54 protein-coding genes and 1 pseudogene (2 of these 55 running past the window's edge) are annotated in these 54,914 nt (G+C 72.9%); 32 read left to right on the top strand and 23 right to left on the bottom strand.

Annotated elements, in window-relative coordinates:
- A protein-coding gene (locus tag ACH4MY_RS09845; RefSeq protein WP_398000069.1) for a pectinesterase family protein crosses the window boundary here: on the bottom strand, positions 1–254 show its 5' portion. The gene continues 1,831 nt to the left of window position 1, outside the view; the window shows 254 of its 2,085 coding nt (coding positions 1–254); its start codon is at positions 252–254; its stop codon lies beyond the left edge, outside the window.
- Positions 255–488: 234 nt separating this feature from the next.
- The gene (locus tag ACH4MY_RS09840) at positions 489–1,244 is read right to left on the bottom strand and encodes an NPP1 family protein (protein WP_398000576.1); all 756 of its coding nucleotides are present in this window, start codon (positions 1,242–1,244) and stop codon (positions 489–491) included.
- A 109-nt stretch (positions 1,245–1,353) separates the two neighbouring features.
- Between ACH4MY_RS09840 and mgt the strand changes: the two are divergent.
- Positions 1,354–2,626: pseudogene (mgt, locus tag ACH4MY_RS09835) on the top strand (macrolide-inactivating glycosyltransferase).
- Positions 2,627–2,770: 144 nt separating this feature from the next.
- On the opposite strand, the gene secD reads toward mgt, so the two are convergent.
- Together secD and ACH4MY_RS09825 are read right to left on the bottom strand one after the other, a co-directional pair.
- Positions 2,771–5,140 carry a protein translocase subunit SecD gene (secD, locus tag ACH4MY_RS09830; RefSeq protein ID WP_398000066.1) on the bottom strand — a complete coding sequence of 790 codons (2,370 nt, stop codon included), beginning with the start codon at positions 5,138–5,140 and terminating at the stop codon, positions 2,771–2,773.
- Between the two features lie 154 nt (positions 5,141–5,294).
- Positions 5,295–5,780 carry a hypothetical protein gene (locus tag ACH4MY_RS09825; protein ID WP_398000064.1) on the bottom strand — a complete coding sequence of 162 codons (486 nt, stop codon included), beginning with the start codon at positions 5,778–5,780 and terminating at the stop codon, positions 5,295–5,297.
- Positions 5,781–6,016: 236 nt separating this feature from the next.
- Between ACH4MY_RS09825 and ACH4MY_RS09820 the strand changes: the two genes are divergently transcribed.
- From ACH4MY_RS09820 to ACH4MY_RS09785, 8 genes are all read left to right on the top strand, one after another.
- Positions 6,017–6,691 (top strand): lysophospholipid acyltransferase family protein, encoded by a 675-nt coding sequence (locus tag ACH4MY_RS09820; protein WP_398000061.1) that lies wholly within the window; start codon positions 6,017–6,019, stop codon positions 6,689–6,691.
- A gap of 143 nt (positions 6,692–6,834) precedes the next feature.
- Positions 6,835–7,605: a cupin domain-containing protein gene (locus ACH4MY_RS09815; protein ID WP_398000058.1), complete on the top strand. Its 771-nt coding sequence runs from the start codon at positions 6,835–6,837 to the stop codon at positions 7,603–7,605.
- The gene (locus tag ACH4MY_RS09810; protein WP_398000055.1) at positions 7,602–8,693 is read left to right on the top strand and encodes a hypothetical protein; all 1,092 of its coding nucleotides are present in this window, start codon (positions 7,602–7,604) and stop codon (positions 8,691–8,693) included. The genes ACH4MY_RS09815 and ACH4MY_RS09810 overlap by 4 nt, the downstream gene beginning before the upstream one ends.
- Positions 8,690–9,793, top strand: a complete 1,104-nt coding sequence (locus ACH4MY_RS09805) for a hypothetical protein (protein WP_398000052.1) — start codon at positions 8,690–8,692, stop codon at positions 9,791–9,793. Before ACH4MY_RS09810 ends, ACH4MY_RS09805 begins: the two co-directional genes overlap by 4 nt.
- Entirely contained in the window at positions 9,790–10,749 is a 960-nt protein-coding gene (locus tag ACH4MY_RS09800) for a hypothetical protein (RefSeq protein ID WP_398000049.1), read from the top strand. The genes ACH4MY_RS09805 and ACH4MY_RS09800 overlap by 4 nt, the downstream gene beginning before the upstream one ends.
- A gap of 43 nt (positions 10,750–10,792) precedes the next feature.
- Positions 10,793–11,350 carry a hypothetical protein gene (locus tag ACH4MY_RS09795; protein WP_398000047.1) on the top strand — a complete coding sequence of 186 codons (558 nt, stop codon included), beginning with the start codon at positions 10,793–10,795 and terminating at the stop codon, positions 11,348–11,350.
- Positions 11,351–11,403: 53 nt separating this feature from the next.
- Entirely contained in the window at positions 11,404–13,179 is a 1,776-nt protein-coding gene (locus tag ACH4MY_RS09790; protein WP_398000044.1) for an asparagine synthetase B family protein, read from the top strand.
- Between the two features lie 70 nt (positions 13,180–13,249).
- Complete coding sequence (locus ACH4MY_RS09785; RefSeq protein WP_398000041.1) at positions 13,250–14,680, top strand: aldehyde dehydrogenase family protein; 1,431 nt, start codon at positions 13,250–13,252, stop codon at positions 14,678–14,680.
- Here ACH4MY_RS09785 and ACH4MY_RS09780 read toward each other — a convergent pair.
- The 7 genes from ACH4MY_RS09780 to ACH4MY_RS09750 form a co-directional block, all read right to left on the bottom strand.
- The gene (locus ACH4MY_RS09780) at positions 14,677–15,144 is read right to left on the bottom strand and encodes an NUDIX domain-containing protein (protein WP_398000039.1); all 468 of its coding nucleotides are present in this window, start codon (positions 15,142–15,144) and stop codon (positions 14,677–14,679) included. The genes ACH4MY_RS09785 and ACH4MY_RS09780 overlap by 4 nt on opposite strands.
- 133 nt (positions 15,145–15,277) lie before the next feature.
- A complete protein-coding gene (locus ACH4MY_RS09775; protein ID WP_398000036.1) occupies positions 15,278–16,207 on the bottom strand; it encodes a glutaminase in 930 nt (309 codons plus the stop codon).
- Complete coding sequence (locus ACH4MY_RS09770; protein ID WP_398000573.1) at positions 16,204–17,298, bottom strand: enoyl-CoA hydratase/isomerase family protein; 1,095 nt, start codon at positions 17,296–17,298, stop codon at positions 16,204–16,206. Before ACH4MY_RS09770 ends, ACH4MY_RS09775 begins: the two co-directional genes overlap by 4 nt.
- 385 nt (positions 17,299–17,683) lie before the next feature.
- Positions 17,684–18,367, bottom strand: a complete 684-nt coding sequence (locus ACH4MY_RS09765) for a GNAT family N-acetyltransferase (protein WP_398000034.1) — start codon at positions 18,365–18,367, stop codon at positions 17,684–17,686.
- 285 nt (positions 18,368–18,652) lie between these two features.
- Entirely contained in the window at positions 18,653–19,369 is a 717-nt protein-coding gene (locus tag ACH4MY_RS09760; RefSeq protein ID WP_398000031.1) for a ribonuclease H, read from the bottom strand.
- Between the two features lie 78 nt (positions 19,370–19,447).
- On the bottom strand, positions 19,448–20,365 hold the full coding sequence (locus ACH4MY_RS09755) for an AAA family ATPase (RefSeq protein ID WP_398000028.1): 918 nt from the start codon (positions 20,363–20,365) through the stop codon (positions 19,448–19,450).
- A 2-nt stretch (positions 20,366–20,367) separates the two neighbouring features.
- A complete protein-coding gene (locus ACH4MY_RS09750; protein WP_398000025.1) occupies positions 20,368–21,576 on the bottom strand; it encodes an RNA ligase in 1,209 nt (402 codons plus the stop codon).
- A 191-nt stretch (positions 21,577–21,767) separates the two neighbouring features.
- On the opposite strand from ACH4MY_RS09750, the gene ACH4MY_RS09745 reads away from it, so the two are divergent.
- Together ACH4MY_RS09745 and ACH4MY_RS09740 are read left to right on the top strand one after the other, a co-directional pair.
- The gene (locus ACH4MY_RS09745; RefSeq protein WP_398000023.1) at positions 21,768–22,133 is read left to right on the top strand and encodes a hypothetical protein; all 366 of its coding nucleotides are present in this window, start codon (positions 21,768–21,770) and stop codon (positions 22,131–22,133) included.
- Positions 22,134–22,314: 181 nt separating this feature from the next.
- On the top strand, positions 22,315–22,896 hold the full coding sequence (locus ACH4MY_RS09740) for a dienelactone hydrolase family protein (protein ID WP_398000020.1): 582 nt from the start codon (positions 22,315–22,317) through the stop codon (positions 22,894–22,896).
- On the opposite strand, the gene ACH4MY_RS09735 is transcribed toward ACH4MY_RS09740, so the two are convergent.
- Positions 22,886–23,317 (bottom strand): protein-tyrosine phosphatase family protein, encoded by a 432-nt coding sequence (locus ACH4MY_RS09735; RefSeq protein WP_398000018.1) that lies wholly within the window; start codon positions 23,315–23,317, stop codon positions 22,886–22,888. The genes ACH4MY_RS09740 and ACH4MY_RS09735 overlap by 11 nt on opposite strands.
- Before the next feature lie 201 nt (positions 23,318–23,518).
- Between ACH4MY_RS09735 and ACH4MY_RS09730 the strand changes: the two genes are divergently transcribed.
- Positions 23,519–24,730: a hypothetical protein gene (locus ACH4MY_RS09730; RefSeq protein ID WP_398000015.1), complete on the top strand. Its 1,212-nt coding sequence runs from the start codon at positions 23,519–23,521 to the stop codon at positions 24,728–24,730.
- Positions 24,731–24,736: 6 nt separating this feature from the next.
- Here ACH4MY_RS09730 and ACH4MY_RS09725 read toward each other — a convergent pair whose 3' ends face one another.
- Positions 24,737–25,306: an NADPH-dependent FMN reductase gene (locus ACH4MY_RS09725; protein ID WP_398000012.1), complete on the bottom strand. Its 570-nt coding sequence runs from the start codon at positions 25,304–25,306 to the stop codon at positions 24,737–24,739.
- 247 nt (positions 25,307–25,553) lie between these two features.
- On the opposite strand from ACH4MY_RS09725, the gene ACH4MY_RS09720 reads away from it, so the two are divergent.
- Positions 25,554–26,936 (top strand): NAD(P)/FAD-dependent oxidoreductase, encoded by a 1,383-nt coding sequence (locus ACH4MY_RS09720; protein WP_398000009.1) that lies wholly within the window; start codon positions 25,554–25,556, stop codon positions 26,934–26,936.
- Between the two features lie 85 nt (positions 26,937–27,021).
- Here the strand turns inward: ACH4MY_RS09720 and ACH4MY_RS09715 are convergent, their stop codons facing one another.
- Entirely contained in the window at positions 27,022–27,876 is an 855-nt protein-coding gene (locus tag ACH4MY_RS09715; RefSeq protein WP_398000006.1) for a hypothetical protein, read from the bottom strand.
- A gap of 157 nt (positions 27,877–28,033) precedes the next feature.
- Here ACH4MY_RS09715 and ACH4MY_RS09710 point away from each other — a divergent pair, with 157 nt between their 5' ends.
- The 3 genes from ACH4MY_RS09710 to ACH4MY_RS09700 all read left to right on the top strand — a co-directional run bounded on the left by ACH4MY_RS09710 (position 28,034) and on the right by ACH4MY_RS09700 (position 30,118).
- Positions 28,034–28,489: a GNAT family N-acetyltransferase gene (locus ACH4MY_RS09710; protein ID WP_398000003.1), complete on the top strand. Its 456-nt coding sequence runs from the start codon at positions 28,034–28,036 to the stop codon at positions 28,487–28,489.
- 64 nt (positions 28,490–28,553) lie between these two features.
- Positions 28,554–29,633 carry a dihydrodipicolinate reductase gene (locus ACH4MY_RS09705; protein WP_398000001.1) on the top strand — a complete coding sequence of 360 codons (1,080 nt, stop codon included), beginning with the start codon at positions 28,554–28,556 and terminating at the stop codon, positions 29,631–29,633.
- Complete coding sequence (locus ACH4MY_RS09700) at positions 29,630–30,118, top strand: carboxymuconolactone decarboxylase family protein (RefSeq protein ID WP_397999999.1); 489 nt, start codon at positions 29,630–29,632, stop codon at positions 30,116–30,118. The genes ACH4MY_RS09705 and ACH4MY_RS09700 overlap by 4 nt, the downstream gene beginning before the upstream one ends.
- 64 nt (positions 30,119–30,182) lie before the next feature.
- Here ACH4MY_RS09700 and ACH4MY_RS09695 read toward each other — a convergent pair whose 3' ends face one another.
- The 3 genes from ACH4MY_RS09695 to ACH4MY_RS09685 all read right to left on the bottom strand — a co-directional run bounded on the left by ACH4MY_RS09695 (position 30,183) and on the right by ACH4MY_RS09685 (position 34,838).
- Positions 30,183–31,826 (bottom strand): GMC oxidoreductase, encoded by a 1,644-nt coding sequence (locus ACH4MY_RS09695; protein ID WP_397999996.1) that lies wholly within the window; start codon positions 31,824–31,826, stop codon positions 30,183–30,185.
- A 123-nt stretch (positions 31,827–31,949) separates the two neighbouring features.
- On the bottom strand, positions 31,950–33,383 hold the full coding sequence (locus ACH4MY_RS09690; protein WP_397999993.1) for an aspartate ammonia-lyase: 1,434 nt from the start codon (positions 33,381–33,383) through the stop codon (positions 31,950–31,952).
- 345 nt (positions 33,384–33,728) lie between these two features.
- A complete protein-coding gene (locus tag ACH4MY_RS09685; protein ID WP_397999990.1) occupies positions 33,729–34,838 on the bottom strand; it encodes an asparaginase in 1,110 nt (369 codons plus the stop codon).
- A 118-nt stretch (positions 34,839–34,956) separates the two neighbouring features.
- Between ACH4MY_RS09685 and ACH4MY_RS09680 the strand changes: the two genes are divergently transcribed.
- The 10 genes from ACH4MY_RS09680 (at position 34,957) to ehuA (ending at position 43,241) form a co-directional block, all read left to right on the top strand.
- Positions 34,957–35,421 (top strand): Lrp/AsnC family transcriptional regulator, encoded by a 465-nt coding sequence (locus ACH4MY_RS09680; RefSeq protein WP_397999987.1) that lies wholly within the window; start codon positions 34,957–34,959, stop codon positions 35,419–35,421.
- A 218-nt stretch (positions 35,422–35,639) separates the two neighbouring features.
- On the top strand, positions 35,640–36,443 hold the full coding sequence (locus tag ACH4MY_RS09675) for an endonuclease I family protein (protein WP_397999984.1): 804 nt from the start codon (positions 35,640–35,642) through the stop codon (positions 36,441–36,443).
- A gap of 422 nt (positions 36,444–36,865) precedes the next feature.
- A complete protein-coding gene (gene ectA / locus ACH4MY_RS09670) occupies positions 36,866–37,378 on the top strand; it encodes a diaminobutyrate acetyltransferase (RefSeq protein ID WP_397999982.1) in 513 nt (170 codons plus the stop codon).
- A 52-nt stretch (positions 37,379–37,430) separates the two neighbouring features.
- Positions 37,431–38,702, top strand: a complete 1,272-nt coding sequence (gene ectB / locus ACH4MY_RS09665) for a diaminobutyrate--2-oxoglutarate transaminase (protein ID WP_397999979.1) — start codon at positions 37,431–37,433, stop codon at positions 38,700–38,702.
- A 64-nt stretch (positions 38,703–38,766) separates the two neighbouring features.
- Positions 38,767–39,186 carry an ectoine synthase gene (locus tag ACH4MY_RS09660; protein WP_397999976.1) on the top strand — a complete coding sequence of 140 codons (420 nt, stop codon included), beginning with the start codon at positions 38,767–38,769 and terminating at the stop codon, positions 39,184–39,186.
- 81 nt (positions 39,187–39,267) lie between these two features.
- Positions 39,268–40,164 (top strand): ectoine hydroxylase, encoded by an 897-nt coding sequence (gene thpD, locus ACH4MY_RS09655; RefSeq protein ID WP_397999973.1) that lies wholly within the window; start codon positions 39,268–39,270, stop codon positions 40,162–40,164.
- The gene (gene ehuB, locus ACH4MY_RS09650) at positions 40,161–41,078 is read left to right on the top strand and encodes an ectoine/hydroxyectoine ABC transporter substrate-binding protein EhuB (protein WP_397999971.1); all 918 of its coding nucleotides are present in this window, start codon (positions 40,161–40,163) and stop codon (positions 41,076–41,078) included. Before thpD ends, ehuB begins: the two co-directional genes overlap by 4 nt.
- Positions 41,079–41,090: 12 nt before the next feature.
- Complete coding sequence (ehuC, locus tag ACH4MY_RS09645; RefSeq protein ID WP_397999969.1) at positions 41,091–41,765, top strand: ectoine/hydroxyectoine ABC transporter permease subunit EhuC; 675 nt, start codon at positions 41,091–41,093, stop codon at positions 41,763–41,765.
- Complete coding sequence (ehuD, locus tag ACH4MY_RS09640; RefSeq protein ID WP_397999967.1) at positions 41,765–42,400, top strand: ectoine/hydroxyectoine ABC transporter permease subunit EhuD; 636 nt, start codon at positions 41,765–41,767, stop codon at positions 42,398–42,400. The genes ehuC and ehuD overlap by 1 nt, the downstream gene beginning before the upstream one ends.
- A gap of 28 nt (positions 42,401–42,428) precedes the next feature.
- The gene (gene ehuA, locus ACH4MY_RS09635) at positions 42,429–43,241 is read left to right on the top strand and encodes an ectoine/hydroxyectoine ABC transporter ATP-binding protein EhuA (protein ID WP_398000571.1); all 813 of its coding nucleotides are present in this window, start codon (positions 42,429–42,431) and stop codon (positions 43,239–43,241) included.
- A 141-nt stretch (positions 43,242–43,382) separates the two neighbouring features.
- On the opposite strand, the gene ACH4MY_RS09630 is transcribed toward ehuA, so the two are convergent.
- A complete protein-coding gene (locus tag ACH4MY_RS09630) occupies positions 43,383–44,258 on the bottom strand; it encodes an RNA polymerase sigma factor SigF (RefSeq protein ID WP_397999964.1) in 876 nt (291 codons plus the stop codon).
- A gap of 181 nt (positions 44,259–44,439) precedes the next feature.
- On the opposite strand from ACH4MY_RS09630, the gene ACH4MY_RS09625 reads away from it, so the two are divergent.
- Positions 44,440–44,865, top strand: coding sequence for an ATP-binding protein (locus tag ACH4MY_RS09625; RefSeq protein ID WP_397999961.1), 426 nt, complete (start codon positions 44,440–44,442; stop codon positions 44,863–44,865).
- Between the two features lie 37 nt (positions 44,866–44,902).
- On the opposite strand, the gene ACH4MY_RS09620 is transcribed toward ACH4MY_RS09625, so the two are convergent.
- A complete protein-coding gene (locus tag ACH4MY_RS09620; protein ID WP_397999958.1) occupies positions 44,903–46,414 on the bottom strand; it encodes a SulP family inorganic anion transporter in 1,512 nt (503 codons plus the stop codon).
- Positions 46,415–46,715: 301 nt separating this feature from the next.
- Here ACH4MY_RS09620 and ACH4MY_RS09615 point away from each other — a divergent pair, with 301 nt between their 5' ends.
- Both ACH4MY_RS09615 and ACH4MY_RS09610 read left to right on the top strand, forming a co-directional pair.
- Positions 46,716–47,519, top strand: a complete 804-nt coding sequence (locus tag ACH4MY_RS09615) for an N-formylglutamate amidohydrolase (RefSeq protein WP_397999956.1) — start codon at positions 46,716–46,718, stop codon at positions 47,517–47,519.
- A gap of 257 nt (positions 47,520–47,776) precedes the next feature.
- Positions 47,777–48,493, top strand: coding sequence for a flavodoxin family protein (locus ACH4MY_RS09610; RefSeq protein ID WP_397999953.1), 717 nt, complete (start codon positions 47,777–47,779; stop codon positions 48,491–48,493).
- Between the two features lie 120 nt (positions 48,494–48,613).
- On the opposite strand, the gene ACH4MY_RS09605 is transcribed toward ACH4MY_RS09610, so the two are convergent.
- On the bottom strand, positions 48,614–49,069 hold the full coding sequence (locus ACH4MY_RS09605) for a hypothetical protein (RefSeq protein ID WP_397999951.1): 456 nt from the start codon (positions 49,067–49,069) through the stop codon (positions 48,614–48,616).
- 381 nt (positions 49,070–49,450) lie between these two features.
- Here ACH4MY_RS09605 and ACH4MY_RS09600 point away from each other — a divergent pair, with 381 nt between their 5' ends.
- Together ACH4MY_RS09600 and ACH4MY_RS09595 are read left to right on the top strand one after the other, a co-directional pair.
- Positions 49,451–50,725 (top strand): VWA domain-containing protein, encoded by a 1,275-nt coding sequence (locus ACH4MY_RS09600; protein ID WP_397999948.1) that lies wholly within the window; start codon positions 49,451–49,453, stop codon positions 50,723–50,725.
- The gene (locus tag ACH4MY_RS09595; protein ID WP_397999945.1) at positions 50,725–51,561 is read left to right on the top strand and encodes a hypothetical protein; all 837 of its coding nucleotides are present in this window, start codon (positions 50,725–50,727) and stop codon (positions 51,559–51,561) included. Before ACH4MY_RS09600 ends, ACH4MY_RS09595 begins: the two co-directional genes overlap by 1 nt.
- 181 nt (positions 51,562–51,742) lie before the next feature.
- Here ACH4MY_RS09595 and ACH4MY_RS09590 read toward each other — a convergent pair whose 3' ends face one another.
- Positions 51,743–52,993, bottom strand: coding sequence for an MFS transporter (locus ACH4MY_RS09590; RefSeq protein ID WP_397999943.1), 1,251 nt, complete (start codon positions 52,991–52,993; stop codon positions 51,743–51,745).
- Positions 52,994–53,056: 63 nt separating this feature from the next.
- On the opposite strand from ACH4MY_RS09590, the gene ACH4MY_RS09585 reads away from it, so the two are divergent.
- Positions 53,057–53,446 (top strand): MerR family transcriptional regulator, encoded by a 390-nt coding sequence (locus ACH4MY_RS09585; RefSeq protein WP_397999940.1) that lies wholly within the window; start codon positions 53,057–53,059, stop codon positions 53,444–53,446.
- A gap of 46 nt (positions 53,447–53,492) precedes the next feature.
- Here the strand turns inward: ACH4MY_RS09585 and ACH4MY_RS09580 are convergent, their stop codons facing one another.
- Positions 53,493–53,972 (bottom strand): (2Fe-2S)-binding protein, encoded by a 480-nt coding sequence (locus ACH4MY_RS09580; protein WP_397999937.1) that lies wholly within the window; start codon positions 53,970–53,972, stop codon positions 53,493–53,495.
- A gap of 17 nt (positions 53,973–53,989) precedes the next feature.
- Positions 53,990–54,914, bottom strand: the final stretch of a protein-coding gene (locus ACH4MY_RS09575; protein ID WP_397999934.1) for a molybdopterin cofactor-binding domain-containing protein. The gene runs 1,469 nt beyond the window's last position; the window shows 925 of its 2,394 coding nt (coding positions 1,470–2,394); its start codon lies beyond the right edge, outside the window — the gene reads right to left on this strand; it ends in the stop codon at positions 53,990–53,992.

Genomic DNA, 54,914 nt, shown 5'->3' with positions numbered 1-54,914 from the left:
GTGACCGTCCTCCCGTCCCGGCCGCCGTACGTCCCCTGCTGCCCCAGCGCGTCGACCGAGGCGAACCCGTCGGCGACGGCCCGCGCCCAGTCGGGCGCGTCCGCCGCCGTCGCCCGGGGCCGCGCGTCCTCGCCGAAGACGCCGAAGGCCGTGCCGTACGCCAGGACACCTGCCGCGGCGAGCGCCGCCGGCACACCGATCGCCGGCGCCTTGCCACGCCTGCGGTGTCTCGCCCTGCTTCGGGTCTCGGTCATGGCGTGCGTCCTTCCGTCGTGGGGGTGCCCACCGGGAAGGGCGGGCGGACGGTAGTCGCCGCGGGGACGGGAAAGGTTGCCGCGGTGTGACCGGCCGCGGCGGCCGCCGTGCCGGTACTGCCCCGGCGGGCGTACGCGTGGACCCACGGGCCGGGCGTACGCGCAGGTCCGCGGGTCAGGCGTACGTACGGCCCACGGGCCGGCGTACGCCTGGACCCGCGCGTGAACCGGCGGTCAGGCGTACGGGTCGAAGGGGATTCCGGACGGCTTCGCCTTGGCCAGGTGGGGGGCGAAGTTGCCGTCCTTCAGGCCGAAGACCGCCCTGCCGAAGTCGGCCTGGCTGAGCTTGTCGCGCAGCCCGGCGGGGTAGCCGTTCCAGCCGACCAGGCTGGGGAACTGCCAGCTGTGCTGGTGGTTCTCGGGCGGTTCGTCGTTGCCGTTGGCCGGGCGGAAGCAGTGCGTGCCGATGCCGTCCTTGTGGTAGACGACCTTGGGGTGGGTGCCGTCCCAGCGGATCGCGTCCCGGCCGTAGGTGTTGAAGTTGCCGTGGGCGGACGTGGAGACGTACCGCGCCTGGTTGTTCTGCACCCACACGACGACGTGCTCCCAGTCGTGGCGGTGTCCCCCGAGGCCGCTGCCGATCACGGCCTGGTCCTTCTCGAAGTACAGGCCGTAGATGATGGCGCACCAGCCGTTGTTGCACTTCGAGCGGGCGTAGCCGTTGGTCTGGGTGAGGTCCCAGGAGTCGCGGCACTGGCCGTTGAGGGCGCCGGAGGGGTTGAGGCCTCCGTTGATCGTGCCGTCGGGTCCGATCGCGGCCGTGGGGTAGCAGCCGTCCGTGTCGTAGTCGAAGGCCGGCTGGAAGGTCTGCTCCAGGCCGTCGGCGTTGGCGGGCAGGGCGGGGGGCGGTGCGGCGAAGGCGCTGCTGGGCAGGGCGATGATCAGCGTGAGGGCTCCGGCGAGGGCGAGCGCGCTCCTGGTGGCGTACACCTGTGTCTTCACTGTGTCCCCTGGGTCGACGGCATGATGCGACACGCCATCTTGGCATGCACATCTCACGATTGACGGGGCCCGGACATGAACTCGCACCGACCGGCTCATGCCGAGTCCCGGCTCTCGGCCGCCTACACCACTAGACGATACGTTCCGTCTCGTTTACGGTGGTCGTCATGACCACCACCGCGTCACCCGCGCACATCGCCATGTTCTCCATCGCCGCCCACGGCCACGTGAATCCCAGCCTGGAGGTCATCCGCGAGCTCGTCGCCCGTGGCCACCGCGTCAGCTACGCCGTCCCCGCGTCCTTCGCCGAGAAGGTCGCGGAGACGGGGGCCACGCCCGTCGTCTACACCTCGACCCTGCCGACCGACGACGACCCGGACGCCTGGGGCACGGAACTCATCGACAACATCGAACCGTTCCTGAACGACGCCGTGCAGGCGCTGCCCCAGCTCGCCGAGGCCTTCGACAAGGACCGCCCGGACCTCGTCCTCCATGACATCACCGCCTACCCGGCCCCCGTCCTCGCCCACGGCTGGGGCGTGCCCGCCGTCTCCCTGTGGCCGAACCTCGTGCCGTGGGAGGGGTACGAGGAGGAGGTCGCCGAGCCCATGTTCGCCGAGCTGAAGGCCTCGCCCCGCGGCAAGGCGTACTACGCGCGGTTCGAGGCCTGGCTCACCGGGCACGGCGTCGGCACCCACCCGGACAGGCTGATCGCCCGCCCCCGCCGCGCGCTCGTCCTCATCCCGAAGGCCCTCCAGCCGCAGGCCGACCGGGTCGACGAGTCCGTCTACACGTTCGTCGGCGCCTGCCAGGGCGAACGGGCCGAGCAGGGCGGGTGGCAGCGTCCCGAGGAGGCGGAGAAGGTGGTCCTGGTCTCGCTCGGCTCCGCCTTCACCAAGCTGCCGGGCTTCTACCGGGACTGCGTCGAGGCCTTCGCCGGACTCCCGGGCTGGCATGTCGTCCTCCAGATCGGGAAGTTCGTCGACCCGGCCGAGCTCGGCGTCGTCCCCGCCAACGTCGAAGTGCGTTCCTGGGTGCCGCAGCTGGCGATCCTGCGGCAGGCCGACGCCTTCGTGACCCACGCGGGAGCGGGAGGAAGCCAGGAGGGCCTGGCCACCGCCACCCCCATGGTGGCCGTACCGCAGGCCGTCGACCAGTTCGGGAACGCCGACATGCTCCAGTCCCTCGGCGTGGCGCGCCACCTGCCGATGGAGGAGGTCACCCCGGAGCGGCTGCGGGCGGACCTGCTCGCGCTCCTCGGCGATCCCGAGGTGGCCCGCCGCGGCCGGGAGATCCAGGAGTCGATGGCCCGCGAGGGCGGGACGGCCCGGGCGGCCGACCTGATCGAGGCCGAACTCGACGGCTCATGAACGGAGATCGGCCGTCCGTCACCCCCGCGGACGCCGGAGCCGCGCCCCGCTCCGTACGCGGCGTCCGTACGGAGTGGGGCGAGGTGCGCCGCCGCCGCGGCCGCGCGCGCCGATGTCGGCACCGGGCCCCTCGGCGTCGACGGGTCAGACCACCGCGCCCGAGCGGTCCCGGCCCGCGCCCGCCCGCTGCCGTGGCGCGGAGCCGCCGCCGGAAGCCGCGGACGACGCCGGGTTACGGGTCTCCAGCGCGACGGCCAGCGGCATCGCCGTGAACACCGTGGACGCCATGCCCAGGACGACGCCCGCGAGCAGCGCGACGGAGAAGTCGGTGAGCGAGTCGCCGCCGAGAACGGCGAGCGCCACCAGCACGAAGAGCGCCCCCATACCCGTGTTGACCGTACGGGGCAGGGTCTGGGCGACGGCCCGGTCGGCGAGGTCCGCGAGCGGGACGCCCCCGCCGCGGCGCCGCAGCTCGCGCAGCCGGTCGAGGACGACCACGGAATCGTTGACCGAATAGCCGACGACGGTCAGGAGCGCGGCGAGGAAGACGCTGTCCACCGGCTTGCCCGACCAGGCGAACAGGCCGACCACGAGCAGCACGTCCTGGGTCATGGCCGCCACCGCGGCCGTCGCGTACGTCCAGCGGAAGCGCACCGTCAGGTACAGGAGCTGGGCGGCGACCGCCAGGCCGAGCGCCACCAGCGCGTGGGTGCGCAGCTCCCCGCCGAGGCTGGGGCCGATCAGGTCGTCGCGCTCCACCTCCACCGGGCCCGCGACCCGGGTGAGCGCCTCCCGGATCTCGCCCTGTGCGGCGTCACCGGTCTCCCGGACGCGTACCGACACGTCCTCTCCGTCGGACCCGTCGCCGGTGCCGGTCGTCTGCACGACGGCATCGGGGAAGCCGGCGTCCGCGACGGCCGCGCGGGCCGCGTCGGCGTCGACGGGCCGTTCGGCCGTGTACTGGACGACCCGGCCGCCGGTGAACTCGACTCCGAACTCCAGCCCCCGGACACCGATCCCGGCGAGTGCCACCATCAGAAGCCCCGCGCAGGAGAGCAGCCAGCGGCGCCGGTGGGCCATCAGGCGCGGGACACGGCGGTTCAGCCGGGTCCGCAGCCGGCCGAGTCCCGCCATGCCGGTGACCGCGGGTCGCCTGCGCACCACGGGCAGGCCCAGCGTCAGATCGGCGAGGAGCCGGGTGATCACCATCGCGGTGAGGAGCGAGGTCACCACGCCGATCGCGAGCGTCACGCCGAAGCCCTTGACCGGCCCGGTGGCGAAGACGAACAGCAGGCCGGCCGCCAGCAGGGTGGTGACGTGGGAGTCCGCGACGGCGCTCCACACCTTGCCGAACGCCGTCGCGAGCGGCCGCCGCGGATCACGCCCGGTGTCCCGGCCGAGTGCCGCGTACTCCTCCCTCGCCCGTTCGAAGACGAGGACGTTCGCGTCGACGGCGATGCCGATCGCCAGGACGAACCCGGCGAGGCCGGGGAGCGTGAGTGTGGCTCCCAGGGCGACCACCGCGGCGTACGAGATCAGCCCGTAGAGGAGGAGGGCGACGGTCGCGAGGACCCCGAGCAGCCGGTAGACCACCATCACGAAGAGTCCGGTGCAGGCGAGGCCGATCACGGCGGCCAGGGCACTGGCGCGGATCGCCTCGGCGCCGAGCGTCGGTCCCACGGTGCTCTGCTCGATCGTCGACACCGGGACCGGCAGCGCGCCGCCCTGGACCAGTGCCGCGAGATCGCGTGCCTCCTGCCCCGAGAACCCTCCGGTGATCTGCGCGGAGCCGCCGCCGATGCCCGTGCCGCACGGGACGCCGTCCTGCATGCCGGGCGCGGACACGACGCGGTCGTCGAGCACGATCGCGACCCTGCGGGCCGGGTCCCCGGGCGCCGCGCAGGCGGCGTCGCCGGTCAGGCGTGCCCAGGTGTCGGCCGCGCGGTCACGGAAGGAGAGGTCGACCGTCCAGCCACGGCCGTTCGTGGTGTCGAGCACGGCCTCGGCGCTCTTGACGCCGTCGCCGGTGAGCGCGGGGGCGGCCAGGGTGAGGAAGCCGCCCGGCGCGTCGGGGTCGGCGAGGACGCGTGTCCCGTTCGGCGCGGCGGGTCCGGCGGGCCCCTCGGACGCTCCGGTGACGGGGTGGAAGGTGAGCTGGGCGGTGCGGCCGATGACCTCGGCCGCCTGACGCGGGTCGCGCAGCCCCGGGAGTTCGACGACGATGCGCCGTTCCCCGGAGCGGGCGAGCGAGGGTTCGGCCACGCCGAGGCCGTCGACGCGCTTGCGGAGCACCTCCAGGGCGCGGTCGGTGGAGGCGGCGTCGGCACGGGCGGTGGGCCCGTCCTCGGTCTGGAGGACGATACGGGTCCCGCCGCGGAGGTCGAGTCCGAGCCGGGGCGGGGTGGTCAGGGTGATCCAGAGGGAGAGCGCGACGACGGCGAGCGCGAGCAGCGCGCGCCAGACCGTGGACCGGGCGGTTCGAGGGGGAGAGGAACGGGGCGAGCGAGAGGACACGGGCACTCCACAGGCGGCGCACGGCGGCGGCACGCGTCCACGCGGAGGGTGGAGCGCTCGCCGGCCGTGCCGGGCGTACGGTCGGATACGCGTCGTGAACCGGTCCGGGGACATGGGGACATGCCGATGGCCCGGACGGCGACGCGGAGGAACGTCAGCTGTGCCGGGTGGCGGGAGGGCCGCGAGGGGCGGGCGGGCCGTGGGCGTCGCCGGGCGGCGCACGCTCCCGGCGGGGGTCGCCGACGAGGACACCGCGCGCGGGCAGGACGAGGTCGGCGGGAACGACGGCCGTGGCCGCGGCCGCTCCCGGGATCCGTGCGGGGTTCTCGACGGCGGCCGGGAGGCGTACGACGGCGGTGGGCGCGAAGTGCGGCTCGGGCGCAGCGGCGCGGGGCGCGGTGCGGGGCGACGGGGCGCCATGGGTCGAGGCGCCGTGGGACGGGGCCCCCTGGGACGAGGGATGTGCCGGGGCCGGCGCCGTCGTCACCGTCACGGCCATGACGGACGCCGAAGCCATGGAGGCCGTGTGGTGGGCCGCGGCGGCCGTGAGGACCGTCGCCTGCGCCGGCGGCGCCGGAAGCACGAGGAGGGACCAGACCGCGCAGAGCATCGCGGGCAGCAGGGTCGCGAGTCGTCGCACCGAACGTCCCACCGTCCCGCCCCTCCCCCTGTCGCCGCCGCCCCGGTGTCAACCGCGTACCGGCGTGCCGCCCTGTCGGGGCCAGCGTAGACCGGACGGGAACGTACCCGGCCACCGAGTCCCCCACGGGCACCGGTTGGGTACGTGAGCTGAGTACGCGTGCTCATGTCGGGGACCGCGCGCTCTCGCACGATGGAGGAGTCCGCACATCGTCCTCGGATCCAGGGGGCTCCTCCGTGCTCAGCCGTCTCGCCGCCCATGTCGTCCCGTTCTTCGGGCGCCTCACCGTCACCGCCGACCCCGGGGCCCTCCTCGAACCGGGCAGCATCCTGGTGGTGAACCACACCTCGACGGCCGACCCGGCGCTCGTCCTCGCCGCGCTCCGCAAGCGGCTGGCCGTCGAGCCCGTCCTGCTCGCCACGGCCGGGCTCTGGCGGATCCCGCTGCTCGGCCGTGCGCTGACCCGCGAGGGATACGTGCCCGTCCACCGCAACTCGTCCCGCGCCGCCGCGGCCCTCGACCACGCGGCCGTCGCACTCGCCTCGGGCCGGCACGTGATGCTGTACGCGGAGGGCCGCATCCCGCCGCGTCCGGACTCCGCCGAGAACCCGCCAGAGGCGTTCCGTACCGGGCTCGCGCGGCTCGCCGCGGTCACCGGCGCCGCGGTCGTGCCGATCGGGCAGGCCGGTGCCCGTCGGATCACCTCCGGCGGGCGGGTGAAGCAGATCGCCGGGGTCCTCACGGCTCCCGTGCGGAGGCCGGGCCTCCATGTCCACATCGGGTCGCCCCTGCGGCTGCCCGCCGATGTGACCGCCGCGACGGAGCTGGCCCACGGGGCCGTCACCGAGGCGTGGCGGACGGCGGCCGGGGCACTCGGTGAACCCGCCGCCTCGGCGCACCGGCGTCACTGAGCGGGGACGAGCGCCCGGAGAGACCCGCGTTCACCTCGGAGTCACCCGTGGATCACGCCGAGGACTCCCGCTGTTGCCGAACGGCGCTCTACCATGCGGTGGCTGTACGTGATCACGTACAACGAGCGTCAGGGGGAGGCGCGATGGCGGGACGACCCGTACGAGCACAGGACCGGATACCGGACAACATACCGAGCGGGGTCCCCGGGGACCTGCCCGGCGGAGTGGAGCTGTACCACCTGAGGCCCGACGGCGGCATCCTGCTCGCCGACCGGGACGGCCGCCGGGAGCTCGGGCCGGAGCGGGAGTTCCTGCGGTTCATCGACGACGGGCAGTTCGCCCACTATCTGGTGGGCGACGCGGCCACGTCGCCCGAGCGGCCGTCCAACGCCACGGTCAAACTCGGGGTCGTGGGCCCGCGCAGCGCCTTCACGCCGCATGCTCACGGCGGCGAGCACTTCGTCCTCAGCCTCGGCCACGCCGCCTGCGGGCTCTACGACGAGGCCCGCGGGCGCGTCACGGACATCCCGCTCGCACCGGGCATGCTGATCCGGATCCCGGAGATGATGCCGCACTCCTTCGCCAACCGCGGCGAAGCTCCGCTGACCATCCTCGCCGCGAACACCGGGTACGGGATCGACCACGAGGACTACGCGATCACCGCCGCCGAGGCCGAGCGGCGGGCGCAGGCCCCCGTCGCCGGCCCGGGCGGCCGGACCGCGCCGGCCACCGGCGTCCTCACCGGCGACCGGGCACGGGCCGCCGGATCCCTCACCGACTACGGAGCCCTGGCCGCCGCGCTCCGCGACATCGAGCGGGCCCAGCGGGACCACGGCATCGCCGCCACCACCGTCCGGGAACGCCTGGCCGCCCGGCTGCGGCGGGTGGCGGCCGCACTGGAGGTGCCCCGGTGATCTGCCCCCACTGCGAACGCAATCTGCTCCGCAAGGAACGGCCCGGCAACCGCTGCTCCCGCTGCGGGCGCGCGTACGCGCTCGACCCCAAGACCAACCCGCTCGGCCTCAACGACCTCCGGGTACGCCGGATCACCGCGGCCCTGACCGACGGGGGCCGGATCCGGATCGTGCCGGACCAGCTGTGGTACGCCCTCTCCCGCAAGCGCCTCCGGGAGAGCACGTACGCCCAGGGGTGCGCGGGCGTGGCGTTCACGGTGGCCGGCTTCGCCACCGTCGTCTCCGTCGTCGCCGAGGCCCCGGTCGTCCTGCTCGTCTCCGCCGCCCTGCTACTCATCGGGCTGGGCATCGCCGTGGCCCGCGCCTCGGGCGTCGGGAAGGGCATCCCTCCGGTCGCCCGGGGGAACTTCCCCGCGCAGGTGCTCGGCGCGTGGCGGCAGGTGTACGGAGCGCTGCCTCCCGGAGTGCTCGACACCGCGGCGCCCGCCGTCGGCTCGGCGTCCCCGAAGGACGGGGCCGCCCCGACCGGTGTGCTCCTCTGCGGTGACCACGCCGTCCTCGCCTTCCTCGTCGCCGACGGCCTCCCCGCCCGCCACGGCCTCGTGCCGGTCCGGAGCCCGGAGGAGGCCCGCGCCGTGCCGTCGAACGGTCCGGTGCTGGTCCTCCGCGACACCGACGCGGACGGCGAGCTGCTCGTACGGAGGGTCCGCGAAGCCCTGCCCGGCCGTACCGTCGTCGATGCCGGACCGCCGCTGCGTACGGTGCTGGCGCTGCCGCAGGCCGTTCCCTACCGGGACCCGCGGCGGAAGAAGCCCGACCCGGCGGTCGTGGAACGCCTCGCCGAACTCGGCACGTTCACCCCGCAGGAGCTGAAGTGGCTCGGGCAGGGCTGGCGGTTCCCGCTCGTCGGGCTGCCGCCGGCCAGGCTGCTCGGCGTCGTCGACCGGGTCGCCGGACAGCTCACGCGCGGGGTCGACGCCGACCGGCGGCGCGCCGAGCGGCTCGGCTTCCTGACCTGGCCCGACCCGGCCGGTCCCGGCCCGGTGGGTCCCGATCCGGTGGGTCCCGATCCGGTGGGTGGCCGGTGATCTGCCCGCACTGCGCCGCCCAGTTGGCGGTCAAGGAGCGGACCGGGCAGATCTGTTCGCGCTGCGACCGCCGGTTCGCGCTGGACCCGAAGGTCCACGGCCACGGCATGCACGACCTGCGGATCCGGCGCGTCGTCGCGCAGGCCACCGACGACGGCCGTCTGAAGGTGACCGTCACCCAGCTCTGGTACCTCGCCCGCACGTCCAGCGGGGCGTGGGGGCCTAGGCCCGCGCACGGGATCCGGCCCGCCGTCCGGTGGCTGGTCGCCCTGCCCGTCGCCGCCCTGCTGATCCTCTGCGTCGGCCTGCTGGAGGGCGTGCCGGCGACCCTGAGCGGGGTCGCGGCCGTCGCCGTGCTCGGGGCGGCCACGTTCATGAGGCGGACCCCCGCTCAGCGGGGCGGGTCGAGGATCACTCCCGACGAGGACCACTTCCGGGGGCTGGTGCGCGGCCGCTGGCCGACGGTGTACCAGCACCTGCCGACCGGTGTCGTGGACGACGATCCGCACGCCCGGGCACCCCGCGAGTCGACCGTCGGCCGTCCCGAGGCCGTCGTCCTCTGCACCGATCACGCGGTCGCGGTGTTCCTCCGGGCCAACGACATCCCGGCCCGGCTGAAGGCGCTCCTCGTCGAGGCCGAACCGGCCACGGCGCACGACGCGCTGGTGGACGTGCCCGGCCGGCTCCCGGTCGTCGTCCTGCACGACGCGAGCGCGCTGGGAGCGTTGCTGGCTCCCCTGCTTCGCCTCACCCACCCGGGCAGGGTCGTGGTGGACGGTGGCCTCCCGGTCGCCGCGGTCCGGCTCCGGGACGGCGCCGTCCGCCGGGTGTCCCCCGTGCCCACCGTCGACGCCGGGAAGCTCCGCTCCGTCGCGGGCCTGTCCGAGCAGGACGCCGCGTGGCTGGCCCAGGGGTTCTGGAGTCCGCTCGCCGCCGTCCCCCCGCGTCGCCTGGAGTCCGTCGTCACGGCGGCGGTGGAACGGGCGCGGGCCGCCCGGCCCTTCGATCCGCGAGCCATCGACGGCTTCCTGACCTGGCCGGCCGAGGCGCCGAAGACGGTCGGCGACGCGTCCCGAACGAAAGGCACCCCGGCCGGATGAACCAGCGACACCTCCCGCCCCCGCGCACCGGCCGACGGGCCCGTCCCGACGCCGGCACCGCCGCCCGGGCGCCGGGCGGACCGACCGGCGGCCCGATGGCCGCACTGACCGATCGGGCGGTGGCCGGACTCACCGGCCGCGCGATCACCGTGGCCGCGGCGCGCGCCGCCGCACCCGGCGGGCTGCGCTTCACCGAGCGCCAGCTGTACTACGAGACCTGCCGCGTCCTGAGCCCCGGCCCGGCCTTCCTCGGCCGGATCCCGGGCACTCCCGCCCCCGTCCTGCGCCTGCCCGTGTTCACCCGCGCGCTGGAGGCGGGCGGCCGGGAGACCGTACTGGGGCTGCTTCCTCCGCTGCCGGCGCGGCCCCTCCCGGCACGCCGGACCGAGGAGTCGGAGCCCGACCTCTACGCCTACGGGCTGCCCCGCCTCCTTCTCTGTCAGGACCGCTCGATCGCCGGGATGCTGCTCGCCAACCACGTCCATCTGGAGGCGGCCTGTCCGGTCCTCGCCGCCGACGACGCCCTGCCGCTCGACCCGCGGCTGCTCGCCGCCCTGGAGCGGGCCGGCGGCGCCACCGTGCACGTCCTGCACGACGCGAGTCCGTCCGGGATCGCACTCCCGGCCCGGGTCCGGGCCGGTCTCGGGCCGGTGCCCGGTGTCCGGGTGGTCTCCCTGGGTCTGGTGCCCCGGCACGCGGCCGCCCTGCGCCTGCACTCCGGCCGCGGCCCGGCGCCCGGTCCCGCCGGCCTCACCGAGCTGCCCGCCGCCCTGCGGCCGAAGGAGGCGGACTGGCTGGCGAGCGGACGGTTCGCCCAGGTGGCTGCCGTGCCCCCGGCCCGTCTCGTGCGGACGGTGCTGCGACTGACCCGGGGGCCACGTCCTCCCCGCGACTCCCTCTGGAGCGGCCTGCGCGGACTGCGCGGGACCGGCTTCATGACCTGGCCCGCCGCGTGACCCGTCCCGGCGCCCCCTCCCACACACCCGAGGTACGCACACCATGATCCGTCCCGAAGAGATCGGCTACGCGGACGAACTGCTCGCCGACGGCACCGTCCACCGCACCTACGAGGACGGCCTACAGGAGTGGCGGCGCCGCACACCCGGGCGCCCGCAGCTCGTGGCCTGGCACGACAACCGCGGCGGCTCCGGCACCGACGAGCTGCTCGGCGACCGCGTCATCAAACGCACGCTCGCCGACGGCTCCGCCACCTACGCCCGGGACATCGGCTACGGCCGCACCCTGTGGGCCCGCGGCGAGAGGGTCCTGGTCAACCGGAGTTCCTTCGGCGGCCGGATGGGCGCGCTCCTCACCGGGCTCGGTGTGGCGACGCTGGCCGTCACCGCCGCCCAGCTGCCGCCGCTGAGCCTGTCGCCCGAGCAGGAGGAGGCGCTTCGGCAGCAGCAGGCACAGGCCTCCCAGTCCTCCGGAGGCGGTGGCGACACCGGCACGGGCGCCGACGGGGACGCGTCCGGGGACGGGTCCGGGGACGGGGACGACTGGGACGCGAACTGGGACGGCGACGAGGACGCCTGGAGCGACGACGACTTCGGCTGAGCCGCGCTCCCGGCGCCGCCGCACGAGAACGACACGAGGAGAAGGAGCCGTACGTGGCACGACTGTGCGCCTGTCTGGCCGCCACCACCGGGCAGGCCCGCGCCCATCTCGACGCGATGGGCGCCCTCGGGCCCGATCACGTCCCGGCCGGGGTCGCCGGCGCCGAGCTGTCGCTGGTCGGCGGTGAACACGGCCGCGCCGAGGGCCCGTTCACCGCGTACGGCCGGACGGCCGTCGGGGAGGTGACCCTGCACAACCGGCCGGTGCTGCTCGCCGCCCTCGCGGAGCGTGCCGCTCCCCCGCCGCCGGGCTGCTCCGACGGTGAACTGCTGCTGCGTTCCTGGGCGTTGTTCGGAGACGAGGGGGTGGCAAGGGCCGAGGGGATGTTCGTCCTGGCCGTGCTCGACGGCCGGGACCTGGTCCTGATCCGGGACCACGTCGGTGCCCGCACCCTGTTCTACGCCCGGGCCGACGGCGCCTGGGCCGCGTCCACCTCGCTGCGGGCGCTGCGCCGCTGGCCCGCGCTCGGCACCTCGATGGACCTGTCGGCGGTCCGTTCCTTCCTCACCTTCGCCTATCTGCCCGGGGAGGAGACCCTGCTGACCGGTGTACGGGAGCTGCTGCCCGGCCGGGTGCTGCGGCTCCACCGGGACGGGACGTCCACCGAGAGCGTCCACTGGGAGCCGCGCGAGCGGATCGAGGATCCGGTGCCGGAGGATCCGGCCGGTCATGTCCGCGCACTGCGGGACCTGTTGGAGCGGGCGACGGCGAGCCGGCTGCCCGTCGCCGAGCCGGCCGCCGTGCTCCTCTCCGGCGGGATCGACAGCTCGCTCGTCACCGCCCTGGCGGCGAAGCTCCACGGTCACCCGGTGCACACCTACTCCATCAGCTTCGGCGACGACCTGCCGAACGAACTGGGCTACTCGGGCCTGGTGGCCGCCCACTGCCACACCCGCCACCAGGTCCTGAACGTCTCCGGCGAGGCCGTGGCCGCTCGGCTGGCCGAGGCCGCCGCACTCCTCGACAGCCCGGTCGGCGACCCGCTGACCGTGCCGAACCTGATGCTCGCCGAGGCGGTGGCCGCCGACGGCGCGTCCGTCGTCCTCAACGGCGAGGGCGGGGACCCCGTCTTCGGCGGACCGAAGAACCTCCCCATGCTGGTCCAGGAGATGCACCGGACCCCGGGCGCGCCCTGGGACGAGGACCGGGCGACCGCGTACCTGCGCTCGTACCGCAAGTGCTGGACCGACCTACCGGATCTGCTGACGGCACCGGCCCTGGAGGCCCTGCGGGACGCGCCGCCCCTGGAACGGCACGTGGCGCCGTACCTGACGGCCGACGGCGGCGGCCCGTACCGGATGGGGCACCTCCTCAACCAGCTCCTCCACTGCAACCTGCGGACCAAGGGCGCCCACCACATCCTCACCAAGGTGGAGCGGCTGACCTCCTCGCAGGGCGTGGAGGGCCGCTCGCCGCTCTTCGACCGCTCGGTCGTCGACCACGCCTTCGCGACCCCGCCCGCCTTCAAGCTCCGTGGCACGGCGGAGAAGTGGATCCTCAAGGAGGCAGTCAGGGACCTGCTCCCCGACACGGTGGTCGACCGCCCCAAGAGCGGGATGCGGGTGCCGGTCCAGCAGTGGCTGACGGGCCCGCTCCGCGACCTGACCCAGGACCTCCTGCTCGGCCCCACGACCCGGCGGCGCGGGCTCTTCCGGCCGGAGACCGTCCGCGCCTGGCTGCGGGGCGAGGGCGCCCTGCTCCCCCGGCAGGGTGGCAAGTTGTGGCTGGTGCTCACCCTGGAGCTCTGGCTGCGCTCGTACGACGTGTGAACCACACCCGGCAGACCGTTCCACCGAGTCCGTCGCCGTCGCGACGCGCTCCGTCCCGTGAAAGGCCCTCATGAGCACCAGCCTCCCGACTCCCCCCGTCGACCTGACCGATCCCAGGACCGGGGCGCCGCGCGGTGCCTCCGTGCGGTCGCGGCTCCCCGAGGTCCGCGCGGCCGTGTCCGCCGCCCGTGCCGCCCTGCCCGCCTGGAGCGCGCTGACCCCCAAGGACCGAGGGCGCCGGCTGGACCGGCTCGCGGGCCTGGTCGAGGAGCACGCGGCGGAGTACGCGGCCCGTGAGCGGGCCGGTACGGGCAAGCCCGAGTCGGAGACCGCGGGCGAGGTCGAGCAGGTCGCGGATCTGTTCCGGTTCTTCGCGACCGCGGCGAGGACCCGTACCGCACCGGCCGCCGGCCTGCTGGTGGCGGGCCACGAGAGCTGGGTCCGCTGGGAGCCGATCGGCGTGGTCGGTGTGGTCGTGCCCTGGAACTATCCGCTCCTGATGGCGGCCTGGCGCTGCGCGCCGGCCCTCGCGGCCGGGAACACGGTCGTGGCGAAGCCCGCCGAGACGACCCCCGACAGCCTTCTCCTCCTCGCGGAGCACGCCCTGTCGGCGCTCGGCGCGGAGGTGCTCCAGTGCCTCCCGGGCGACCGGGAGACCGGTCGGCTGCTCGTCGAGTCCGCGGTGGACATGGTCGCGTTCACCGGCAGCGGCCGGGCCGGGGCGGACGTGGCGGCGCGCGCGGGCACCCGGCGGGTCAGTCTGGAACTGGGCGGCAACGCCCCGGCGATCGTCCTCCCGGACGCGCCCGACGACACCTGGGCGTCCCTCGCGGACGCGGTCACGTACAACGCCGGGCAGAGCTGTGCGGCCCCGGCGCGGGTCATCACCCTGGCGGAGAACTACGAGTCCGCCGTCGAGGGGCTGACGGCGGCGCTGGGATCCCGGGTGGCCGGCCGGGACTTCGGACCGCTGAACAACCCGGACCAGCTGGCCCGCTACGACCGGCTGGTCGCCTCCTCGGGAGCCAAGCGGAACCTCGCCGCGGGCATCGCGCCCGCTCCGGGCGAGGAGGCGGGGCACTGGCGGCCCGCGACGCTCCTCGCGGACCTCCCGGACGACGACCCGGCCGTCACCGAGGAGGTGTTCGGTCCGCTCCTCACCGTGCAGCGGGCCGCTGACGTCGCGGCCGCCCTGGCCCTGGCGAACGGCGTCCCGCAGGCGCTGGCGGCGAGCGTGTGGACCACCGACCTCACGGCCGGGCTGGAACTGGCCGCCGCCCTGGACGCGGGCGAGACCTGGCTCAACTGCCATCTCGTCCAGACGGCGGAGCTCCCGCACGGCGGCCGCGGCGCCTCGGGCCACGGGACCGATCTGAGCACACTGGCGCTCCAGGAGTACCAACGCCCCAAGACGGTCACGGTCCGGCTGGGGCGCCGGAACCAGCAGGTGTCCTGTCGATCGCGCCGCGAGCCCGGGCCGGGCGGCGAGACCCCCCGCTAGCGCTCCAGGTAGGACGCGCGGGGGATGTCTCCGGAGGCGAGCAGTGCCAGGTGGTCGCGGTAGCGGGGGGAGACGGTCCCGAGGGAGGCGATCTTGTCCAGGGGCACCCAGTCGAGGCCGATCTGGTCGACGTCCTCCTCTGTTCCGCCGACGAGTTCGGGACTGCCGATCACGGTGCACAGGAAGACGATCTCGACCCGGTGGTGGTTCTCCGCCGCCAGGGGGCCGGGGTCGTCGACCCAGCCTTCCAGGACCCAGAGCAGCGGGCCGACCTCCACCGTCAGTCCGGTCTCCTCGCGTACCTCCCGGCGCACCGTGTCGGGCAGGAGTTCACCGGTCTCCTGGCCTCCGCCGGGGAGGAACTGTCCCTCCCGGCCGTTCCAGATGTTGCGGGTGAGGAGGACGGAGCCCTCGTGGAGGACGACGGCCTTCGCGGAGGTGCGGATACGGGTCGGGACGGTCATACGGGGGTCTCCTCGGTCCGGTGGGTGCGGCCACCGGGGCAGCATGCCCAGCGCGCCCGGCGGCATGCCCACCGCCTCCGGCGGCATGCGGATTCCACCCGGTGGTGTGCCCTCCGTACCGGCGGCGAAGGGTTCAGAAGACCGACAGGCCCGTGATGGTCGTGAAACGGTCGAGCGCGGTCACACCCGCCACCGAGTTGCCCCTGCTGTCCAGGCCCGGGCTCCAGACACAGAGGGTGCAGCGGCCCGGCACGACGGCGACGACGGCTCCGCCGACCCCGCTCTTGCCCGGCAGGCCCACGCGGTAGGCGAAGTCGCCGGCCGCGTCGTAGGTGCCGCAGGTGAGCATGACGGCGTTGACCTGCTTGGCCTGGCTGCGGGTCAGCAGCCGTGAGCCGTCGGCGCGCAGTCCGTGACGGGCGAGGAAGCCGGTGGCCAGGGCCAGATCGGCGCAGGACGCTTCGAGGGAGCACTGGCGGAAGTACTCGCGCAGCAGGTCGGGGACGGGTCCCGTGATGTTGCCGTAGGAGGCCATGAAATGGGCGAGGGCCGCGTTGCGGTCGCCGTGGGCGGCCTCCGAGGCGGCGACGCCGGAGTCGAAGGCGAGGTCCGGGTTGCCGCTCTCGGTGCGCAGGAAGTCGAGCAGGCTGCCCGAGGCGTCGCCGGTCAGCCGGTGGAGGCGGTCGGTGACGACGAGGGCGCCCGCGTTGATGAACGGATTGCGCGGGATGCCGTTCTCGTACTCCAGCTGGACGAGGGAGTTGAACGGGTCGCCGGAGGGTTCCCGGCCTACATGGGCCCAGAGCGTGTCGCCCTCCCCGGCGAGGGCGAGGGCGAGGGTGAAGACCTTGGTGACGGACTGGGTGGAGAAGGGACGGCGCCAGTCCCCCACCCCGTAGACGGTGCCGTCGAGTTCCGCCACGGCCATGCCGAAGTCGGTGGGGTCCTCGGCGGCGAGGGCCGGGATGTAGTCGGCCGGGGTGCCCCGCTCGGTGAGTGCGGCGATCTCCTCGGCGATGCGGTCGAGTACGGGCTGGAAGGAGGTGGTGGTGTTCGTGGTCACGCGCGGTCCCGGGGTACCCGGTCCTCGTGGGCGCGGCGGGCGGCGGCGAGACCGAGGTCACCGCCGGGCGGTGCGGTGAAGAAGCGGGCGACGGCCTCGTCCGTGACCTCGGGGAGGGTGGCGGGGGTCCAGTGGGGGTCGCGGTCCTTGTCGACGACCTGGGCACGGATGCCCTCGACGAGGTCGGGGGTGGCCAGGGCGGCGCAGGAGACCCGGAACTCCAGGTCCAGGACCTCTTCCAGGGGGGCGAGGGCGCGGGACCGGCGGAGGGTCGCCAGGGTCGCCTTGAGCGCGGTCGGCGACTTCGTGAGGAGGGTGGTCGCCGCCTCCTTGGCGGCGGGGGCTCCGCTGTCGAAGAGGCGCTCGACGACGGCCTCGACGGTCTCGGCCGGGTAGCAGGCGTCGATCCACTCCCGCTGCTCGGCGAGGACGCCGGGCGGGGCCGTGGCCGTGTGGCGGGCGACGGCCTCCTCGGCCGTCAGGCGGGTCAGGTCCTGGACCAGGGCGGGCAGTGCGGCGGAGGGCACGAAGTGGTCGGCGAGGCCGGTGAGGATCGCGTCGGCGGCGCCGACATGGCCGCCGGTGAGCGCGAGATGGGTACCGAGTTCCCCGGGGGCGCGGCCCAGGAGGTGGGTGCCGCCGACGTCGGGGACGAAGCCGATGCCGGTCTCCGGCATGGCGATCCGCGAGCGCTCGGTGACGACGCGGACGGAGCCGTGCGCGGAGACGCCGACGCCGCCGCCCATGACGATGCCGTCCATGAGGGCGACGTACGGCTTGGGGTAGCGGGCGATACGGGCGTTGAGCCGGTACTCGTCGCGCCAGAAGGCCTCGGACGCGGAGCCTCCGGCGCGGGCGTCGTCGTGGATGGCGCGGATGTCGCCGCCGGCGCAGAGACCGCGCTCTCCCGCACCTTCGACGACGACGGTGTCGACAGCCGGGTCGTGCTCCCACGCCGTGAGGGCGGCGTCGACGGCGAGGACCATGGCGTGGGTGAGCGCGTTGATGGCGCGGGGGCGGTTCAGGGTGATGAATCCGGCCCGGCCCTCCGTCCGGAGGAGTACGTCGGCGGTTCCGGTCGGCACGATCACTCGGTCCCTTCGGGTGGCGCTGCTCACTGTCGCGATCACCGTACCGGGCGCGTCCGGATGTGCTCGATGCGGATCCGGAGAGCGGTACGGACCGGCCGCCGAAGAGGAGGGAGTCGAGAGCGCCGGAGGGCGCCGGGGGCGGGAGCGGGCCCGGACGTCCGAGGACGTCAACCGTCAGGCGTCAGGCGCCGAAGGAGGACGTCAGTGGCGCCGAGGACGGGGGCGGGAAGGACTCATCCGCTTCTCGCGGATCCTGATTGCACGGTGCGCGGTCCTGTGACGGCCGCTACCCCGCGTCCTCATATGTCGAGTCCTTCCCGTCCCCTCCATGGAACCACCGCTCCGACGGGGGCGCGAGCGCCCGCCGGAGCGGTGCCGGAAGGGGTCAGGCCGGGAGCAGGTCCTGCGGGACGCGCACCTGGCGGGGGGTGGAAAGACGGAGTTCGATGATGTCCCGGACGGTCGGCCATTCCTCGTCGAGGACCGAGTAGAAGGCCGTGTCGCGGACGGCTCCGTCGAGACCGCGCGAGTGGGCTCGGCGCACGCCTTCGCAGCTCGCTCCGAGGCGTTCGATCGCGATTCTGGAGCGGGTGTTGCGGGCGTCGGCGCGCATGGTGATGCGGCGGACGCCCCAGGCTTCGAAGGCATGTCGGAACATGAGGTATTTGGCTTCGGTGTTGATCCCGGTACCCCGGGCGTCGCCCGCGATCCAGGTGTTGCCGATCTCGGCGGCGTCCGGCACGGAGGTCAGGGGATCTCCGTGGGGCATGCCGGGGACGGGCGGCCAGATCAGCGGCCCCCGCCAGTAGTCGAGTTCGAGGAACCGGGTCGAGCCGATGACTCGCTCGTCGGCCGTACTGATCAGGGCGAAGGGCAGGGACCGTCCTGCCGCCTGATCCGTAAGGGCGCGGGCGATGTAGTCGAGGGCCGATTCGAAGCCGTCGGGTACGGGGGTGAAGGCGTAGGCCGATCGGTCCGCCCCGCCGGCCCGGGCGAGGGCTTCGGCGTGCCGCATCGCCAGCGGCTCCAGGCGCACGGAGCGCCCGGTCAGGAGAACAGGTACTGGCACGGAACCTCGGGTCTTTCACGGGCAGGGAAAGCTTCCGCCGAGGGGTCACCGCAGCGGCAGCAAGGGGGAGGTTCTCGCCGGTGCCGACCACGTCGTGAGAGCGACAAACAAGCAGGTAAAACGGTTCGTCACCGGTGCGAGGAGGACAGTATGCAGCCACAGGCGCTCGGAGAACAGAACCCCGGGCGAACCCGGATACACGCGTGGGTGAAGGCTCGCGCGCGCCCGGGCCGGCCGGTCTCAAACAACGGACGGAGCCGCCCGCCAGTCGGACGGCTGGAGGGTTCAGACGCAGGTGGGATGGCCCCAGCCGTCGGAGTTCTTCGCGATGGTCTCGCCCTTGTCATAGGCCTTGCCGCAGCGGCAGCGGCCCGAGAATCTCGCCTTCAGCGTTGCGCCGGACGAGCGTGTCCGGCTCGTCGAGGGGCCACCCGAGGAGCCTGCGGACGAACCGCCCGAGGAGCCGGACGGCGCTGAGGAGCGCGCACGGGGCGCGGAGGCGCGTGTCGGGGCTTCCGGCGGGGGCAGCGGGGCGCCGGCGGCGGAGCCGATGGGCTCCTGCGTACGGGCGCTGTGGCTGGCCGCGCGGTCGGCCGCGTCGTTGAGGGGGTCGCCGTCGACCTGGTGCGCGGGCACGTAGACGAAGTCGACGTCCCGGCCGGTGAGGAGCGCGTCGATGCGGACGACCAGGTCCTTGTTGGCGACGGGGCTGCCGGAGGAGGTCTTCCAGCCCTTGCGCCGCCAGCCGGGGAGCCAGGTCGTGACGGCCTTCATGGCGTACTGGGAGTCCATGCGGACCTCGACCGGCGCCGCCGGGTCGAGTACTTCCAGCAGGCGTTCCAGCGCCGTCAGTTCGGCCACGTTGTTGGTCGCCCGGCCGAGGGGACCCGCCTCCCAGCGGTCGATCGCTCCGTCGCCGCTGCCGATGACCCATGCCCAGGCCGCGGGGCCGGGGTTTCCCTTGGACGCGCCGTCGCACGCCGCGATGATCTTTTCCACCATCCCACGATCCTGACACGGCGGCGGGGGTGGACGGTCCCGTCGGCCGGGGGACGGGACCGTCCCGCCCCCCGGGGCCGGTCAGAAGGCGCCGTAGTTGACCTGCCAGGTGGGGAGGCCCATCCGACGCCAGAGGGCGACGACGCGGTCGCGGTCGTCGAGGGAGACGCGGACGGCGTACCGGTGGCGGACATGGGCGTCGAAGAGCTCCGCCTTCACGAGGTCGTCGCCGCGGCCGTCGCCGGAGGCACGCATCCACAGTTCGTCGTACGGCACCTCGTGCCGGGCGAGCCAGCTCTCGGTGAGGGCGCGGTGGTCCTCGCTCCGGCCGGAGAGCAGGACGATCCGGTCCCGCTCGGTGTGCCGGAAGGCACGCAGGGCGTCGCGCACCGAGACGTTGAGCAGGTCGCGGTCGCAGCGGGTGAAGTCGTACGCGCCCCGGTCGACGCGCAGGGCGAGGGTGCCGTCGATGTCGCACATGACGGCGGTGGGGAGGCTCGGGTCGGCGACGTAGGGCTCGCCGACGGTGGGACGGTCGTTGAGCCAGTCCGCGGTGAGCCGCCAGCCGCCCCGGGTGGCCTTGGCGTGCTTGTCGGCGAGGATGCGGATGATCTCCTCGCCGACGGGCCGCTCGCGGGCGGCGTCGCGCCGGACGCACTCGTCGACGGGCACGGAGGTGAAGTCGTGGACGGCGAAGGTGGCCAGGCCGCCCACGGCGGCCTTGAGCCGCTTCGGGATGTGCCGGGTCAGGTGGGTGTTGTCGACGACGACGTCGAAGCCGTCCTCGACGGCCGCGCGGACGGCGGCGTCCTGGATGTCGAGGACGGTCCGCTCGTGCGCGTGGGAGTGGCCGCGCTCCGCCGAGGGGAGGTCGAGCATGTGGCGGAGGTCGTCGAGGTTGACGCGGCGCACGCGCCCCTCCGCGGCGGCCTGGAGGGCCCGGGCGGCCGTCGTCTTCCCGGAGGCCGGGAGGCCGGTCATGACATGAACGACGGGCACGGTCAGTTCTCCTGGTCGTGGGCGTAGGGGTCGGTGGTCTCGGGGCGCAGCTGCCGCCACACGAGGAGCTCGGTGGGGCGGCCGTCGAGGCGCAGGAAGAGCGCGGCGCGCAGACCTCGGTCGGGCTCGCCGGCGGCGGCGCGGGCGAAGGCGCCGCGGTCGCCCGCGAGGTGGGCCACGCGCGCGTACGCCTGGTCGATGGCCCGCTCGCGGTCGGCGGCCGCGGCGTCGAGTCGGCCGATCACCTCGCGCACCCAGGCGTCGAACTCGTCCGGCACCTGCTCCAGGAGGGCGTCCAGGGGCTTGCCGCCGGAGGCCTCGACGTCGCTGACGGCGCAGCCGAGGCCCTTGGCGAGTTCGCCGGCCGGCACGGCGGCGAAGCGCTGGATGCCGTGGCCGCGCCAGATGTCGCGTTCGGTGACACCGGTGAGCACCTTGTGGAGGCGTACGTACTCGGCGAGCTTGGCCTTGGCGCGCAGGCCGGAGGCGAAGCGCAGGACGAAGCCCTCGGCGTCGGTGCCGGTGGCCCGGTGGCCGCCGGGGAGGGTGTTGGACTCGGTGAGGGCGACGAGCTCGGCGACGCTCATGGCGGGCCAGGTGCGGACGATCGAGCCGATGGGGTGCCAGCCCGCGGCGGCCTCGGCGAGCGGGGTCTCGGTGCCGTCCCGGTCGAAGGCGGCGAGCAGGACGAGGTCCCGGCGCTCGCCGTAGTTCACGACGATGCGGTTGCCGGGGTAGAGGATCTCGGCGAGGTAGGTGACGCCGGGCTTCAGGCCCGTGGTGTCGGCGGCGTCGAGCCGGCGCTGCGCCCAGGTCGCCTGGGCGCTGGTGAAGGAGCCCTTGGAGGCGACGTGCCAGCGGCCGTCGTAGTGGAAGACGACGGCGAGGCTGCCGTCGACCTTGTCGTACACCTCGAAGGGTTCGTCGGGCAGCGGCGGCGCGTAGGGGCGGCCGACGGCGTGCTCGCCGATGTTGAAGAACTTGGGGAGGGGGAGCGCGACGACGCGTCCGGTGGTGTCGTCGGCGACGAGTCCGCGGCAGCGTGTGGTCGCCCGGTTCCAGTGCTGGGCGTACTGGCACGCGCGCGTGTACGTGTAGATCGACAGCGGCAGCTCGGGGTGGCGCTTGCGTGTGACGTGCCCCTCCGCGAGTGCGGTGTCGAGCTCGTCGGGCGACATCAGGTCGTGCAGAGTCAGGGTCGCCTGGCTCATGGGGTCCCTCCCGTTTGTCCGTTGATCCATTCTGGGCCGGTGGGGCCGGGGAGGACAGCGAATATCGGGCGCGGGCGGGCGGGGCGGGGGTGGTGTGCGGACTCCCGATCCGGGGCGTGTCGGTGGTGCCCCGTAGACTCGCCGTCTCCCCGTCGGTGACATCACCGGCGCAGACGAAGGAAGCGAGCCCCATGAACCACGCGGACGGCACGGCACCGATCTACGCCGAGCTCATACGGGAGCGGGGGGATGTTCCGGGTGACGTCCGCCAGGTCGCGGAGGAGGTTCTGCGGGACCTGAGCCGGGTCATCCAGGTGCCGCCGCAGGGCGTCCAGGCGCCGCAGGGCGCGGTCGCGCACGCGGGTGTCGGCGGTCAGATGGCCGTCGGCGGTCACCAGGGCGCGGGTGGGCACCAGGGAATGGGTGGGCACCCGGGCGTGGGCGCGCAGCTGGCGGTCGGCGGGCACCCCGGTGTCGGCGGACAGATGGGCGTCGGCGGGCACTCGGGCGTCGTGGGCCAGGCGGGCGCCGTCCTGCCGCACCGGCCGATGCGCTAGCCGTCCGGCTCCTCGTCTCCCCCTCCGTCGCCGAGGCCCCTGCCGAGACCGCCGCCCCGGGCGCTCCGGAGGCCGGTCCGCCGTGTTTCCGGGCATTGTCAGTGGCGTACGCCATGCTGCTCCCCGAACGGCCCGTTCCGCAGTGGGTGCGGGCCACGCACGCCGAACCGGGGATGACGACATGGCTGAGGTCCTGCTCTTCCACCACGCACTGGGGCTGACGGCGGGTGTCGGCGCCTTCGCCGACACCCTGCGGCGGGCCGGGCACACGGTGCACGTGCCCGATCTGTACGAGGGGCGTACGTTCACCGATCTGGAGGCCGGCGCCGGGTACGCCCAGGAGATCGGCTTCGGCACGCTGGTGGCGCGCGGTGAGCGGGCCGCCGCGGAGCTGCCCGAGGAGATCGTCTACGCCGGGTTCTCGCTCGGTGTGCTGCCCGCCCAGAAGCTGGCGCAGACCCGGGCCGGGGCCCTCGGCGCCCTGCTGCTCTGCGCCTGTGTGCCGGTGGCGGAGTTCGGTGCCGCCTGGCCGCAGGGGGTGCCCGCGCAGGTCCACGGGATGGACGCCGATCCGTACTTCGTCGACGAGGGCGACCTGGCGGCCGCCCGCGCGCTGACGGCGGACGCGGCGGACCGGGAGCTGTTCCTGTACCCGGGGAGCGCGCATCTGTTCGCCGAGCGCGACGCGCCGTCCTACGTGCCGGAGGCTGCCGCGCTGTGCGTGGAGCGGATGCTGTGCTTCCTGGACGGCGTCAAGCGCTGAAGCGGCGGACGTACCGGCGCTGCCAGGGGGTCTCCACGGCATGCCGGTCGTAGTGGCGGCGGACGTGGTCGACCGCCTCGCCGGCCGGGACCCCGTCGAGGACGGCGAGGCAGGCCAGGGCCGTTCCGGTGCGGCCTCGCCCGCCTCCGCAGGCCACCTCGACCCGTTCCTCCGCGGCGCGTTCCCAGGCCTCGGCGAGAACGGCGCGGGCGGTGTCCCGGTCCGCGGGGAGGCGGAAGTCGGGCCAGCGGAGCCACACGGACTCCCACGGGACCTCGGGCGGCCGCTTGCCGAGCAGGTGGACGGCGTAGGTCGGACGGGGCCCTTCGGGCAGCGGGCGGCGCAGGGCACGGCCCCGTACCAGCCGTCCGGAGGGGAGCCTCAGAACGCCGGGGGCGGACTCCTGCCAGGGTTCGGTCATCCCGTCACGCTAACCGTCGGCGGGTCCCGGGGGACGGTGTTCGCGTCAACCGTTCGGTCGACCCCGTCGTCGTCCGTCCCGCTGCCGGACGGGGGCCGGCCGTCGGACCGTGGGGGGCCGGGGGCGGGCGGAGGATCGGTGCGGGGTGCGGGCCCGTCGTCCGACGGGGCCGCGCGTGTTCGCCGTACCGAGGAGTCCGACATGACGAAGTACCGCCGTGCGTTCCGCGCCGCCCGGGTGCTCGTGCCCGGAGCGGTGGCGGTCACTCTGCTCGCCGGGTGCGCGCAGGGGCCGGGAGGGGCTGCCTCCCCCGCGGGTTCGACGCCGCCGGCCGGGACCTCTAACACCGCCTCGGCACCTTCGGCCGGGACCTCCCCCACCGCCTCGGCGCCCTCGGCCGGTTCCTCCGGCACCGTGACGCCCGCGCCGGCGGGCAGGCCCGCGCCCGGCACGCTGCTCGTCAGTGACTTCGGCTCCGACACGGTCACCTTCGTCGACCCGGAGCGGGGTGCCATCGGCTCGGTGCAGGTGGGGACGGCCCCGTACGGCCTGGTCGTCGGTGCGGACGGCCGGGCCTGGGTGGCGACCGCCGAGGGCGTCGCGGTCGTGGACACGACGACCCGGCAGCGGCTGGCGCTCATTCCGTACGCGACGGACGCGGGTCCGGTGACCACGGGCGAGTACCGGGGCGGTGGCATGGGCATCGCACTCGCCCCGGACGGCCGACGGGTGTACGCGGGGGTCAACGTGCCCGGCGGGAACGGCGCACTGGAAGTGATCGACACGGCGTCCCTGCGGGTCACGGACACGGTGCCGGTCGGACGGCGCCCCTTCGACGTGGACGTGTCCCGGGACGGCGCGGAGGTGTACGCGACGAACCACGACTCCTTCGACGTCACGGTCGTCACGGCGGACACCCTGAAGCCGCGCCGGGTGGAGGTCGCGCCGTACGGCACGGAGGGCGGGCTCGGTTCCTGGCTGAAGCCGCACTACACGGCCGTACGGCCGTCGGACGGCAAGCTGCTGCTGCCCTTCGAGGGCGAGCGGCTCGCGGTCGTCGACCCGCGCACGGGCCGCACGACGATCGAGCCGATGACGGCGAACACCCACCAGCACGGCGCCACGGTGACCGCAGACGGAACGCTGCTCACCGTGGGTACGGGCCCGATCGACCCGGACGAGGACCGCGGCCCCTCCCTGACGGTCAGGACGCCCGGCGGGGCCGAGCGGGTCTACCCCCTGGAGGGTCCGCACGAGACCGTGGCCGTGTCGAAGGACGGGCGGACCGCCTATGTGACCGGCGGGTTCACCCGGGACGGGTACTGGGACGGCCTGAGCGTCGTCGATCTCGGCACGGGCGACACCCGACGCCTGGAGGCGGGCTCGCGGCCGCTGGGGATCGTGGTCCTCTGACCCCGTTCAGCGCTGGGGCAGGACGGTGAGGACCCGTTCGATGAAGGTCTTGAAGTCGGACATGAAGTCGCCCAGGAACTGCTGGGTCGTCGGATCGGTGACCTCGCCGTCCGGTGTGAAGAGCCCCGGAACGAACTGGATGTAGGCCTCGGGGGCGTTCATCTGCGGAGAGTTGCAGAAACTCAGCACGGAGCGGAGGCTCTGCTGGGCGACGGCGGTGCCGATCTTGCCGGGCGAGGCGCCGATGACGGCGGACGGCTTGTGGGTGAACGAGTTGGTGCCCCAGGGGCGGCTGGCCCAGTCGATGGCGTTCTTGAGGCCGCCGGGGATGGACCGGTTGTACTCGGGAGTGACGAAGAGGACGGCGTCGACAGAGGCGATGGCCTCTTTGAGGGCCCGTCCCTCGGGCGGGTAGTCGGCGTCGAAGTCGTGGTTGTAGAGCGGGAGGTCCTTGATGGGGATCTCCTGGAACTCCAGGCCCGGCGGCGCCACACGCAGGAGGGCCCGGGAGAGGATCCTGTTGATGGAGTGCTCCGACAGGCTGCCGACGAAGTAGCCGACCTTGTACGTGGTCATGCGTGGCGTTCCGCCTTCCGGGAGGAATCCGGCCCCCGCGTGGGGCCTTCGGCAACGTAACCCGCACCTCGCACCGCTGCGACCGGAGTCCCGCGGGGTGTCAGAGGCCCGCGAGCATGCCGAAGAGCGATCCCAGCTCAATAACGATAAAAAGGGTGAACCACGGATAATCAGAAAAACTTGCCATACAGGCTCACTCAGCCAAGTCCGTGGGCTTCTTGCACGCTCATACGGAAGGGCGGACAGCGTGACGCGACCGAGGATTCTCGTGGTGGGCGCCGGATTCGCCGGAGTGGCCTGCGTACGGAGGCTCGAACGGCGGCTTGCGGAACGCGAGGCGCAGCTCGCGCTGCTCTCGCCGTTCTCGTACCAGCTGTACCTGCCGCTGCTCCCCCAGGTGGCGGCCGGGGTGCTGACCCCGCAGTCGGTCGCGCTGTCGCTGCGGCGCAGTGAACGGCACCGCACCCGGATCGTGCCGGGTGGCGTCGTCGGGGTGGACACGGCGGCGAAGGCCTGTGTGGTGCGGACGATCGCCGGGGAGTACGTGACCGAGCCGTACGACCATCTCGTGCTCGCGCCCGGCAGTGTGACCCGCAGCTTCGACATCCCGGGGCTCGCCGATCACGCGCGCGGGATGAAGACACTCGCGGAGGCCGTGTACATCCGCGACCACGTCATCGCGCAGCTGGACCTGGCGGACGCGAGCAACGACGAGGAGGAGCGGGCCGCGCGGCTGCGGTTCGTGGTGGTCGGCGGCGGCTACGCGGGGACGGAGACGGCGGCCTGTCTCCAGCTGCTCACCCACAACGCGGTCAAGCGGTATCCGCGGATCGACCCGCGGCTCATCAAGTGGCACCTGGTGGACATCGCGCCGAAGCTGATGCCCGAGCTGGGCGACAAGCTGGGCGCCGCGGCGATGGACATCCTGACGAAGCGCGGCATCGAGGTGTCGCTGGGGGTGTCGGTGGCCTCGGTGGACGACGAGGCGGTGACGCTGACCGACGGGCGGGTGCTGCCGAGCCGGACGCTGATCTGGACGGCCGGAGTGGCGGCGAGTCCGCTGATCGGCACGCTCGGCCAGGAGACCTTCCGGGGCCGGCTCGTCGTCTCGGCCGAGATGCGGGTGCCGGGGCTCGACGGGGTGTGGGCGCTGGGCGACGCCGCGGCGGTGCCGGATCTCGCCAAGGGCGAGGAGGGCGCGATCTGCCCGCCGACCGCGCAGCACGCGATGCGGCAGGGGAAGGCGCTCGCCGACAACCTGGTCTCGACCCTCCGTGGCGAGCCGACCCATCCGTACACGCACAAGGACCTGGGGCTCGTGGTGGACCTGGGCGGGATGGACGGTGTCTCGAAGCCGCTCGGTGTGGAGCTGCACGGGGCACCGGCGCAGGCCGTGGCCCGCGCGTACCACTGGGCGGCGCTGCGGACCAATGTGGCGAAGACCCGGGTCATGACGAACTGGCTGCTGAACGCCGTGGCGGGCGACGACTTCGTACGGACCGGGTTCCTGGCGTCGAAGTCGGGCACCCTGCGGGACTTCGAGTACACGGACGCGTATCTGACCCCGGAGCAGGTCCGTCTGCACACGGGGCCGTTCCGCGGTGCGGTCGGTGCCGGCGGGGGGAACTGACGGCGGGGACTCCCCCACCAAGACGGAGACCGGGACGGGGCCGGGCGCCGAGGTGGCGTCCGGCCCCGTCCCGGTGGCCCGGCGTTCAGCGCGCGAGTTCGGGTGCCGGGCCCATGACGACGACCGGGTCCTTCGCCGGGTCGAGCGTGCGCAGGAGTGCGCGCAGCGCCTCGCGCTCCAGCGTGACGCAGGCCTGGGTGGGTCCGCCGTGGTCGACGTGGATCCAGACGCCGCCGCCCTTCTCCGCACCGAGCGGGCGTTCCCTGTCGAGCGGGCTGCTGCCGGGCACGCGGTTGTAGTCGATGGCGATCACATGGTCGAACGAGCCTTCGAGGGGTTCACCGGAGAGACCGGTGCCGCTGATGTCGAACTCCTCGTCCTGGTCGTACGGCATGCGGGCGCCGGGGTCGGGCAGCAGGCCGCCCGCGTCGCCGAGCCGGAAGACCCCGATCGGGCTGCGCAGGTCGCCGGCGGAGTGGTCGGCGGTCCAGCCGCGGAGGGCGTTGTGCGCGGGCCACGGACCGGCGGTCCCGGTCCAGCGGCCGGCGGCGTTCCGCTCGTAGAGCGTCACGGTGGAGGTGCTGTCGTCGACGGTGGCGCCGGTGACGACGAGGGCCTGGGTGGTGCCGTCGGGGACGAGGGAATGGGTGGCGGGGCCGACGCCGGGGATCCGGGGGGCGGGGACGGGTGCGGAGGCGAGGCTGTTCGCCGCCTCGCCTCGGCCTCCCGGCGCGGCACCCGCCGGGCCGCCCGCCGAGGCCGCCGCGCCGGGTGGCGCGCCCTCGGGCCGGGAGTCACCGGCGCCGGGCGGGACCACTGCGGTCGCCCCGACGGGTGCCGCGGGGGCGGGTGGTGCGGTGCTCGCGCAGCCGGTGAGGAGCAGGGCCGCGCACAGTGTGCCGGCGCTCAGCAGCGCGGGGGCGCCCTTGTGGACGGGCATGGACGGATCCTTCTGGCCGGGGGCGGTGCTGCGATCCGTACCCGCTCGGCGGGCGGCGCTGCCGCGGGGGCGGTGCCCTCACCCGTACGGCCGCGTCCGCCGGTGGCTGCCCCGAAAGCGGGTTGACCGGTCCGGTGGGAGGAGGTTTCCTGCACGGATGAACGATCTTCGTATCGAGACCGCCCGGACCGAGGCGCAGCTCGCGGACTGGCGGTCCGTCCACAACACGATCATCCCCACGGCCGTTCTCTCCCCCGAGGAGGTGCGGGAGCGCGCGGGCCGGAACACGCTGGACGTCGCGTACCTCGGACCGGTGGTGGTGGGCTGTTCGACGGTCCGGCCGCCGGACGGGGAGACGGCGGCGGCCACCGTCATCGCGCGGACGCTGCCGGAGTTCCGGGGTCGCGGTTTCGGGACGGCGCTGTACCAGCGGGGGCTCGCGCACGCGCGGACGCTGAGCGAGGAGGGGGTCGAGACGGTCGTTCTCGCCTCGAACGAGGAGGGGTTGCGGTTCGCGCTGGCCCGCGGCTTCGTCGAGGTGGAGCGGTACGTCCTGCCGGGCGACACGGTGCCGTTCGTGGCCCTGCGGCTGGCCGGGGAACAGGAGAACTGACGATTCGTCAGTTCTTTGTGTCACGGGGCTGGGAACCTTCGGGGCCCGGCGCTACCCTCCGCGCATGATTCGGACGGTGGTGTGGGGTACCGGAAATGTCGGGCGCGCGGCGATCCGCGCCGTGGACGCCCATCCAGGACTTGAGCTCGCGGCCGTGCTGGTCTCCGATCCGGCGAAGGTCGGACGGGACGCGGGCCGGCTCGCGGGGCTCGGCCACGACCTCGGGGTGGTGGCCGTCGACGACGTCGGCGCGGTGCTCGGCGGGCGGCCGGGGGCGGTGGTGTACGCGGCCACCGGCGACACCCGGCCCGACGGGGCGCTCGAAGACGTGGCGCGCGCGGTGCGGACGGGCGCGGTGGTGGTCACACCGGCGCTGTATCCGCTGTACGACCAGCGCAACGCACCGCCCGAGTTCCGGGATCCGGTGCTCGCCGCGGTCGCCGAGGGCGGCGGTTCGCTCTTCGCGTCGGGGGTGGACCCGGGCTGGGGCAACGACGTCCTGCCACTCCTCGTGAGCGGGCTCGGCAGCACGGTGGACGTGATCCGCTGCCAGGAGATCTTCGACTACTCGACGTACGAGCAGGAGGAGTCGGTCCGGGAGCTGATCGGGATGGGCCGGCCCCTGGAGTACGAGCCGCCGATGCTGCTGCCGTCGGTGCCGACGATGGTGTGGGGCGGACAGATACGACTGATGGCCCGCGCGCTCGGCGCCGAACTCGACGAGATCCGCGAGACGGTGGACCGGCGCCCGCTGGAGTCGACCGTGAAGACGCGGACGATGGGCGTCTTCGAGGCGGGGACGCAGGGCGCGATCCGCTTCGAGGTGCAGGGGATCGTCGGTGGCGAGCCCCGCATCGTGATCGAGCACGTGACCCGCATCCACCCCTCCTGCGCGCCGGACTGGCCGGTGCCGCCGGACGGGGCGGGGGCGCACCGGGTGATCGTCGAGGGCAGCCCCCGGATCGAGGTGACGGTCGCGGCGACCGCCGAGGGCGAGAACCGGTCGGCGGGCGGGAACGCGACGGCGGTGGGCCGGCTGGTCGGGGCGATCGACTGGCTGCTGGCGGCGGAGCCGGGACTGTACGACGCGCTGGACGTTCCGTTGCGGCCGGCGGTCGGGAAGCTGGGAAGGAGACCACGGTGATCATCGACATTCCCGAGGGCCAGGAGCCGATCGGGTACGTGTGGGGCGACATGGTCCCGGAGATCGGGACGGCGGCGGCGAACTTCTCGCTGTCCGTGTACGCCCATACGACGCTGGGGCTGCGCGAGTTCGAGGCGGCGCGGCTGCGGATCGCGCAGATCAACGGCTGCGGCTTCTGTCTGGACTGGCGTACCGACCGGGACGGCGAGAAGCTCGAGGAGGGCTTCGACGAGGTGGTCGCGGCGTGGCGGGAGACGGAGGTCTCGGAGGCCTTCGACGAGCGGACACGGCTCGCGGCGGAGTACGCGGAGCGGTACGCGCTGGACCACCACGGTCTGGACGAGGAGTTCTGGGACCGGATGACGGCCCGGTACAGCCAGGCGGAGATCGTGGAGCTGACGATGAGCCTGGGCTCGTGGCTGGCGTTCGGGCGGCTCAACCGGGTGCTCGGGCTCGACACGGTCTGCGTGCTTCCGACGCACTGAGCGCGGGGAAAGGGCCGGCCGGTGAACTCCGGCCGGCCCTTCTCCGTGCGGTGTGTGCCGCGGGTCAGAAGTCCTCGGCCACGATCCGTTCGATGTTGCGTTCGGCGAGGGCCGTGATGGTGACGAACGGGTTGACGCTGGCGTTGCCGGGGATCAGGGATCCGTCGATGACGTACAGGCCGGAGTAGCCGTGGAGCCGGCCGTGGTTGTCGGTCGCCCGGCCCAGGACCGCGCCGCCGAGCGGGTGGTAGGTGAGGTGGTCGCCCCAGATCTTGTACGCGCCGAACAGGTCGGTGCGGTAGATCGTGCCCTCCGTGGAGTTGATCTTGTCGAAGATGGTCCTGGCGGCGTCGATCGAGGTCTGCTTCCAGGCCCTGTCCCAGCTCAGGTCGACCTTGCCGGTGGCCGGGTTCCAGGTGAACTCGGCCCGGTGGGGCGTCTTGGTGATGGACAGGTAGAAGGAGGCGTAGGTCTCGATGCCGGTGGGCAGCGGGGCGACCTCGGCGAAGGCGCCGCCCGCGTCCCAGTTGTCGATGCCCGCGGTGGGCATGGCCGACTGGAGCTTCCCGGTCGCGTCCCACATGTGATTGGCACGGCCGCACATGACGTTGCCGTTGTCGCCCCAGCCCTTGCCGATCTCGCCGTTGAGGGCGGGGAGCGCGCCGGTGGCCTTGAGGCGGGTGAGGAGCTTGCTCGTCCCGACGCTTCCGGCGGCGAAGAAGACCTTGTCGGCGGTGACGGTCTTGCTCGCCAGGGTGGCGCCGGCGGTGTCGATCTGGTCGATGGCGACCGTGTAGCCGCCGCCGGCCGCCGGGGTGACGGAGGTGACCCTGTGCAGCGCCGAGACGGTGACGCGGCCGGTGGCGGCGGCCTGGGCCAGATAGGTCTTCTGGAGGGTCTTCTTGCCGGCGTTGTTGCCGTAGATGACCTCGCCGTCCAGGGCCGACTTCGGGACGGCCCCGGCGGCCTCCTGCTTCATGTAGTCCCAGTCGTAGACGTTCGGGACGAACACGAAGGGGAAGCCGGAGCGCTGGGCGTGCTTGCGGCCGACGCGGGCGTACTGGTAGCAGGCGGCGCTCTCCCACCAGGCCTGGTCCACGGCGGTGACCCCGAGTCCCGCGTTGGCGCGCGGGTAGTACGTGGAGTACATCTCCGTCGCGTCGACGGTGGGAAGGATCGCGGCGAAGTTCTCGCGGCGCGGGGTGACGGCCATGCCGCCGTTGACGAGGGAGCCGCCGCCGACGCCGCGGCCCTGGTAGACGGTGATGCCGGCGAAGTCCTCGGCGTCGAGGATGCCGGTGTGGAGGGGGATGTCCTTGTCGAGGGGGAAGCCGAGGAAGTTGCTCAGGGGCTGCTTGGTGCGGGTCCGCAGCCAGAAGGAGCGGTAGTCGGGCCGGGTGGTGTTGGCGAAGATCTTGCCGTCGGGTCCGGGGGTGTCCCAGGCCTTGCCCATCTCGACCATGTGGACGTCGACGCCGGCGCGGGCGAGGCGGAGTGCGGCGACGGAGCCGCCGTATCCGGTGCCGATGACGAGGGCGGGGACGTGGGAGCCGGTGGGGATGGGGGTGTCGGCGAGGCGGGGTTCGGCATGGGCCGGGGTGGCGTGGCCGACCAGGGCAGCGGCTCCGAGAACAGAACCTGTTCCCGCGAGGAATCGGCGACGGCTGACGCCGCCGATTCCCTTTGCGGGCAAGGGGTGTTCACTCATGTGGCGTTCCTCACTCGTGAGCGAATGGGAACATGTTCTACTGTCGCCCATCGGGGAAGTCACGAGAAACCGCCGGGTAACTTCCGTGCGGACATCCCTCGCACGGACACCGCCCCGGCCGGGTCAGGCGAGCGCGGGTCCCGGGGCCCCGGTGAGGCGCTCCGGGGTGAGCAGCTCCGCGAGCCGCTCGGCGGGCAGCAGGCCCTTCTCCAGGGTGAGTTCGACGACTCCGCGCCCGGTGGCGAGCGCCTCCTGCGCGATGGCCGTGGCGGCCGTGTAGCCGAGGTGGGGGTTGAGCGCGGTGGCGAGGCCGATGGAGTTCTCCACGGCCGCCCGGAGCGCCTCGGTGTTGGCGGTGATGCCGCTGACGCAGCGCTCGGCGAGGGTCAGACAGGCGGCCCGCAGGGAGAGGAGGCTCTTCGAGAGGGCGTGGAAGATGACCGGCTCGAAGGCGTTGAGCTGGAGCTGTCCCGCCTCGGCGGCCATGGTGATGGTGATGTCGTTGCCGATCACCTCGAAGGCGACCTGGTTGACGACCTCGGGGATCACCGGGTTGACCTTGCCGGGCATGATGCTGGAACCGGCCTGGACCGGCGGCAGGTTGATCTCGTTCAGTCCCGCGCGCGGCCCCGAGGAGAGCAGCCGGAGGTCGTTGCAGGTCTTGGAGAGCTTGACCGCGATGCGCTTGAGGACTCCGGAGAGCTGGACGAAGGCGCCGCAGTCCTGAGTGGCCTCGATCAGGTTGACGGAGGTCACCAGCGGCAGACCGGTCAGCTCGGCCAGGTTGCGGCGGGCGGTCTCGGCGTAGCCCGGGGCGGCGTTGAGACCGGTGCCGATGGCGGTGGCCCCGAGGTTGATCTCGTGGATGAGCTCGACGGCCTCGGCGAGCCGGCTGCGGTCCTCCTCCAGCATCACGGCGTACGTGGAGAACTCCTGGCCCAGCGTCATGGGAACCGCGTCCTGGAGCTGCGTCCGGCCCATCTTGACGACCTCGCGGAACTCCAGGGCCTTCGCGGCGAAGGCGTCCTGCAGCACGGCCATCGCGAGCAGGAGTTCACGGGCCGCCCCGATCGCCGCGATGCGGATGGCGGTCGGGTAGACGTCGTTGGTGGACTGGCCGAGGTTGACGTCCTCGTTGGGGTGGAGCCGGTCGTAGTCTCCCTTGGCGTGGCCGAGGAGCTCCAGGGCGCGGTTGGCGACGACCTCGTTGGCGTTCATGTTGGTGGAGGTGCCGGCACCTCCCTGGACGACGTCGACGACGAACTGCTCGTGGAGGTGTCCGGTACGGATCTCCCGGCAGGCGCCGGCGATGGCGGCGGCCTTGTCGGCGGGGAGCAGACCGAGCTCCTCGTTGGCCCGGGCGGCGGCCTCCTTGACGGCGGCGAGCGCGTCGATCAGCAGCGGGTAGACGGAGATCGGGGTGCCGGTGACGGTGAAGTTCTCGGTGGCGCGCAGGGTGTGGACACCCCAGTAGGCGTCCGCGGGCACGTCCCGGTCACCGAGCAGATCGTGCTCGCGGCGGACGGGAACGGGGTGCGGGGCCGGTGCGGGAACCATGGATGTCGTCCTTGGGGAGGGGAGGGAGGAGGGGCGAGCAGGCCGGACGTCGCACCGGAGGGCGCGGGGCATCCTCGGCGCGGCATGGAGGGAGGGGTCTGGCGGCGGTACGCCGAGGGGCTCGACGGCAGAGCGCCCGCGCGCGCCGGCAGCGGCGCGCGGAGCGGTGGCGGCGGCCGGCGCGCAGTGAACGAGGCCGGCGAAGTGACGGCGGCCGGGCTCAGGGCCGTACAGGCGGCACGGCAGCCCGCGGCACGGGCTCCGGCGGGCGCCGAGAGGTTGGCGCCGGCTCGCGGGCGGGCTGGGGGGCGCCGCCCGCGAGCCGGGGTTCTGGGGTGCGCCCGGTCAGGCGCGGGCGGCGACGGCCGAGGCCGAGCGGGAACCGCCGGTGGCGAGCGCCGGTTCCGCGCGGACGGGCCCGTCGAGGAGGCGGCGCAGCAGGGCGGTGCCGCGGGCGGAGTCTCCGGCGTCGGCGAGGAGCGTGGCGAGGACGGCGATCCGCGCCTGCGCGGCGCGGAGCGTGCCGGTGAGCAGCGCTCCGGAGGCGACGAGGTCGACGGCGCCGCCGCCGGTGTAGATCTCGGCGAGCGGCCCGGCGGGGACACGGGTGGTGACGGCGACGAGGACGCCCTGGGCGACCGCGTCGGCCACGGCGGCGGCTATCTCGGGGGTGGCGTTGCCCGCCCCGGTCGCCACGAGGACGATGCCCCGGGCGCCGGCGGCGACGGCCGCGTTCAGGAGGAAGGAGTCACCGTCGGAGTGGTGGGTGACGATGGCGACCCGGGGCAGCGGGAAGGCGCCGGGGCCGGAGTCGCCGGGGATGGCCTTGTACGCGGCGGCGGGCAGCGGCAGCGGCGTCGGGCGCTCCGGCTGCCGCTCGATGTCGACGCGGGAGAAGCCGACGCGGCCCAGGCGGTCGGCCGAGGGGTCGGAGAAGGCGTCGGCGGCGAGCGTCTGGGTCTTGACGGTGCCGCGGGCGGCGTGGACGCGTCCGTCGAAGACGACGAGGACGCCGAGGTCGCTGACGGAGGAGGCGACCTGGAGCGCGTCGTACAGGTTGCCGGGACCGTCCCCGTCGCCGGTGCCGAAGGGACGCTGGGCGCCGGTGAGGACGACCGGGCGGGAGTCGGTGTGGTGGAGGTCCAGGAAGAAGGCGGTCTCTTCCAGGGTGTCGGTGCCGTGGGTGATCACGATGCCGTCGACGCCGGGGTCGGCGAAGGTCTCGTGGACGGTCCGCAGGAGGGCGAGCTGATGGGCCGCGGTCATGAGGGAGCTGTTGACGTTGAAGAGGTCGACGACCTCGACGGTGACGCCCTCGGGGAGGGGGGCGGTGGCCAGGACGTCGTTGCCGGAGGCGTCGGCCGCGTAGCCGGTGCCCTGCCAGCGGCTGGCGATCGTGCCGCCGGTGCTGATGACGACGATCCGGCGCGCTCCCCCGTCGTTCGTCCGCTTCATGCCTGCCGTCCTTACTCCGAACCGAAATCGTCCTGCGGAGCAACGATAGGACAGGAGGCGCGCAAGGCGATTGCGAAATCAGCCGCAGTAATGTTTCAGCGTGGTAGATAATTGCGCCATGGACCGAATCGATCTCCATATCTTGCGCGAGCTTCAGAACGACGGCCGGCTGAGCAACCAGGAGCTGGCCCAGCGGGTGGGGCTGAGCCCGTCGCCCTGTCTGCGCCGGGTGCGTCAGCTGGAGCAGGACGGGGTGATCCAGGGCTATCGGGCGATCATCGACCCGGAGGCGGTGGGGCGGGGCTTCGAGGTGCTCGTCTCGGTGGAGGTGCGGCGGGACCGGGAGACGGTCGAGGCCTTCGAGGAGGCGCTCAGGGACGTGCCGGACGTCATCGAGGCGTACCGGCTGTTCGGGAGTCCCGGCTGCCTGCTGCGGATCGCGGTCGCCGACCTCGCGGCGTACGAGCGGCTGTGGATCGAGCGGCTCACGACGCTGACCGGGGTCACCGAGGTCAATTCGCAGATCATCATGAAGCGGATCAAGGAGCCGAAGGGGATGCCGGTGGACGTGCGGGGCGCCTGAGTACGTCCGTGGCGGATCCCGCGAGGCTCTCGGGCTCCGCGGGATCCGGCGGTTCCGCCCTATACGAGAACGTCATGGAACAGCCTCCTCCTCGTTACATGACAGGTACCTGTCGTGTGCCACTCTCCCGATGACACGAAGTCAACACGCGTAGACAGCGGAATCGTTGAGCCGACGCCCGCTGCCCCACGCGTACCGTCCCCGGGAAAGGGCCCCCCATGTCCGTTGTGCGGATCGGCAGATGGAAGGTGTGGGCAGCGGCCGTCGCCGCCACCCTCGTCGGCGTCACGCTCCCCACGGTCGCCGCTACCCCCGCCGGCGCCACGACCACCGCGTACGACAGCACCTACTACAAGAACGCGGTCGGCAAGACCGGCACGAGCCTCAAGTCCTCACTGCACACCATCATCAGCAGCCAGAGCAAGATCTCGTACGACGCCGTCTGGAACGCGCTGAAGGTCGCCGACCAGGACCCCAACAACACCAACAACGTCATCCTGCTCTACAGCGGCACCTCGCGGAGCAAGAGCCTCAACGGCGGCGACGTCGGCGACTGGAACCGCGAGCACACCTGGGCCCAGTCCCACGGCAACTTCGGCACCTCGGCCGGCCCCGGCACCGATCTGCACCACCTGCGCGCGGCGGACGTCCAGGTCAACAGCATCCGCGGGAACAAGGACTTCGACAACGGCGGCAGCGCCGTCAGCGGCGCCCCCGGCAGCTACACGGACAGCAACTCGTTCGAGCCGCGCGACGCGGACAAGGGCGACGTGGCCCGGATGATCCTCTACATGGCCGTCCGCTACGAGGGCGACGACGCCTGGGCCGACCTGGAGCCCAACGAGTCGACCACCAACGGCAGCGTCCGCTTCCACGGCCGCCTCTCGGTGCTGAAGCAGTGGAACGAGCAGGACCCGCCGAGCGCCTTCGAGGAGCGTCGCAACGACGTCATCTACAACACCTACCAGGGCAACCGGAACCCGTTCATCGACCACCCGGAGTGGGTCGAGGCGATCTGGTAGCCCGACGGCGCGGTACACGCGCCGGAACCGAACGGAGCCGGGCCGGGCTCGCGGCACCCCGGCCCGGCTCCGCCGCGTTCGCCGGGGTGCCCGGCACAGCGTCCGGCATGGCGGCGGGGCCCTGCGCGACCCTCGTGAAGGGTGAGCCATGCGGGGGCGACCCTTACACCTGACCGCTCCCAGCGCCTTCAAACGTCAAATGGCGGATAGTCTCACGCCCTTGACGTGAAGGGGGGAGGCACTCAAGAGCCGTTATTCATCCGTTATAAACGGTGAGATTGACCCCTTTCCATGGTTTTTGCCATGCGGCGGAGCAGACATTCCCGCCCCGGAGGCCCTCGGTGCACCTATCACGTGTCACCGGCTGGAACAACCTCTCCGGACCAGGAAGTTCCGAGATCCACTCGGTAACTTCGGCGCCCATGACCTCCATGACCACTACCCGCACGACACCCCCGACCATCGCGGACGGCGCCGAGCTCTGGCGGATCGCACGCGGCTCGGGGGAACTGGACCTCAACTCGCCCTACAGCTACCTGCTGTGGTGCCGCGACTTCGCCGACACGACCGCCGTCGCCCGTGACTCCTCCGGACGCCCGATCGGCTTCGTCACCGGCTACCTGCGGCCCGACGCTCCGGAGACCCTCTTCGTCTGGCAGATCGCCGTCGAGGGTTCGCACCGTGGAAGCGGGGTAGCCGGGACTCTGCTCGACGCCCTGTCCGCACGAGTGGCGGCCGAGCACGGAATCAGCCGTGTCGAGGCGACGGTCACCCCGGGGAACCTCGCGTCCGACCGGCTGTTCCGGTCGTACGCACGCCGGCACGGCGCGGAGGTGACGCAGGAGGTCCTGTTCCCCTCGGCCGCCTTCCCGGCGTCGGGGCACGACTCCGAGGTCCTGTACCGCATCGGCCCCGTCGACGCCCCGGCGGCCTGACCCGCCGTCCGCGCACACCACGATCCGAACAACACTCTGGAGAAGAGACTTCGTGACCCTGACCGACATCGCCACGCCCACCGTCTTCGAGACCGTCGAATCCGAGGTCCGCAGCTACTGCCGCGCCTGGCCCGTCGTCTTCGAGCGCGCGGTGGGCAGCCGGCTGTACGACGAGCAGGGGCGTCCGTACCTCGACTTCTTCGCGGGTGCGGGCTCGCTGAACTACGGCCACAACAACCCCGCCCTCAAGCGGGCCCTCCTCGACTACCTCTCCGACGACGGGATCACCCACGGTCTCGACATGTCGACGACCGCCAAACGCGACTTCCTGGAGACCTTCCGCTCCACGGTCCTGGAACCCCGCGCCCTGCCCTACAAGGTGATGTTCCCCGGCCCCACCGGCACCAACGCCGTGGAAGCCGCCCTGAAGCTCGCCCGTAAGGTCACCGGGCGCCAGACGGTCGTCTCCTTCACCAACGCCTTCCACGGCATGTCGCTCGGCTCGCTCGCCGTCACCGGCAACGCCGCCAAGCGCGCCGGCGCGGGCGTCCCGCTGAACCACGCCATCCGCATGCCCTTCGACGACTACCTCGACGGGCACCTCCCCGACTTCCTCTGGTTCGAGCGGCTCCTGGACGACGCCGGCTCCGGCCTCGACCACCCGGCGGCCGTGATCGTCGAGACGGTGCAGGGCGAGGGCGGCGTCAACGTCGCCCGGGCCGAGTGGCTGCGCGGGCTCGCGGAGCTCTGCCGCTGCCACGACATGCTCCTCATCGTGGACGACGTCCAGATGGGCTGCGGACGCACGGGCGACTTCTTCTCCTTCGAGGAGGCGGGCATCACGCCCGACATCGTCACCCTGTCCAAGTCCATCGGCGGCTACGGCCTGCCCATGGCGCTCTGCCTGTTCAAGCCGGAGCTCGACGTGTGGCAGCCCGGCGAGCACAACGGCACCTTCCGCGGCAACAACCCCGCCTTCGTCACCGCCACGGCCGCCCTCGACACCTACTGGCGCGACGGCGCCCTGCGCGAGCGCACCCTGAGCCGGGCGGACCGGGTGGAGCGCGCCCTCCTCGACCTGTGCGCGGGCGACGGGCGCGGCGGCCTCTCGGTCCGCGGCCGCGGACTGGTGTGGGGCCTGGAGTTCGCCGACGGCGAGCGCGCCGACGACGTCTGCCGACGCGCCTTCGAGACCGGTCTCCTCGTGGAGACCTCGGGACCGCGCGGCGAGGTGGTCAAGCTGCTGCCCCCGCTGACCGTGACCGACGACGAACTCGACGAGGGCCTCGGCATCCTGGCCCGCTCCGTCCGGCACACCGCCTGAGCCCCGCCGCCGTAACCCCGCCGCCCGGCACCCGGGGCGGCACAGATCCGAAAGGCGACACCCCATGATCGTCCGTTCCTTCGACGAGCTGGAGAACACAGAGCGGCATGTGAGGGCCGCGTCCGGCACCTGGGAGAGCAAGCGCATCGTCCTGGCCCGCGAGCGGGTCGGCTTCTCCCTCCACGAGACGGTGCTGTACGCAGGCACCGAGACCTCCATGTGGTACGCGCACCATGTCGAGGCCGTCGTCTGCACAGCCGGCGAGGCCGAGCTCACCGACCACGAGACGGGACGTACGTACACGATCGTGCCCGGAACGATGTACCTGCTCGACGGGCACGAGCGCCACACCCTCAAGGTCAAGCGGGACTTCCGCTGCCTGTGTGTCTTCAACCCGCCCGTGACGGGGCGCGAGGACCACGACGAGAACGGCGTCTACCCCCTGCTCACAGAGCCCGACGAGACGGTCCGGGACGACGCCTGAGTCCACGGCACGGGTCCGACCCACGCCGTACGAGACACGAGACACGAACGCAGCCGTACGAGAAAGGAAGCGCGCTCCCTCATGCCCTCCGCACCCACCCGCCCCGTCGACCTCTACCCCACCCGCGGCCCCGAGGAGCAACTGATCGGCCGCAAGGACCCCGTCGTGTGGTCCGAGCCCGGCACCGCGGGCCCCTTCTGGGCCCGTGAGCTGGAGGAGTACGACCGCGACGGCTTCGTCACGGTGGACGAGATCGTCACCCCGGAGGAGGTCGACGAGCTCCGGACGGAGCTGGACCGGATCGTCACCGACCCCGCCGTACGGGCGGACGAGCGGGCGGTCGTCGAGCCCCGTTCCCAGGAGATACGGTCCGTCTTCGAGGTCCACCGGCTCAGCGAGGTCTTCGGGCGGCTGGCCGAGGATCCCCGGATCGTGGGACGCGCCCGCCAGATCCTCGGCTCCGAGGTCTACGTCCACCAGTCGCGGGTCAACGTCAAGCCCGGCTTCGGGGCCAGCGGCTTCTACTGGCACTCCGACTTCGAGACCTGGCACGCGGAGGACGGTCTGCCGCAGATGCGGACCGTCTCGGTCTCGATCGCGCTGACCCCGAACCACACCACCAACGGCAGCCTGATGATCATGCCGGGTTCGCACCGCACCTTCCTGGGCTGCGCCGGAGCCACTCCCCAGGACAACTACAAGAAGTCGCTCCGGATGCAGGACGCGGGCACCCCCTCCCACGAGGCGCTGACCACCTTCGCCGACGCCTGCGGCATCCGCCACTTCACCGGTCCCGCGGGCTCGGCCACCTGGTTCGACTGCAACGCCCTGCACGGGTCGGGCGACAACATCACCCCGTACCCCCGGAGCAATGTGTTCCTCGTCTTCAACAGCGTCGAGAACCAGCCGGAGGCACCGTTCGCCGCACCGGTCCGGCGGCCCTCCTTCATCGCCGCACCCTCCTGGGACCGATCATGACCGGACCCGCGCCCCTCGACCGCCGTCGCTTCCTCGGCAGAACGGCGCTCCTCGGCGGGCTCGCCCTGACGCCCGGCCTGCTCGCGGCCTGCACCCGCACGCAGGCCGGGACGGGGGCGCCCGAGGACGACGGCGCGCTCCTGGCGAGACTGAGGAAACAGGGCTTCGTGCGCGTCGGGTTCGCCGGTGAGGCGCCGTACGGCTTCCAGGACGGCGGTGAGCTCGCCGGCGAGGCCCCCACGCTGCACCGCGAGATCTTCACGGCGCTCGGCGTCCGCGAACTGCGCCCTACGCTGACCGAGTTCGGGGCGCTCATCCCCGGGCTCCTCGCCGACCGGTTCGACGTCGTGAGCGCGGGCATGTCGATCACGCCCGAGCGCTGCGCCAAAGTGATCTTCTCCGAGCCGGAGTTCGTCTCCCCCACCGCCCTGATGGTCCGCAAGGGCAATCCGAAGGGGCTGGGCGACCTGAAGTCCTGTGCGGCGAAGGGCGCCACCGTCGGGGTGCTCACCGCCGCGGTCGAGGCCTCCTTCGCCAAGGCGGCGGGGGTCCCCGACGGGTCGGTGAAGACCCTGGCCAAGCAGCAGGACGGCCTCGACGCCCTCCTCGCCGGCCGGATCGACGCCTTCGTCCTGACCGCCATCTCGCTGCGCTGGCTAGCGAAGACGAACGGCGGCGCGGCCGTGGAGGTCGCCGAGCCGTTCGTCCCGGTGGTCGACGGCGTCCGGCAGCTCGGCGCGGGCGGAGCCGTGTTCCGGCCGGGCGCGACCGGGCTGCGGGACGCCTTCGACAAGGAGCTCCTGAAGATCACCGGCTCCCCGGACCGCTTCGTGGACCTCGTGGGCCGCTACGGCTTCACCACCCGCGAGGTGCCGCCCCGTTCCCTGCGGACCGCCGACCTGTGCGCCGGGTGAGGGGCGGCCGGCATGGCTGAGTTCCTCCCCGAACTCCGCAGCGCGCTGCCCCGGCTCGCCGAGGGCCTCCTGGTCACGGTGGAGGCCACCGTCCTCGGCGCCGCGCTCGCCCTGGTCCTCGCCTACGCCCTCGGTCTGCTGTCCCGGTCGGCGCGGCCGACGGTGCGGGGGGCGACGAGGGTCGTCGTGGAGTTCTTCCGCGGCACCTCGCTGTACGTACAGCTCTTCTGGCTGTTCTTCGCGCTGCCGATGATCGGCTTCCGGCTGGAGCCGCTCGCCTGCGCGGTCCTCGCGCTCGGACTCAACTTCGGTGCGTACGGCTCCGAGGTGGTGCGGGGCGCGGTGACCGCCGTGCCCCGTGCCCAGACCGAGGCGGCGATCGCGCTGGGCATGGGGCCGGCGCTGCGCCTGCGGCGGGTCGTCCTGCCGCAGGCGCACGCGCTGATGGTCGCGCCGTTCAAGAACCTGCTCGTCCAGCTGCTCAAGGCGACTCCGCTGCTCTCCCTGATCACGGTCCCCGATCTCACCTTCCAGATCGACCAGTTGCGCTCCTCGACGGGCTCGACGGCGGCCTCGTACCTGCTGCTCCTGGGGCTCTACTTCGGCATGGCCGTCGTGCTGAGCCTTCTCATGAACGCCCTGGAGCGGGCCGCCAAGGCCCGTCTCGGGCAGGAAGGAGCCGTCTGATGTGGGACGGGGAGGCGGCGAAGGCCGCTCTGCCGACCGTTCTCGAGGGCTTCGGCGTCACCCTGGTCGCGACCGTGCTGGCCTTCGCCGTCGCCGCGGTCCTGGGCCTGGCGCTCGCCGTCGTCCGGCGGGCCGGTCCCCCGTGGCTGGCTCTTCCGGTGCGCGGGGCGGCCGGGTTCGTCCGCTCGACGCCGCTGCTGGTGCAGCTGTTCGCGGCCTGGGTGCTCCTCCCGGGCCTCGACGCGCCGACGCTCGGCGTCCTGGTCCTCGGCGTGCACTACGCCACGTACCTCTCCGAGGTGTACCGGACGGGCATCGACGCCGTGCCGAAGGGGCAGTGGGAGGCGTGCACGGCGTTGTCGCTGCCGCGCCGGCGGGTGTGGCGGGCGGTGGTGCTGCCCCAGGCCGTCCGCAACGTGCTGCCGCCGCTGGGGAACTACGCGGTCTCCATGTTCAAGGAGACGCCCCTGCTCTCGGTGATCACCGTGCACGAGATGGTCCACGAGGCGAACACCTTCGGCAGCACCCACTTCGCCTATCTGGAGAGCTTCACCCTGGCCGCCGCGGTGTTCCTGCTCGCGAGCTGGCCGACGTCCGTGCTGATACGACGACTGGAGGCGCGCCTTGCCCACTGAGGAGCTGGCCGAGGAACCGGCCAAGGAGCTGACGAAAGACCTGGCCGAGGATCCGGCCGGGACCCCGGTCGCGCACCCGGCGGTCCGCTTCGACCGGGTCACGAAGCGGTACGGCGACCACACCGTGCTCGACGGGCTCGACCTGGAGGTCGCCCGTGGGGAGCGGGTGACGCTGATCGGGCCGAGCGGCTCGGGGAAGACCACGATCCTGCGGCTGCTGATGACGCTGGAGCGGGTGACCGACGGCGTCATCCACGTGGACGGGGCGCCCTTCTCCCACATGCCGGGCGGAACGGCCGGGAAGCTCGTGCCGGCGAGCGAACGTCATCTGGCCGCGCGGCGGAGGAGGATCGGCATGGTCTTCCAGCAGTTCAACCTCTTCCCCCATATGAGCGTCCTGGAGAACGTCGTCGAGGCACCCGTGCACGTACTCGGCGAGAGCCGTGAGGAGGCCGGGCTCAGAGCCAGGGAGCTGCTGGACCTGGTCGGGCTCGCCGACAAGGTCGACGCACGCCCGACCCGGCTCTCGGGCGGCCAGCAGCAGCGGGTGGCCATCGCCCGCGCGCTGGCGATGCGCCCCGAGATCCTGCTCCTGGACGAGGTGACGTCCGCGCTGGACCCGGAGCTGGTGGCGGAGGTCCTCGACGTGCTGCGGGACATCGCCCGGCGGACCGACATCACCCTGTTGTGCGTCACCCACGAGATGGGCTTCGCCCGGGACGTGTCGGACCGGATCCTGATGTTCGACCGCGGCCGGATCGTCGAGTCCGGCCCGGCCGACGAGCTCCTGGACGCGCCGGCGGAGGAGCGCACCCGAGCCTTCCTGAGCGCGGTCCGGTGAGCGGCGGGGGCGCGTGTCGGCTGTCGAGCGGCCGGGCGGGTCCCGGCGGTTGGAGCGGCGGGGCGGATCCCGGCCGGTCAGAGGGGTGCGCGTCCCGGCGGTGGCCCGGCCGCGCACCCCTCGCGGCCGTCGATGCCTCGCTCAGCCGTCCGTTCCCGGCTCGACCATGCCCTCCCGCAGCCGGTTCAGGCTGCGGGCCAGAAGGCGTGAGACGTGCATCTGGGAGACACCGAGCCGCTCGCCGATCTGCGACTGGGTGAGCTCCTCGACGAAGCGGAGGTGCAGCAGCAGCCGGTCGCGGGGGGCGAGGGCCTCCAGCAGCGGGGCGAGGGTGTGGAAGTCCTCGAAGAGTTCGAGCGCCGGGTCCTCCCGGCCCATGAGGTCGGCGAGGGCGGCGTCCTCGTCCTCGTCGCCGCCGCCGCCCGCGATCGCGGCGTCCAGGGAGGTCGAGTTGTAGCCGTTGGCGGCGACCTGGGCCTCGACCACCTCGTCCTCGGACAGGTCCATGACCGGCGCCAGTTCCGCGATCCGCGGGGCCCGGCCGAGCCGTGAACTGAGCTCGTCGGTCGCCTTCGCCAGCTCCACGCGCGCCTCCTGGAGCCGCCGCGGGACGTGCACCGCCCAGGTGGTGTCACGGAAGAACCGTTTGATCTCGCCCACGATGTACGGGACGGCGAAGGTGGCGAACTCGACCTCGCGCGACAGGTCGAAGCGGTCGATCGCCTTGATCAGGCCGACCATGCCGACCTGGACGATGTCCTCCATCTCGTCGCCCCGCGCGCGGAACCGCCCCGCCGCGTACACCACCAGCGACATGTTCATCTCGATCAAGGTGTTCCGGACGTACTGATGGCCCTCGGTGCCCTCCTCCCGCGCCGCCAGCTCGCGGAGGAACACCTTCGACAGGGCCCGCGCGTCCCGGGGTGGCAGCGCGTGCGGTACCTCGAGAACGGGGAGTTCCTCACGTGTGCCGTTCGTCACATACGTCGTCGTCGCCTCTCCCGGATCGGTCCGCACGGGGACAACCTCCTCTTCCTCGCCGTCCGTTCAGCGCTCCCGGTTCGCGTACCCCCGCTTCCCGGAGGCACTCCTCCCGGGTGAATCGCCGCTTGCGTCCGGGGAGAGACGCATCACCCCGGCTCGAACGGGCAGGCGAAAACCGTCACCCCCAGATGAACCAGGGAGAAAGGGACCTCTCATGAAGACCCGGAGCGACACCTGTTCCCGGGCACCCGGGACACACCCGCACGGCACCGGGAACTGCGGATCGTCCGCGGTCCGTACCCCCGCCGACGCGCGGCAGCTCGTCCGTCGCACCCTCGCGGGGCTCGCCCCCCTGCGGCCCGCCCAGGTCGACGATCTGCTCCTCGTCACCTCGGAACTCGTCACGAACGCCTACCGCCACGGGGGCGGTGTCACCGGTTTCGGGATCGGGGTCGGGCGCGACCGTGTGACCGTGTCCGTGTCCGACTCCAGTGAGGAGTCTCCGCTGTACGAGCTCCGCGAGGAGCTTCGGACCGGCGGTTTCGGCTGGCCGATCGTGCTGCGGCTGTGCCGTGAGGTGACCGTGGACACCCGCCCGGACGGCAAGACCATCCACGCGGCGGTGACGTTCGACCGCTGACCCGCACCGGCCCAGGGATGTGCCGGGCGCCCATGGATCAGGGCGCGGCGGGGGCGGGTTCGCCGTCCGCCGGCCGGCCGGGACCGTGTTCCGGCAGGGCGTGGAGCCGTACGTGTCCGGGGCCGGCCGTGCAGTGCCGCTCGGCCCAGGCTTCGAGGGCCGAGCGGCACGCGTGGTCGAGGTGGTGGAGTCCGGAGAGGTCCAGTTCGACCGGACGGTCCCGCGGCAGGGCTTCGAGGACGTCGAGCAGCTTCGGCAGCCGCAGGAAGTTCGCGTTCCCCGACAACCGCACGCGCACCGGGCCGAGGCCGTCGTCGGTGCGGTCCACACGGAGGTGGGAGGCGTCCCAGGCGGCCTTTCCGACGGAGAGGGCGAGTCCGATCAGGACCCCTTCGAGCATGTTCACGGCGACGATCGCCACGGCCGTCACGACGAGGACCAGCGCCTCACCCCGGTGACCGCGCCACAGCGTGACCACTCCCCTGAAGGGAATGAGCCTCCAGCCGGCGTGGACGAGGATCCCGGCGAGCGCGGCGAGCGGCACGTGTTCGAGGGTGCCGGGCAGAAGGGCGGCGAAGAGCAGCAGCCACACCCCGTGGAGCACCCGGGACGCCTTCGTCCTCGCCCCCGCCTGGACGTTGGCCGCGCTGCGGACGATCACCGCGGTCATGGGCAGCGCCCCGAGCAGGCCGCAGACCGTGTTGCCGCAGCCCTGGGCCATCAGCTCCTTGTCGTAGTCGGTGCGCGGGCCGTCGTGCAGCCGGTCGACGGCCGCCGCGCCGAACAGCGACTCCGCGGAGGCGATCAGCACGAAGGCGAGGACGGTGCCGAGCAGGGCGAGGTCGGTGACGGCCGCGAAGGCGTCCGCGCCGGGCACGCTGACGGCGTTCAGCACACCGCTCACCCGCACCGTCGCGAGCGGCAGTTCGAGCAGGGCCGTCGCGAGTGCCGCGAGCAGGATCGCGACAAGCGCGCCGGGCACGGTACGCACGCGCCCCGGCATCCGGCGCCAGCCCACGACCACGAGGACCGTGGCGGCGGCGACGGCGAGCGCGGCCAGGGTGGCGGTACCGGTCAGCGCCCGCCACAGGGCGGCCGGCAGCCCGGCGAGCCGGTCCGGACCCGAGGCCGGGGCGTCGATTCCGGCCGCGGCGTAGAGCTGCCCGGCGACGATGACGAGACCGATGCCGGCGAGCATCCCCTCGACGACCGAGAGGGAGATGGCACGGAACCAACGACCCCATCGCAGCAGGCCCATGACGATCTGGAGGAGACCGGCGAGGAGCACCGCGACGCCGAGGACGGCGAGGCCGAGCGTCCGCACCGCCTCGAACACGAGGACGGTCATCCCGGCGGCCGGTCCGGACACCTGGATGCTGCTGCCGCGCATCGGTCCGGTGACGAGACCGCCGACGATGCCGGTGATCAGTCCGAGTTCGGCGGGCACGCCGGAGGCGACGGCCACCCCGATGCAGAGGGGGAGCGCCACGAGGAACACGACGAGGGAGGCGGCGAGATCGTGCCGGAGGTGGGTCAGGGAGGGCGGCATACGGTTGTTTCCCCTTCACTTCACCGGGCAGGTCCGGGCAGGTCGCGACGGGGCGTGTGGAAGGGCCCGTGCAAGGCATACGGTCCTGCGGGAGTTCCGGTGGACAACTCGGCGTATCCATGGCTCTTTCGTCCGGAACCCACTGGAACTTGACCCGATCACCCACGGGAACGGCGCGCGGGAGTGCGGCGCCCCGGGGGCGCATCCGCCCCGGGCGCCCGCTCGCACGTCCGGGAGGGGCGTACGACCGCCCATGTGAGGCGCACGGCACGGCGGGCGGGGCCTGTGGGAGGCTGAGCCGATGACCTCACGCTCGTTCGACGTCCTCGCCGGTGCCCCGGACTCCCCCGTGCTCCTCCATGTGCCGCACTCCTCCCGGCTGGTGCCCCCCGACGTGCGCGAGGGCATCCTGCTCGGCGACGGGGAACTGGAGCGCGAGCTGGACCACATCACCGACGCCCACACGGCGGAGATCGCCGCCGCCGCAGCCGCGGGCGCGGCTGTCGCCCCCTGGCAGTTCGTCAATCGGCTCTCCCGGCTGGTCGTCGACCCCGAGCGTTTTCCGGACGAGCGCGAGGAGATGCTGTCCGTCGGGATGGGCGCGGTGTACACACGGACCACGCACCGCGGGGAGCTCCGGCCGGCCGGGTTCGATCCGGCGCCGCTGCTCGACCGGTACTTCACGCCGTACGCCGAGGGCATGGCCGAGGCCGTGGCGGGGCGGCTCGCGGCGACGGGACGCGCGGTGATCGTCGACGTCCACTCGTACCCGACCGAGCCGCTGCCGTACGAACTGCACGGCGACGGCCCCCGCCCGCCCGTCTGCCTCGGTACGGATCCCTTCCACACACCGCCCTCCCTGCTCGACGCGGCGCGGGAGGCCTTCGGTGGGTTCGGGGGCCTGGCGACGGACACCCCCTTCGCCGGGACGTACGTACCGCTGCCGTACTACGGCAGGGACCCGCGGGTCGGCGCGCTCATGATCGAGATCCGCCGCGATCTCTACATGGGCGAGCCCGGCGGCCCGGCCGGTCCGGGAGCGGCGGCACTCGGCGAGGCCCTTGCCGCGCTCGTGGACGCAGTGCCGTCGCACCGTTCCGCGTAGCAGCCGCCCGGCGACTCGGCGGGGAGCAGTGCTCCCTTGTCCCGGGTGCCCAGTCGGGGACACATGTCATCGGTGCGGAGCCATGCGGGTGATCGGGTGGCCGACTCCGTGACCGTTGGCGCGGCGTTCGATCATCGCGCCCGACGAGGCGAGACAGTGGGCTGGATTTTCGGCCGGACCAACCCGGGTGCCCATCGACGTCGGCAGCCGGGTGTCGCGCCGCCCGACCACCCACTCGTCCGCAAGGGGACGCATCGATGACCGACACCGGCACGTCCTACCGTGATCTCCACGCCCTGGTGATCAACTGCACCCTCAAGCGGTCGCCGGAACAGAGCCACACCCAGGGGCTGATCGACATCAGCACCGGGATCATGGAGCGTCAGGGCGTGAAGGTCGAGGTACTCCGGGCCGTGGACCTCGACATCGCGACCGGCGTCTGGCCGGACATGACGGAGCACGGCTGGGAGACCGACGAGTGGCCGGTCATCTACTCGAAAGTCATGGCCGCAGACATCCTCACGCTGGCCGGGCCCGTCTGGCTCGGTGACAACTCCTCCGTCATGAAGAAGGTCGTCGAGCGGCTCTACGCCTGCTCCTCGATCCTCAACGAGCGCGGCCAGTACGCCTACTACGGTCGCGTCGGCGGCTGTCTGATCACCGGCAACGAGGACGGCGCCAAGCACTGCGCGATGAACGTCCTCTACAGCCTCCAGCACCTCGGATACGTCATTCCGCCGCAGGCCGACGCGGGCTGGGTCGGCGAGGCCGGCCCGGGGCCGTCCTACCTCGACCCCGGCTCCGGCGGGCCGGACAACGACTTCACGAACCGCAACGCGACCTTCATGACCTGGAACCAGCTCCACCTGGCGAGGATGCTCAAGGACACCGGCGGCATCCCCGCCCACGGAAACCAGCGATCCGAGTGGGACGCCGGCTGCCGGTTCGACTTCGAGAACCCCGAGCACCGCTGAGTGCGGGCCGGCCGGTCCGGCTCTTCTCTCGAACGGTGGCCGAGCGGCGAAACCCCCACCTGTTCGGGGAGGGGGTCTCGTCCAGTGGCGGCGAGGGCGGAGTCGCTGCCCTTCGCGGGCTCAACGGCTCTTGTACATCGTGACCGTGAAGCTGACCTTCTTGCCGTTGTGGTAGTCGGTGCTGTCCCACACCGAGAGGTGGGACCTGTCCTTCATCCGCAGGTGCAGCACCTCATTGGCGTTGCTCCAGTTGTATCCGACGAACTGGAAGTTCGGCTCGGGGCTGTCTCCCGTTCTCCTCTTTCCCCAGCTGCAGATGTGCGACGAGTCGTTCTCGCAGACCGACCAGGCCTTGGCGTACAGGTGGCAGTCCTCTCCCTGCCACAGGTCGATACGCTTCAGCCTCGCGTCGGACGAGCGCCATGTTCCGTTGAACCGGCTGGCGGAGCACGAGGCGGCCGCTTCCTTCGTCGAGGTGACGGTGAGCACCACCGAGAGGGAGAGGGTCAGGGCGGCCGTCATGAGGAGGGCCATGATCTGGCGTAGGGGAATGCGGGCAGAAGAGACCTGTGTCATCGTGAACCTCCGATGGCGGGTCGCGGCGCGGGGCATCCCGTCGTCACACGACGCGCTGTCCCCCTGCTTCGGCTGAACGCCACTCGTTCGGGCCCGGATCATCTCGCCCTTTACCCCCCGCCTATTCCAGGGCAGCACTCCGCAATCCTGATCGCAAGTCGGCAGGATGTTCGCATTTCGCGCACGATTCAATGATGAATGCGATCCACAGTGGAGCATGCGGCCGGGACCCGAGACCGAACGGCTGCACCGCATGGCGCTCACCGACGCGCCCGCGCCCGCCCTGACCGCGCCGTCGCCGGCCCCTTCCCCGACCGCGTCTCGGGCCCCGGCGGCCACCCCCGTTTTGGATTGTCGGAGGATCATCAATACGATCCGGCGATGATCACGAGAAAACGGCTGGCGACCGGGGCCTGCGCGCTGCTCGCCGCCCTGAGCGTCGCGCTCCTGCCGACGAGCGCGACCGCCGACGAGCCGGCGGCGAAGGAATCCCCCAAGGTCGAGCTGGTCCTGGACGTCAGCGGGTCCATGCGGGCCAAGGACATCGACGGCAAGTCCCGGATGGCGGCGGCCAAGCAGGCCTTCAACGAGGTCCTCGACGCGGTGCCCGAGGAGGTCCAGCTGGGCATCCGCACCCTGGGCGCCGACTACCCCGGGCAGGACCGCAAGCGGGGCTGCAAGGACACCCGGCAGCTCTACCCCGTGGGTCCGCTCGACCGGACCGAGGCGAAGACCGCCGTGGCCACGCTGGCCCCGACGGGCTGGACGCCGATCGGCCCGGCGCTGCTCGGCGCCGCCGAGGACCTGGAGGGCGGCGAGGCCACCCGCAGGATCGTGCTCATCACGGACGGCGAGGACACCTGCGCCCCGCTCGACCCGTGCCAGGTGGCACGGGAGATCGCGGCGAAGGGCATCCACCTCGTCATCGACACCCTGGGCCTGGTCCCCGACGCCAAGACCCGGCAGCAGCTCACCTGTATCGCGGAGGCGACCGGAGGCACGTACACCTCGGTCCACCGCACCGAGGATCTCTCCCGCCGCGTCCGGCAGCTCGTCGACCGCGCCGCCGACCCGGTCGTCACGCCCGTGGCCACCGAGGGCACGGTGCGGTGCGCCGACGCGCCGCAGCTCAAGCCCGGCCTCTACACCGACCGCGAGGCCTTCGGTCAGCACCGCTGGTACCGGGTGGACCTGCTGCCCGGGCAGGAACTGCGCGCCTCCGTCAGCGTGTCGGCCGACCGTGCCGTCAACAACGACTACGGGGTGCTGCTCCGCGCCGTCACCCGGCACGGCCGGGAGATCGTCCGCGGCTCCGAGGCCGGCGACGGACGCACCGACGTGATCTCGACCGGCCTCCGCTACCCGAAGCCGGAGCTCGACGACGAGCCCGGCGACGCGAAGCCCGCTGCCGAGACGGTCTGTCTCCAGGTCAGCAACTCGTTCTCCGCTCCCCCGTCGGTCAAGACGACGCCCGGCATGCCGATCGAGCTGACGGTCGACGTCGTCGACGGCCCGTCGGCCGCCTCGGACGTGGCCTCGTTCGGTCTCGGCCGCGGCTGGTGGCTGCTCGGCGCGCTGGTCCTCGTCGGCTTCGTGGCCGGTCTGCTCTGGGGCTGGCTGTCCCGCTGGCGCTTCGCTGTCTGGAGGACCCACTGATGCGTACCGTACGTATGCTCGCCACGGCCGCGCTCACGGGCGCCGCGCTTCTCGGTCCGGCGGCTCCGGCCGCCCTGGCCGACTCCCCCTCCGCCACGGCGGATCCCGGGGGCACCCGCTCCACGTCCGGGCCGACTGAGGCGGGCACCACCTTCCGTACCGCCGCGAGGTTCCTCCCCGGGCAGGAGGCCACCGCGCAGGCCGCCACGGGTGACTACCTGTACTGGGTGTTCCCCGCGGACACGGGGCAGCGGCCGACGGTGAACGCCACCGTCACGCTGCCCGACGCGGCGCTGCGGCACGGGCCCGCCACCTGGCGGGTCGACGTGTACGACGGTCTCCGGCGGCGCCAGCCGTGCATGTACGGGACCCAGTCCCGTGCCGCGGCGAAGGAGACCGCGACCGTGCAGCTGGCCTGTGTGCTGCGGCCGGTCCGTGCCTCGGCCGACGCCTGGGCGAACGACCCGCTCCCCGGCAGCTACTACGTGCGGCTGACCGTCACCTCGCTGCCGGACGACGACCTCGGCCAGCCGTTCACCGCCCGGATCGGGGTGAGTACCGTCGACAAGGGCGGCGCCTACGCCACCGACGGTTCGCTCGCCGCGCCGCTCGTGCCCGGGGCGACCACCGCCGACCAGGCGGAGGCCGACGCCGACGCCGGCCGGCCCTCGGCCGTCGAGGCCGCGGCCCCGGAGGACGGCTGGTCCTCCGGCTGGTGGTCCGACCGCTGGCTGTGGACCGGTGCGGGAGGCGTCCTCGCGGCCCTCGCGGGCATCGGCGGGTATGTGCTGACGCGCGGTACGGGCCGGCCTCCCCGCGTTCCGCCGGCCGTCTGACGCGTTCCGGAACTCGTGAAGGCCCCCACCGCATCGGCGCGGTGGGGGCCTTCGGCCGTCCGGGAGGTCCGTTTCGAAGGGGTCCCCTTCGGAAGGGTCCGGCTCGGAAGGGTCCTCTTCCGAAGGGTCCTCTTCCGAAGGTTCCGGCGGCCCTGCGGACACGGACCGGGATCGGCCGGGTTCACCGGCGGGCCGGGAAACCGTGGGCGCGGGCGCCCGCCACGATCGCCACCACCGGGACGAGCAGGACCAGCACGCTCCAGGCCAGGGCTCCCGCGCCGAGGACGTCGAGGAGGACGCCGCCCACGACGCCTCCCGCCGCCATCGCCGCGTTCCAGAGGCTGACCAGCATCGTCTGGGCGGTGTCGGCGTGGTCGCCGCCCGCGTCGGCGACGGCCGTCTGCAGCAGGGTGGGCGCACCGCCCCAGCCGAACCCCCAGAGGACGGCGGCCGTCAGGACGAGCGCGGTGCTGTCGGCCGGGACGGCGAGCGCGGCGGCGGCCACGGCGATGAGGATCGTTCCGATCAGGGTCAGGTTCCGCAGCCTTCGGTCGATGTGCCGGCCGGTGAACCAGATCCCCGCGAGCGAGGCGGCGCCGAAGACCAGCAGGACGAGGCCGGTGGAGCCGGCCAGTCCGCGATGGCCGAGGTAGGCGGCGACATAGGTGTAGAGGACGGTGTGGGCCAGGACGAGCGTGACCGTGACGGCGAGCACCGGCAGCACGCCGGGCACCTTCAGGGTCCGGGCGATGGGGGCGCGGCCGCCGCGTGCCTCGCCGGGAAGGTCGGGGACGGCGAGCGCGATCCAGCCGAGGAGCCCGACGGCGATCACGGTCATGGCGGTGAAGGCGACACGCCAGCCCACGGCCTCGCCGAGGAAGGTACCGGCGGGGACGCCCAGGGAGAGCGCCAGCGGGATGCCGGTCATGGCGACGGCGACGGCCCTGCCCTGAAGGTGCGGTGGGGCGATACGACGGGCGTATCCGGCGAGCAGGGCCCAGGCGACGCCCGCGGCGACCCCGGCGAGGAACCGGGCGCCCATGGTGAGGACGTACGAGGAGGAGACGGCGGTGACGGTGTTGGCGACGGCGAATCCGGCGACCGAGGTGAGCAGCAGGCGCTTGCGGCGCCATCCGGCGGTGCGGGCGGCGAGGGGTACGGCGGTCAGGGCGGTGCCGAGGGCGTAGACGGTGACCGCCTGGCCCGTCGCGGACTCGCCGACGCCGAGGTCGGCGCTCATGGCGGGCAGGACTCCGGCGGGGAGGGTCTCGGTGAGGCTGGTGACGAAGACCGCGGTGGCGAGGGCGAGCAGCGCGGCGAGGGGCAGCCGGCCGGAAGGCGCCTCGGGGACGGTGGGAGTCTCTGTGGTGGAAGGGGACTCGGGAGCGGCGGGCGCGGCTGAACGGGCCGCCGCTGTCGTGTGGTTGGCCATGGACCTATGCTCGAACCCTCACATTGATGTGAAGGTCAAGCGAGTCCCTGGAGGGGGCGTCCCATGCGGATCGGGGAACTGTCGGAGCGCACCGGAACACCACGTCGGCTGCTGCGCTACTACGAGGAGCAGGGTCTCATCGTCGCGGACCGGCTGCCGAATGGCTACCGGGTCTACGACGCGTCGAACGTGGACCGGGTCATGCAGATCCGGGGTCTGCTGGACTCGGGTCTGCCGACCCGGATCATCAAGCAGATCCTGCCGTGCCTGAACAAGCCGCGGATCATCCACTTCCCTGACGCCACACCGGAGATGCTGGCCACCCTGGAGGACGAGCGGGACCGGATGACCGAGCGGATCCGCTGCCTCACCCGCAACCGGGACGCGGTGGCGGAGTACTTGGCCGCGGTACGGGTGAGGCCGGCGTCCCCGTCACCCGTACCGTCGGCGTAGCCCGAACCCCGTACCCCGACGGCGCCCGGCGTGCTCCGGGCCCGGGTCAGGTCATCCCGCGCGCGCCCTCCAGGACGGCCTGCCGGATGCGGTGGTAGGTCCCGCAGCGGCAGATGTTGCGGATCGTGTCGAGGTCGGCCTCGGTGATCTCGCGCCCGGCCTCACGGGCCCTGCGGACCTCCGCCACGGCGGTCATGATCTGGCCCGGCTGGCAGTAGCCGCACTGGGCGACGTCGAGGTCGAGCCAGGCCTCCTGCATCGGGTGGAGGTCGCCCCCGACGGTGTCCGGGAGGCCCTCGATGGTGGTGACCTCGTCGTTCGGCGCGAGGTCCTCGACGGGCACGGCGCAGGGCGTGAACGCCTTGCCGTTGAGGTGGCTCGTACAGGCCCGGCAGACGCCGACCCCGCAGCCGTACTTGGGGCCGGTGACGCCCAGGACGTCCCGGAGGACCCAGAGCAGCCGGACGTCGCCCTCGACGTCGGCGGTGACGGCCTTGCCGTTCAGGATGAAGGTGTGCTGCGGCACGGATGCTGCTCCAGGTCTCAGAGGGCGCGGTCGCGGCCGTCGGTCGGCGAGGCGGGGACGGGCGGGACGGTCGGCAGGGGGGTGAAGGCGAGCGGGTCGGCGTGGTTGACGGGGAAGACCGTCGGCATCGTGCCGGTGGCCCGGCCGTAGGCGCAGGCGACGGCGGCCATGGCGCCGGCGACCGCGAGCTCTCCCGCGCCGCCCGGCCTGTCGCCGGTCGGGGGCATCACGATGATCTCCAGCTCGGGCGGGGTGTTCCACTGCCGGGTGTAGAAGTACTGGTCCCAGCTGCCTTCGAGGAAGTGCCCGTCGCGCAGGTGGAGGCCGGAGGTGAGAGTGACGGCGATTCCGTCGGAGATTCCGCCCATCATCTGGGCCTCCAGACCGCGCGGGTTCACGGCGAGGCCGACGTCGACGGCGCAGACCACCTTGGTCACCCGCGGTCCGGTGACCGCGCCGGGGATCTTCCGCCCCGTGGTCTCGGGGCGGCAGTCGATCTCGGCGAGCATCGCGACGACGGAGTGGTACTCGGTGTGGACGGCGATGCCCTGGGCGGTGCCGGCGGGCATGGCCCGGCCCCACTCCCCCGCATCGGCGACCTTGTCGAGGGCGGCGCGGGCCCGGGGGTCCTTCATGAGGCGGCGGCGGAACGCGTACCCGTCCTGGCCCATGCGCTTCGCCAGTTCGTCCATGACGAGTTCCTGCGCGCAGCGCACGTTGGGCGAGTAGATGCCGCGCATGGAGCCGGTGTTGTAGCCCTTGTCGGTCTCGGAGAGCAGCTGGGTGGTGACGCCGAGGTGGTAGGGGCTGACCTGGGTGAGCTGGAACATCGTCTCGGAGAAGGCGAGGTCGCCGACCGGCAGCCGGGCCGCCTCGGCCGTGAGGAGCTCGCCGATGCCGTGCCCGAAGTCGGTGGCCACGGAGGTGTGACGCTGCTCGTAC

Origin of the sequence: Streptomyces sp. NPDC017246 (genome assembly GCF_044331325.1) — a bacterium.
Classification (GTDB): Bacteria; Actinomycetota; Actinomycetes; order Streptomycetales; family Streptomycetaceae; genus Streptomyces.
This window is presented reverse-complemented; position numbering and strand designations above follow the sequence as displayed.

What these genes read in the sequence shown, in the direction of transcription:
- ACH4MY_RS09815 (WP_398000058.1), top strand. Translation starts at nt 6,835, where the DNA reads ATGGCGGGACGACCCGTACGAGCACAGGACCGGATACCGGACAACATA.
- ACH4MY_RS09800 (WP_398000049.1), top strand. Translation starts at nt 9,790, where the DNA reads ATGAACCAGCGACACCTCCCGCCCCCGCGCACCGGCCGACGGGCCCGT.
- ACH4MY_RS09795 (WP_398000047.1), top strand. Translation starts at nt 10,793, where the DNA reads ATGATCCGTCCCGAAGAGATCGGCTACGCGGACGAACTGCTCGCCGAC.
- ACH4MY_RS09785 (WP_398000041.1), top strand. Translation starts at nt 13,250, where the DNA reads ATGAGCACCAGCCTCCCGACTCCCCCCGTCGACCTGACCGATCCCAGG.
- ACH4MY_RS09780 (WP_398000039.1), bottom strand. Translation starts at nt 15,144, where the DNA reads ATGACCGTCCCGACCCGTATCCGCACCTCCGCGAAGGCCGTCGTCCTC.
- ACH4MY_RS09760 (WP_398000031.1), bottom strand. Translation starts at nt 19,369, where the DNA reads ATGGTGGAAAAGATCATCGCGGCGTGCGACGGCGCGTCCAAGGGAAAC.
- ACH4MY_RS09750 (WP_398000025.1), bottom strand. Translation starts at nt 21,576, where the DNA reads ATGAGCCAGGCGACCCTGACTCTGCACGACCTGATGTCGCCCGACGAG.
- ACH4MY_RS09745 (WP_398000023.1), top strand. Translation starts at nt 21,768, where the DNA reads ATGAACCACGCGGACGGCACGGCACCGATCTACGCCGAGCTCATACGG.
- ACH4MY_RS09740 (WP_398000020.1), top strand. Translation starts at nt 22,315, where the DNA reads ATGGCTGAGGTCCTGCTCTTCCACCACGCACTGGGGCTGACGGCGGGT.
- ACH4MY_RS09735 (WP_398000018.1), bottom strand. Translation starts at nt 23,317, where the DNA reads ATGACCGAACCCTGGCAGGAGTCCGCCCCCGGCGTTCTGAGGCTCCCC.
- ACH4MY_RS09730 (WP_398000015.1), top strand. Translation starts at nt 23,519, where the DNA reads ATGACGAAGTACCGCCGTGCGTTCCGCGCCGCCCGGGTGCTCGTGCCC.
- ACH4MY_RS09725 (WP_398000012.1), bottom strand. Translation starts at nt 25,306, where the DNA reads ATGACCACGTACAAGGTCGGCTACTTCGTCGGCAGCCTGTCGGAGCAC.
- ACH4MY_RS09715 (WP_398000006.1), bottom strand. Translation starts at nt 27,876, where the DNA reads ATGCCCGTCCACAAGGGCGCCCCCGCGCTGCTGAGCGCCGGCACACTG.
- ACH4MY_RS09710 (WP_398000003.1), top strand. Translation starts at nt 28,034, where the DNA reads ATGAACGATCTTCGTATCGAGACCGCCCGGACCGAGGCGCAGCTCGCG.
- ACH4MY_RS09705 (WP_398000001.1), top strand. Translation starts at nt 28,554, where the DNA reads ATGATTCGGACGGTGGTGTGGGGTACCGGAAATGTCGGGCGCGCGGCG.
- ACH4MY_RS09695 (WP_397999996.1), bottom strand. Translation starts at nt 31,826, where the DNA reads ATGAGTGAACACCCCTTGCCCGCAAAGGGAATCGGCGGCGTCAGCCGT.
- ACH4MY_RS09690 (WP_397999993.1), bottom strand. Translation starts at nt 33,383, where the DNA reads ATGGTTCCCGCACCGGCCCCGCACCCCGTTCCCGTCCGCCGCGAGCAC.
- ACH4MY_RS09685 (WP_397999990.1), bottom strand. Translation starts at nt 34,838, where the DNA reads ATGAAGCGGACGAACGACGGGGGAGCGCGCCGGATCGTCGTCATCAGC.
- ACH4MY_RS09680 (WP_397999987.1), top strand. Translation starts at nt 34,957, where the DNA reads ATGGACCGAATCGATCTCCATATCTTGCGCGAGCTTCAGAACGACGGC.
- ACH4MY_RS09675 (WP_397999984.1), top strand. Translation starts at nt 35,640, where the DNA reads ATGTCCGTTGTGCGGATCGGCAGATGGAAGGTGTGGGCAGCGGCCGTC.
- ectA (WP_397999982.1), top strand. Translation starts at nt 36,866, where the DNA reads ATGACCTCCATGACCACTACCCGCACGACACCCCCGACCATCGCGGAC.
- ACH4MY_RS09660 (WP_397999976.1), top strand. Translation starts at nt 38,767, where the DNA reads ATGATCGTCCGTTCCTTCGACGAGCTGGAGAACACAGAGCGGCATGTG.
- thpD (WP_397999973.1), top strand. Translation starts at nt 39,268, where the DNA reads ATGCCCTCCGCACCCACCCGCCCCGTCGACCTCTACCCCACCCGCGGC.
- ehuB (WP_397999971.1), top strand. Translation starts at nt 40,161, where the DNA reads ATGACCGGACCCGCGCCCCTCGACCGCCGTCGCTTCCTCGGCAGAACG.
- ehuC (WP_397999969.1), top strand. Translation starts at nt 41,091, where the DNA reads ATGGCTGAGTTCCTCCCCGAACTCCGCAGCGCGCTGCCCCGGCTCGCC.
- ehuD (WP_397999967.1), top strand. Translation starts at nt 41,765, where the DNA reads ATGTGGGACGGGGAGGCGGCGAAGGCCGCTCTGCCGACCGTTCTCGAG.
- ACH4MY_RS09625 (WP_397999961.1), top strand. Translation starts at nt 44,440, where the DNA reads ATGAAGACCCGGAGCGACACCTGTTCCCGGGCACCCGGGACACACCCG.
- ACH4MY_RS09620 (WP_397999958.1), bottom strand. Translation starts at nt 46,414, where the DNA reads ATGCCGCCCTCCCTGACCCACCTCCGGCACGATCTCGCCGCCTCCCTC.
- ACH4MY_RS09615 (WP_397999956.1), top strand. Translation starts at nt 46,716, where the DNA reads ATGACCTCACGCTCGTTCGACGTCCTCGCCGGTGCCCCGGACTCCCCC.
- ACH4MY_RS09610 (WP_397999953.1), top strand. Translation starts at nt 47,777, where the DNA reads ATGACCGACACCGGCACGTCCTACCGTGATCTCCACGCCCTGGTGATC.
- ACH4MY_RS09605 (WP_397999951.1), bottom strand. Translation starts at nt 49,069, where the DNA reads ATGACACAGGTCTCTTCTGCCCGCATTCCCCTACGCCAGATCATGGCC.
- ACH4MY_RS09600 (WP_397999948.1), top strand. Translation starts at nt 49,451, where the DNA reads ATGATCACGAGAAAACGGCTGGCGACCGGGGCCTGCGCGCTGCTCGCC.
- ACH4MY_RS09595 (WP_397999945.1), top strand. Translation starts at nt 50,725, where the DNA reads ATGCGTACCGTACGTATGCTCGCCACGGCCGCGCTCACGGGCGCCGCG.
- ACH4MY_RS09590 (WP_397999943.1), bottom strand. Translation starts at nt 52,993, where the DNA reads ATGGCCAACCACACGACAGCGGCGGCCCGTTCAGCCGCGCCCGCCGCT.
- ACH4MY_RS09585 (WP_397999940.1), top strand. Translation starts at nt 53,057, where the DNA reads ATGCGGATCGGGGAACTGTCGGAGCGCACCGGAACACCACGTCGGCTG.